This window comes from Acinetobacter sp. UNC436CL71CviS28, assembly GCF_000620525.1.
GTDB lineage: Bacteria > Pseudomonadota > Gammaproteobacteria > Pseudomonadales > Moraxellaceae > Acinetobacter > Acinetobacter radioresistens.
In genome coordinates this window covers 1-57,671 of the sequence record NZ_JIBB01000003.1, presented here as the reverse complement: position 1 = coordinate 57,671, position 57,671 = coordinate 1, and the positions used below count along the sequence as shown (strand labels likewise).

Here is a 57,671-nt window from a genome sequence, read left to right as displayed (position 1 = left end):
TGTGACCAGATACAACTGAAACTGCGCCAAATTCACCCATAGCTCGTGCATTACATAAAATTACGCCATAAAGCAGACCCCATTTAATATTGGGTAAAGTCACTTTCCAGAAGGTCTGCCAGCCAGACGCACCCAGTACAATTGCAGCTTCTTCCTCTTCATTACCTTGTGATTCCATTAATGGGATCAGTTCACGTGCTACAAATGGCACAGTAATAAATATTGTGGCTAAAACAATCGCAGGAGTGGCATACAAAATTTTAATATCGTTATCTATCAGCCATTCTCCCAGCCAGCCTTGAGATCCAAAAATTAGGACCAGCATCATACCGGCAATAACAGGCGAAACCGAAAAGGGCAGATCAATAATGGTGGTCAGAATAGACTTGCCTCTAAAGTTAAATTTGGCTACACACCATGCAGCAGCTACGCCAAAGACTACATTAAGAGGTACTGCAATCGCTGCTGTCAATAAAGTCAGTTTGACTGCAGATAAAGTATCCGGATGGACCAGCGCCTGAAAGTAAACTCCGACACCCTGCTTAAAAGCTTCAACGAATACCAGAATAAGAGGAAGAACCAGACAGCTTAGAAAAAATAGCAGACCGATAGTGAGTAATAGATAGCGTACCCAAGCTGCTTCCCTGGTCGCATCGCGTGACTGCAGTTTTTCTGCCAGTGCATTACTATTGGTGGTTAAACTCATCTTGCAGTTCTCCCGGTACGACGGCTGGCCCAGGCCTGCAACAGATTAATCAAAAATAAAATCGCAAATGAAATTAAGAGCATAACCACAGCAATAGTGGTCGCAGCCGCATAATCATACTCTTCCAGCCGTGAAATAATCATAAGGGGAGCAATCTCGGTTTCAAAAGGCTGATTGCCTGCAATAAAAATTACAGAGCCGTATTCGCCCACTCCCCGAGCAAAAGCAAGTGCAAAACCGGTTAAAAGAGCTGGAAATAGAATAGGTAAGATAATTTTAGTAATAGTCTGAAAACGGGTTGCACCTAATGCAGAAGCCGCTTCTTCCAGTTCAGTTTCTACATCGCTTAAAACTGGTTGTACCGTGCGCACGACAAAAGGCAGACCAATAAAAATCAGTGCTAGTGTAATCCCGATAGGGGTGTAAGCGACCTGAATGCCTAAAGGCTCCAAATACTGTCCAATCCAGCCAGTGGGTGCATAAAGAGAAGTTAAGGCAATACCTGCAACTGCAGTAGGTAACGCAAAAGGCAGATCGATCAAGGCATCTACCAGCCGTTTTCCTGGAAAACTGTAACGTACCAGACACCAAGCCAGTAGTAATCCAAAAACAACATTAATAAAAGCGGCCAGCAATGCAGTCGTAAAACTGAGCTGCAGAGATTTTAAAATACGCTCTGAACTCAGAATTTCCCATAAACCATCCCAGCCAATACCTAGCGACTTGATAAATACCGCAGAAAGAGGGATTAGAACAATTAAAGACAGATAAGCAAGGGTAAAGCCTAAAGAAAGACCAAATCCTGGCAGCACTCGGGAACGCTGCAACATGTTAACTCCTCAAAAGAGAGTATGCCCACTTAAAATAAGCAGGTGAAATAAAACTGAAAAAACTGCTCAAGCATATTCATGAGCCTTTAAATTGCAAATCTGAAAAACAACTCAGTGTTATCAGTAATATTGATATTTAAGCTATTTTTCTCTGCAATTAAAAAATCGAAAATCTCCGGAAAAGGCCCGAAGCCGGAAGCTACATTAATATGACCTACTTTACCCAAGCTAACTGGTTTTAGATTCCAGGCATTAGCAAAAAACTGGGCATCTTCAAGCTTAAACCACGGATCATTGTCACTGATGATTAGCTGGGCCGGGACACGGATTTTTAGATTCTGAAAATATTCTGCATAGTTATATTGACTGTTCCGTGCAAAACCGGCCTCACCAAAACGTTCAGGATTAGCTGGAGCGACCAGTACCAGATTTTTGATTCTGTGTGCCAGCTCCGGATATTCGGCAAGTGCGGCGATGCTGGTCAGACAGCCAAAGCTATGCGCTACAATCTGGAGAGGTTCCTGATGCAAACTTACAGTTTTCACAAACTGGGCAATCCATTCCCGAAGTATTGGCATATTCCAGTCTGTTTGCTGTACACGGGAACAGGACCTGAGCTGTCTTTGTAACCAGGATTGCCAGTGTTCATATTCACTGCCACCTACGCCCGGTACAATTACTGTATGTATTGAACTCATGTCTGATCCCCCGGTTTACACAGAACTCTACTTTTGGCTGTTATTGATTTTTACAATCTGGTCAAATACACCGTCATTTTCGAAATGCTGCTTTTGTACCTTATTCCAGCCACCAAATTCTTGATCAATTGTGACCAGCTTCAGCGGTTTAAAAGTACTACTATATTTTTTCAGGACTGCCTCATTACGTGGTCGGTAATAATTACGGGCAACCAGATCCTGTGCATAAGGTGAATACAAGAAGTTTAGATAACCTTTTGCAACATTCAGATTCCCTTTTTTGGCTGCATTTTTTTCTACAATCGCTACAGGCGGTTCAGCCAGAATAGATAAAGAGGGCGTAATAATTTCAAACTTGCCAGGCTGTTCACGTACTGCCAGAAAGGCTTCGTTTTCCCAAGCCAGCAGCACATCACCAATACCACGTTCAGCAAACGTTGTAGTAGCTCCACGTGCGCCAGAGTCAAGCACTTTGGTATTTTTATAAATCTGGCGAACAAACTCCTGTGCCTTGGCATCATTACCCCCTGGCTGGTGCTTTGCCCATGCCCAGGCTGCCAGATAATTCCAGCGCGCGCCTCCAGATGTTTTAGGGTTCGGAGTAATAATTCCTACTCCCGGTTTTACCAAGTCACCCCAGTCTTTTATTCCCTTCGGATTACCTTTACGTACCAGAAATACAATAGTTGAAGTATAAGGAGTGGAATTCTGTGGTAATTTTTTCTGCCAGTCAGCAGGTAATAATTTTGCTTTTTCAGCAATTACATCGATATCAGCAGCAAGTGCCAAAGTCACCACATCAGCTTCCAGCCCATCAATCACCGAGCGTGCCTGCTTACCTGAACCGCCATGAGACTGGCGTAAATTCAGGTCTTGACCGGTACGTTGTTTCCAGTAAGCACCAAACTGCTTATTTACCTGATCATAAAGCTCACGCGTTGGATCATAAGACACATTGAGAAAATCTTTAGCTGCAAAGCTTGCAGTAGAGGCCGAAAGTAATGCTGCAATTATTCCAATTTTTACTTTTGAAAATTTCATATTTTATCCCCAATATTTTGCATAAGCATAAAAACATGAAAGCAGAATAGCGCTAGTCTTTATCCATAAAAAATAATAAAAAACGAATTCATTATGAAAAATAAAGAAAAAGAAAATATACTTCTGTTTCTAAACTAAGTTGCAGAATCAACTGGATACTTCATATCGATGCTGTTTTTCAAGAATGCTAAGAAAATAGAAAATGTTCCTATTGAAGACCGGGCTTTTCAGTATGGAGATGGCTGTTTTACGACAGCCCGGCTGCGGAATAACCAGATAGAGCTGCAAGATTTACATTGGGCTCGGCTGAGGAACAGTTGTGAGCGTCTATATCTTGATGCTGATTTTAACCTGATTGATAAAACGCTTGAACAGCTACAAAATCATTATCCGGTATTGAATGGTACGTTAAAAATACTGATCAGTCGCGGGAGAGGGCAGCGGGGTTATAGTTTGCCTGAACATCCGGCCGATATTTATATACTGTTTTATCCTAAAGCCAGTGAAGTGATTAGACCGCAGCTGATCCGAAGTGGTGTGCTGAATCAGGCTATGGGTTTATGTATGCCGAGTCTGGTAGGTATTAAATCTTTGAATCGTCTGGAGCAGGTGCTACTTAAAAAGGAAGCCGAAATGCAGGGTTGGGATGAGGCACTGGTCACCGATGTGCAGGGAAGTGTTGTTGAAGGCGTGAGCAGTAATTGCTTCGTTTTTCAAAACAATACATGGTTTACACCGGAACTTCGCTATAATGGCATCCACGGCGTGATGCGGGCGACAATCCTGTCACGCATGCAGCGGAAAAATATCGTCTGCGAGCAGCGTTTCATCGACATGGAAAATATTGGGCATTTTCAGAGCCTGTTTTTCTGTAATGCATTAAGCCCCATGAAAATTGTTACTCAACTTGGACAGCGGAGCCTGGATTCCCAGCCTTGTCTGGATTTATTCCGTATTTTGCAACTGGATCAGATTAGCTAGTTTATGCCGAAACCTCACTCAACTCCGAAAAAAAAGAATGCTAAACCTACGTTCCCTGCTGTACTGACGATTATTGCAGGCCTGTTCATACTTGGCTTGGTGTTGCTCTGGTCAAGCCTGTTTAAAAATTATCCGGTAAATGGGCCAAAACAAATGCTGGCAATTAATCCGGGAGACACCTATTCAGGCTTTATTGACCGGCTGGCTGAAGACGACAAAATCAGTTTTCCAATTATTTTAAAGCTTTACCAGAAACTGGTCATCCATGACACATTAAAGACTGGTGTATATGAAATCCAAAAAGGCATGAGTGTTCGGCAAGTACTTGAACTGATCTCGAACGCTGAAAATGCCCAGATGAACCGGATTTTAGTGATTGAAGGCACGACCTTTAAGCAGTTACTTGAAAATCTGAAAAAAGACCAGCTGGTTACTCATACTATTACTCATTTACCAGAACAGCAGCTATTAAAGGAATTGAATATTCCTTACAGCCATCCGGAAGGGCTATTTTCACCAGACACTTACTTCTTTGCAAAAGGTGAAACCGACCGCAAGATTCTAACCCATCTCTATACACGCCAGATGAAAGCACTGGATGAGGCATGGCAAAACCGGGCCAGTGGTCTACCGTATAAAGATAAATATGAAGCACTGATCATGGCTTCTATTATTGAAAAAGAGACCAGCATTGATAGTGAACTGCAACAGGTTTCCGGAGTGTTTGTGCGCCGCCTGAAAATGGGAATGCGCTTACAGACTGACCCGACCGTAATTTATGGTATGGGGGATAACTATAGAGGTAATATTACCCGAAAGGATCTGCGTACACCAACGCCTTATAATACCTATACAATTTCTGGCTTGCCGCCAACGCCAATAGCTTTGCCAAGTAAAAAAGCAATTGAGGCAGCAATGCATCCGGATAACTCAAATAATATTTACTTTGTTGCCACCGGCAATGGGGGGCACAAATTTAGCGCCAGCCTCGAAGAACATAACCGTGCAGTACAGCAATATCTATCTGTACTTCGAGCTAAAAATTAGGAGCGTAGGATGTTTATCAGTTTCGAAGGTACAGAAGGCGTAGGAAAAACTACTCTAATCCGTGAAATTTATGCACATTATGAGCAAAAGGGTGCCGAGATCATACTCACTCGTGAACCGGGTGGAACATCTTTAGCTGAACAGATTCGTGCACTATTACTCTCTGTTAGTCATGATGAAAAGATGAGTGATGATACCGAGCTTCTGCTGATGTATGCAGCAAGAGCCCAACATTTACAACAGGTCATTTTACCTGCGCTTCAGGCCGGTAAAACGGTTTTGTGTGACCGTTTTACCGATGCCAGTTTTGCCTATCAATGTGCTGGACGTGGTCTGAATGAAAATAAACTGGCGCTTCTCAACCAGTCTTTTGTTTCTCGTATGCCAGATATTACATTATGGCTAGATGCACCGGTTGAGCTGGGAATGTCTCGTGCCCGTGAGCGTGGTGCACTAGACCGTTTTGAACAAGAAAAGGTCAGTTTTTTTGAAAAAGTGCGCGCAGGTTACACTAGATTATGGCAACAACATCCGGAACGGATTAAGCGCCTTGATGCTACACAAGCACCAGAAAAGGTACTTGAACAGGCGTTGGAACAGATTGGAAAACTGGCCTGAATTAAAGGCCAGTTTTAGAAAAGGATTGGATTAACCAAGTGCTGGTTCGACTTCCTCATTAACCCGCGGTTGACTAACTTTGAAATCTGGTGGCATTAGGATGGTTTTTCGAAGTTCAGGCGCCAGCTCCGGATAATCCAGCGTATAGTGCAAACCACGCGATTCTTTACGTTCCATCGCGCAGCGTACAATCATCTCGGAAACCAGTACCAGATTACGCAGCTCAATCAGGTTTTTACTGACCTGATAATCTTCATAATATTCAGTGATTTCCCGTTTAAGCATCTCAATTCGATGCAATGCACGCTTGAGGCGTTTACTGGTACGGACAATACCAACGTAATTCCACATGGTCTGACGCAGTTCGTCCCAGTTTTGCAGTATTACAACATCTTCGTCTGCATCGGTAACCTGCGAGTCGTCCCATTCAGGCACAGCAGGCAAGCTAACTTCAGGGTTAAACTGGCTCTGGATATGCTGGGCTGCACTCATGCCATAAACAAAACACTCTAGCAGGGAGTTACTTGCCATTCGGTTCGCACCATGCAGACCGGTATAGGAGGTTTCCCCAATGGCATATAGGCCAGAAATATCGGTCTGGCTATACTCATCCACAATCACGCCGCCGCAAGTATAATGCGCAGCTGGCACCACGGGAATCATATCTTTGGTAATATCAATACCCAGTTCAAGCAGACGGGTATATAAGGTCGGGAAGTGTTCTTTTACAAATTCAGCCGGTTTATGGGTAATGTCCAGCCACACATGACGAATACCCAGCCGCTTGATTTCAAAATCTATGGCACGAGCCACAATGTCTCGAGGGGCCAACTCGGCACGCTCATCAAAACGCAGCATAAAACGTTCACCCTCTGGCAGACGCAAATAAGCACCTTCACCACGCATGGCTTCTGTAATCAGGAAAGAGCGGGCTTGAGGGTGATACAGACAGGTTGGATGGAACTGGTTGAATTCCATATTGGCCACACGGCAGCCAGCACGGTACGCCATGGCAATTCCGTCACCGGTTGCAATATCAGGGTTAGATGTATACAGGTAGGCTTTCATAGCTCCTCCGCAGGCCAGTGCGGTAAATGGGGCTAAAAAAGTATGGACTTTGCCAGTCTTTTCATTAAGTGCGTAAAGGCCGACGGCCCGATTTTTTTGCTCATCTATTCCTAATTTTTCGGTAGTAATCAGGTCAATTGCAATATAGTTTTCAAATATGGTCAGATTTTTCTGTTCTCGGGCACGCTGCACCAGTGTCGTTGAAATCGCTTTGCCGGTTGCATCGGCAGCATGAATAATCCGGCGCTGAGAGTGTCCGCCTTCACGGGTAAGATGCAGTTGTTCGGCATCATCCAGCGTAAACTGTACGCCATGTTTGAGCAGAAAATCGACTGAAGGTTTACCACCTTCTACAGTATGTTTAACCGCGTCCAGCTCGCATAACTGGGCGCCTGCAATCATGGTGTCATCAATATGCTGTTGAATAGAGTCAGTTTCATCCAGAACTGCGGCTACGCCACCCTGTGCATAATATGTGCTGGCTTCTGTCAGGGGAGCTTTAGCTAAAACAGCAATGTTATAATGGTGAGGTAATGATAATGCCAGGCTTAATCCGGCTCCACCGCTACCTATAATAATGACGTCAAACTGATGAGTTGTATTTAAACTGCTCATATTCATCGGCTATTTGATAGAAATTCGATCATCAGACCGTTTTTTGCCTAAGAATGCAAGACTTAAAACGCTCAGGTTTAACCAGAATTTCCAATTAAATTTAAATTTTGTAACGTTTTGGCTAAAACCTTGTTTTAAATTATTCATCAAACATATTATTAATCAAAATTAAAAAACCGTTCAGCTAAAAAATTATCATTTAACTGCAGTATGTGAGTTGTGCTTCATGAAAAATCGCTTATTACAAAAAGGAATGTACGCTGCTGTTTTTACTATGGCAGCGGTACAGACACAGGCGGCTTCTACAGTCGATTTCTCTAATCTGGTTGAGCAGGTCAGTCCGGCTGTTGTGAGTGTAAATGTTGTCAAGAAAATGACACAGGAAGAGCTGTTACAGCAGCAGGTACCGGAGTTATTACGCCGCTTTTTTGGCAATCAGGTGATTATTCCGCAACAGCAAGTACCGCAAGAAAAAACCGGCTACGGCAGTGCCTTCTTTATTAGTAAAGATGGTTATCTGCTGACCAATCATCACGTAGTTGAAAATGCCTCACGTATCAGCATCACCTTGAATGATCGTCGTGAAATTGATGCTACTGTAGTTGGAAGTGATGAACGAACCGATGTGGCTTTACTTAAAGTTAATGGCTCAAGCTTTCCAGCTCTGCGAATTGGCAATGTAGACCAGCTCAAGGTTGGTGAACCGGTGTTGGCAATTGGCTCGCCATTTGGTTTTGATTATTCTGCGTCAGCGGGAATTGTCAGTGCTAAATCCCGAAGTATGATGGGAGAAACCTCTGTACCATTCATTCAGACAGATGTTGCGCTTAATCCCGGTAATTCTGGGGGGCCACTATTTAACCAGCGTGGTGAAGTTGTAGGTGTAAATTCACGTATTTTTAGTGGAACGGGTGGCTATATGGGCCTGTCTTTTTCCATACCAATTGATGTCGCAATGGATGTCGCTGAGCAATTAAAGAGTAATGGTAAAGTAATCCGCTCTTATCTGGGGGTAATGCTGCAAGATATCGACCGTAATCTGGCAGAAGCGTATAAATTGCCTAAACCGGAAGGTTCACTTATTACCCAGGTCGCACCAAATTCTCCAGCGGCCAGAGCAGGACTAAAAGCTGGTGACATCATCTTGCAAATTAACGGGATGGCGATCTCCCGTACTTCAGATCTTTTGAATTATCTCAACCGTCAGGCTCCAAATCAGAGTATTCGCTTGCAGGTATTACGTGACGAGAAATTGAGTAATATTACTGCTACGCTCACTACGGCACCAGATAATACGCCAGCAAAAACCAATACACCTGTACAAAATAAAGGACCTGTTTTAGGTATAGCTATTCGCAATCTGACCGAGGCTGAAAGCAGGCAGTTGGGTATTGAGGGCGGAGTATATATTCAGGAAGTTATGCGAGGGGGGCTGGCAGCACAATCCCGCTTGATGCCAGAAGACATCATTACTCAAATTAATAATACGCCTGTGCGAAACAGCGATGAGTTCGTAAATGCAGTAAGTAAGCTGAAAAAGAATACGGTAGCCCGGGTTGCGCTGATCCGTCAGGGGCAACGCGCTATCTTGGGCCTGCGAATCCAGTAACAAACTATACCAATGTTTAAAGCCATCCTGCAGGATGGCTTTTTATTTAAGTACCATTAGCCGGATGATGCCTTTACACTAGATGTTTTATGTGAGTTGATGCAAGACAGGAAAAAATTGCACGTGAATACATTTTTTGATTTAAACATTCAGGTTCAGCCAGAGCATATTGATAGTTTGGGACATGTAAACAACGTCGTATATGTCGCCTGGATGCAACAGGTGGCAGAAGCACATATTGAGGCACTTGGACTGGGACTGAAACAGTATCAGGAACTTAAACATGCCATGGTCGCAGTTGAGCATCAGGTACAATACCGTAAAGCTGCATTTGAAGGGGAGGAACTGATTCTACGTACCTGGCTCTATGATATTAATGCATTGTACTCATACCGTCAGTACGCTTTTTACCGTCCACAAGACCAAACCCTGCTGTTTACCGGTCAGACCAAATGGGCATGTATCGAAATAGCAACGGGTCGCCCAAAACGTATGTCGCCCACTTTTACTCAGGCTTACCAGCCAATTTCAGCAGAGATAAACCCGATGGATTTCTCGACAATCTAAATTGGTCGATATGGTTTTTCCAGATTTTGCTGATTTACAGCTCAAAGCAAAAGCGCATGATTTATGGATACTTTAAAAATTCCATCTGTTATAATCGCTCGCAATTTCCCGAAACAGCTTTTGCTATGTACCTTAAATTTTGTACATAGCCGTATACATTTTTCAAGGTAGCCCATGGCGCAAGCTAAAAAATCTGTTGATATCAAAAACATTCGTAACTTTTCGATTATTGCGCATATTGACCATGGCAAGTCGACCCTGGCAGATCGATTCATTCAAATGTGTGGTGGATTGCAAGACCGTGAAATGCAGGCACAAGTGCTTGACTCAATGGAGCTTGAACGTGAACGCGGTATTACTATTAAAGCCGCTTCTGTAACACTCTATTATACGCATCCGAATGGTCAGGAATATCAGCTCAACTTTATTGATACCCCAGGGCACGTTGACTTTTCTTATGAAGTCTCACGGTCACTGGCAGCCTGTGAAGGTGCTCTACTGGTAGTCGATGCAGCACAGGGTGTTGAGGCACAGTCAGTTGCCAACTGTTATACCGCAATCGAACAAGGCCTTGAAGTTCTGCCAATTCTTAACAAGATTGACCTGCCACAGGCTGAGCCTGAACGCGTCATTCACGAGATTGAGGAAATTATCGGAATTGAAGCGACTCATGCACCGACTTGCTCTGCAAAAACCGGTATGGGTGTGGATAAAGTTCTGGAAACACTGGTTGAGGTTATTCCGGTGCCAGAGGGTGACCGTGATGCACCTTTACAGGCTCTGATTGTTGACTCATGGTTTGATAATTATTTGGGTGTAGTTTCCCTGGTTCGCATCAAGCAGGGGCGTGTGCGCAAAGGCGATAAAATGCTGGTGAAGTCAACAGGCCAGACTCATATTATTACCTCTGTGGGTATTTTTAATCCAAAACATACTGAAACCGGAATGCTCGAAGCAGGCGAAGTAGGTTTTATTATTGCCGGTATTAAAGATATTTTTGGCGCTCCTGTTGGTGATACCATTACTCTGGCCTCTACGCCAGAAGTAGGTACGCTGCCGGGCTTCAAAAAGGTAAAACCTCAGGTATATGCGGGTTTATTTCCGATTGACGCCAGTGATTTTGAGCCTTTCCGTGAAGCATTGCACAAGCTTCAGATTAATGACTCGGCACTATTTTTCGAACCTGAAAGTTCTGATGCGTTAGGATTCGGTTTCCGCTGCGGCTTCTTGGGAATGCTGCATATGGAAATCGTTCAGGAACGGCTGGAACGCGAATATGATCTGGACCTGATCACTTCTGCCCCTACAGTAGTTTATGAAGCATTAACTAAAGCAGGTGATACGATTTATATCGACAGCCCGTCAAAAATGCCTGATGGTTCTACTGTTGAAGATTTGCGTGAGCCAATTGCAGAATGTCATATCTTGGTGCCACAAGAATATCTGGGTAATGTTATGACGCTGTGTATTGAGCGTCGTGGCGTTCAAAAAGACATGAAATTCTTGGGTAATCAGGTCTCTATTACTTTTGAAATTCCAATGGCAGAAGTCGTCATGGACTTTTTTGACCGCTTGAAGTCCTGTTCACGTGGTTTTGCATCACTAGATTATAACTTTGTCCGTTTTGAAAGCTCCTCACTGGTAAAAGTAGATGTGCTGATTAATGGTGAGAAAGTTGATGCTCTGGCAATGATCTGCCATCGTAATGATGCGCGTCACCGTGGTATTGCTCTGGTCGAAAAAATGAAAGATCTGATTCCGCGTCAAATGTTTGATGTAGCGATTCAGGCAGCTATTGGTGCACAGATTATTGCCCGTTCTACTGTAAAAGCCATGCGTAAAAACGTCTTGGCGAAATGTTATGGTGGTGACGTGTCACGTAAGAAAAAACTTCTGTCTAAGCAGAAAGAAGGTAAGAAACGCATGAAGCAGGTGGGTAGTGTTGAAATCCCTCAGGAAGCGTTCCTTGCAGTCTTAAAAGTAGAAAGATAATAATAAGAGGTCATCTAGCTCATGGATTTTGATTTTAACTTGATCCTCGTTCCAGTCACTGTCATTTTTTTCCTGGTGTGGCTGCTCGATAAACTTGTTTTCAAGCAACGCAAAACGAGGGGCCGTGGCAATGAAAATTTTATCATTACCTGGGCTTATGACTTCTGGCCAGTACTAGCCATCGTGCTTGTACTGCGCTCTTTCTTTTATGAACCTTTTAATATTCCGTCAGACTCTATGGTACCAACCTTGGAAACCGGAGATTTTATTCTGGTCAACAAGTATCAGTATGGAATGCGTCTGCCGATTATAAATAAAAAATTCATTGATATTGGTGAACCTGAACGTGGTGATGTGGTGGTATTCCGTTATCCGCCGCAACCAAGTATTAGCTATATTAAACGTGTAGTCGGCTTGCCGGGTGATCATATTGTATATGACCATGGACAGCTGAGTATTAATGGACAGCCAGTTAAAAAGGTTCCGGTTGAGTTCAGCCGTGAAAAGGATATTCAGGACACGCCAGCTTCGATCTATCATAAAGAAACTTTGGGCAAACATACTTTTACCATGCGTGAGCTTGAAGGGGTAAATGTTGCGCGTCAGGCTCCATTTATTAACTATGTTGAAAATGGAAAATACTCGGGTGAAGATGGTCTTTACTGGGAAGTCAAAGTTCCAGAAGGTCATTATTTCGCTATGGGAGATAACCGTGACCAGAGTGCAGACAGCCGCTTTTGGGGGTTTGTGCCTGAAGAAAATCTGGCCGGTCGAGCAGTTTATATCTGGATGCATAAGGAACCCGGCTTCAAGATACCAAGCTTTGCACGTAACGGTAAAATTGATTAACCATTTGGGTGGGTAATAACAATGCGTAATGCTCAGCAAGGCACTTCTTATATTACAATTCTATTTGCGATTATTGTCTTTGCAATGGTGGTAAAGGCTGTAGTAGCCATATGGCCAGCATATTGGGATAACCGTGTGATTAACAGCCAGATTGAAGAGTTATTAAAAGACAGTCCAGCAGATATAACGCCAGCAAAATTTACCCAGCAGATGGATCAGCGTTTGGACATGAACAATATTGATGACTTGCAGTTCAAAGATATTGCCCAAGTTTCAAATGATCAGGGTTTACATGTAAATACCCGCTATGAAGTGAGAAAACCTTTCTTGCTTAATATTGATTTAGTACTAAAGTTCGAGAAGAGTTTTGATCAAAGGTCACTCTAAGGTAAGTGATTTTCGCTTACCCAGCCGTATCGGCTATCAGTTCAAGCAGCCTGAGTTGTTGCAGCTTGCCCTGACTCACCGGTCGGTTAGTCACAAATATAATTATGAACGTCTGGAGTTTTTGGGCGATTCACTATTAGGCATGATTATTGCCAACTATTTGTATCATGCGTATCCTTTTGAAAATGAAGGCCGACTGACCCGCATGCGTGCTACTCTGGTCAGGCAGGAAGCATTAGGCAAGATTGCAAACGATTTGAAACTTAGTCAGTGTTTAATATTAAGTACAGGTGAATTAAAATCGGGAGGACACCACCGTGAATCGATTCTGGCCGATACTGTAGAAGCCATTATCGGAGCAATTTATATTGACTGTGGTGAGCTCAAGATTTTACAAGACATCGTACTGAAGTGGTATGGTCCATATTTAAACAATATTGAGCCAACCGACCAGTTAAAAGACCCGAAATCCCGGTTACAGGAATATCTGCAAGCCCGTAAAAAACCTCTCCCTGTTTATGAGGTGGTCGATATTCAAGGGGATGCACCGAACCAGCATTTTAAAGTGGAGTGTTCGGTCGACAGCCTGCCTAAATTTATCGGAGAAGGGTCAAGTCGTCGCTTTGCTGAGCAAGCAGCAGCAGCGGAAATATTAAAGTTATTGGAGCAATAGACTGCATGTCGATCCAGCCAGATCAAAACAGTACAGATCAAGAGTCAAACACACCGGACAATAACCTGATTGACCAGTTCTTTAGTTCACAGGGTGTGACTATACCTGCTGATTTTAAGAGTGGGTTTGTGGCTATTGTCGGACGTCCGAATGTCGGTAAATCAACTTTGATGAACCACCTGTTGGGACAAAAACTCTCTATTACTTCCCGTAAGCCCCAGACAACACGACATAAAATTATTGGTATTGATAGCCGTGAAAAGTCACAGGCCGTTTACGTAGATACTCCGGGAATGCATAAGAAAGAAGTGCGTGCCATCAATAAGATGATGAACCGTGCAGCACATTCAGCCCTACGTGATGTAAATCTCGTTCTGTTTGCGGTAGATGCCCATAAGTGGACACAAAATGATGACCTGGTGCTTGAGAAGCTGAAAAATGCTGAAATGCCAGTCATTCTGGTTATCAACAAGATTGATACTATTGAAGAAAAAAGGACATTACTTCCTTTGATTCAAGAACGTACTAAACTCATGAATTTCGTGGAAATTGTACCAGTTTCTGCATTGCGTGGTGCAAATCTGGAACATCTGCGCGATACAATTGACAAGTATTTACCTTTCCAACCGCCGCTATACTCATTTGACCAGATTACTGACCGTTCAGAGCGATTCCTGGCATCAGAAGTAATTCGTGAAAAAATTATGCGACAGCTTGGTGAAGAGCTTCCATATGACCTGACTGTTCAGATTGAATCTTTTAAAACTGAGGAGCCGGCATTAAATGAGAAGACTGGCCGGATGAAAGCTGCCTGTACCTATATCGATGCCACCATTTTTGTTGACCGTCCTGGACAAAAAGCCATCGTGATTGGTGAAAAAGGTGCTAAGCTGAAAAAAATCGGGATGGATGCCCGTATTGATATGGAAAAAATGTTCGAACAGAAGATCATGCTGACACTGTGGGTAAAAGTGAAAGGTGGCTGGTCTGATGATGAACGCGCGCTCAAGAGCCTGGGATATAGTGATATCTAAGGCTTAAGCTTTTTGCAGGAGTTCCGTAGTGATCAAGACAATGGCAATACTGATAAGCATTCTAATGCTGCAAGGCTGTATTCATAAGATTGTTACGGTTCCTGTAAAGGTGGCTTATAAAACCACGAAAGGGGTAGTCAAGGGGACTGCGGCAGTGGTGGGTGCAGTTATCCCTGATGGGGATGATGAAGATCAGGCATCAGATCGGGACTAGCTCAACCCTATGCGCAATGAAGCTTTGCATGGTTACCTGATCCATTACCGTAAATATCGTGAGAAGAGTCACCTTGTCTATTTATTTACTGAGGAATATGGCCGGATTGATGGAATTTTACGTCAGGTTCCCCCGCCACAGTATCAACCTTTAGCACTTCAGGCTTCTGGTAAAGGTGAACTCAAAAATTTCAGTAAACTTGAAATCGTAAATCAGCCTATTTTCTTTTACGGTGATGCATTCTTCTCTGGCTTTTATTTAAACGAATTATTACTTCGGTTATGTCCGCTTGAAGAGCCGATGCCACAGACTTATCAGCAGTATCAGTTGACATTGGTCAAGTTACAGCAACTGGCAGTAAATGCACAGCCCGGGCTGCTATTAAGACAAATTTTACGCCAGTTTGAACATATTTTGCTTGAAGAGCTTGGTTATGCTATCGATTTTTCGGTAGATGCCCATCAGCAGTCAGTTGAACCGGAACGACATTACCATTTTCAGATTCAGGAAGGCTTTATACCTGTACAAAAAGCCAGTTCAGCTACCTTGGCTGGCCAGAGCCTTCTTACAATGCTGGACTATGAAAAAGGTGCAGATTTCTCCCAGCCACAGTTACAGCTATTATCTCGACTTTATCGCCAGATGATTACATCTTTACTGGGTGACCGGCCATTGAAGAGCCGCCAGTTATGGATTCAAAATACTCATTCTCAATCTTAATCAGGAATTTATTATGGCTGCATTGCTTGGTGTAAACATAGATCACGTTGCTACTTTAAGACAAGCACGAGGCACCGTTTATCCGGACCCGGTGAATGCGGCACTGATTTGTGAACAGGCCGGTGCAGAGGGTATTACCCTGCATTTACGTGAAGACCGCCGTCATATTCAGGATAGTGATGTACGCCGTATGCGTCCAGCTTTGAAAACCCATATGAATCTTGAGATCGCCGTAACTGATGAAATGGTTGAGTTTGCTAAAGAAATCCGTCCACAGTATGTTTGCTTTGTACCGGAGAAGCGACAGGAACTGACCACAGAAGGCGGTCTGGATGTAGTGACTAATTTTGAAAAAGTTAAAGCAGCAACTCAGGCATTATTGCAAGTTGGTTGTGATGTTTCTCTCTTTATTGATGCCGATCTGGCACAGATTGACGCGGCTATTGCCTGTGGTGCACCTACCATCGAGATTCATACCGGTGCTTATGCAGATGCTCATAATGAAGCAGAACAACAGGCAGAGCTTGAACGTATTATTAAGGGAACTGAATATGCCGCAGGTAAAGGCCTAGTGGTAAATGCAGGACATGGTTTAAACATTGACAACGTGACGCCAATTGCAGCAATTCCACAGATCCATGAATTAAATATTGGACATTCGATTATTGCAGATAGTCTTTTTATTGGCCTGGCACAAGCTGTACAGCAAATGAAAGCAGCAATTAAGGCAGCACGTTAATTATGTCGACTTTAAACTATGATGAACTGATGCAGCCAGTAAAAGCTTTTCTTGGTTGTGAAACCCCGAAAGCCTGGCTGGATGAAGCACTGAATAATTTAGAGCTACTGATGCAGGACCATGCCAACTGTGAAAAAAAAGCAGCTGGTACAGCAATGAACCTGATGTTCCGTTACAGCTTTTTTACTGACTTGCAAGTCAAGCTGGCACAGTTAGTTCGTGAAGAGATGCTGCATTATGAACAGGTACTTGAGTTTATGGCTAAACGTGGTCAAGAATGGAAAGCGGTCAGTGCTGGACGTTATGCGGCCGGCTTGCGCAAAGAAATTCGTACTTATGAGCCAGAAGCTTTAATTGATGTACTGATTATTGGTGCTTTTGTAGAAGCACGTTCTTGTGAGCGGTTTCATGCACTTGCACCGCTGGTCGATGAAGAGTTAGGGCGTTACTATCGCTATTTGCTTAAATCTGAGTCTCGACACTTCGAGGATTATCTGGCTTTGGCGCTCGACGTGGCCAAGACAGCAAAACTTAAAAATGCTGAAGAAGATATCCAGACACGCATTGAACATATACGGGAAATTGAAAAAGCTCTGATTTTAAGTTCAGATGATCTTTTCAGGTTCCACAGTGGTGTTCCGGCTAAAACTGCAGCTTAACCCCGAGTGCTAATAAGAAATCCTTCTTTATGAAGGATTTTTTTAGTTTGAAAAATAGTAGTTATTAAAAAACAGACAATAAAAAGCCCACTTTAATGCTGTGGGCTTTTATATATTTGGCTCTCCCACCTGGGCTCGAACCAGGGACCTGCGGATTAACAGTCCGTCGCTCTACCGACTGAGCTATGGGAGAATCTGAATGCGATTATAGAGGGATTTTAAAGTGGGTCAAGCTTAAATTGTCATATTTCTGATGCTGGAGTCCCATATGCTTTTTATTTAGTCAAATATTGAAATAAAACAGAAAAAAGCTTTACAGTGCGAATCAACTGTTGCTAGATTAATAACAGAACAGAGCGCTTGAGTAAAACCAAGCAGTGTGGATTTAAACCAACTTGCCAGCACTAAAATGGCTAAACAGGAGAAGGCGAATGAATACGCTATCTATTTCTCAGATTTTCTCTCATTTTTCTTTATATCAGAAAAATTATCTTTCTATTATTCAAGATGCTGAACAGTATTTTACACCGGTAACAGAAGCCTTTATTGAGCTTTGGCCAGCTGGTAGACATCAACTTTACTTAGGTGATCTGCTACAACTCTGGTTGAGTGAAAAGTGGTTAATAGAAAAAACCCATTCCTCAATTTTAGATACTCTTTCAGCAACACCGCAACAGATTCATCAGCTGAAGAAAGATCAGTATATTTATCAAATCGCAGGCAGCAACTTATCTGGTCGGAATCAGGCAAAAGTCTGGTCAGCTTCACAGCAAGATGTAGTCTCAGTGCCGTTAGACAGCGCCTTTAAGTTTTACTGTATTTATAAGGGAATGACCCGTCCGCAGAAGCACCATATAAATTCGGGTAAATTTCTGAAATCAGCAATTTAGAGAGAACCTAGAAATCCTAAGATAATAATTAACTTTATAGCTGGCCTATGGAGATGAAACGCTTAAAGAGAGCATTATTTTAATACTTTGAAAGCGTAAAGCTAGGTTAGAGTTTGCTGAAAAACAGGCTTGCTCGATTCAGGATTTTTAATCTGGAGCAAGCCGGAGAAGAATAGCTGCTAATTACGGAGAATCATGCAAGTGGCTGTTGCAAAAGCATAAAGTTTTCCTTCTTCATCGAAAATTTTTCCTTCAGCAATACCAAGGTTCTTGCTGAGATTGATGAGGGTTCCTGTAGCTTGTAATTCTTTGTTTTTAGGGATTGGACGGCACATTTTAATATTTAAATCTATAGTTCCATATCCTGCACCTGCTTCTAGCATACTGTGAACTGCACAGCCTGTAACAGAATCCAGAACAGTTGCTGCAAAGCCTCCATGTACACCACCTAACGGGTTCAGATGCCGCTCATCTGCTTTCACCTTGAAGGTAACAGTACCCTGGGTGACTTCTACAGACTGCATGGGCATGGTTTTGCCAATGCTGGCTGAGGGCAATACCCCATCACGCATTGCTGTGAGCAGTTCAAGACCAGTCATTTGTTTGGGATCTTTCATTTTTCTTCCTGTTCTACTATTAATTTATAAAGTTCTAAAAAGGAACTTGTTATTAACTTAGCGGATCGATTAAATTAAAGTCAATAAATTTTTATATGTTAGACAGAAATGAAATGGTCTGAAACCCAGCAGCAGAACTGTCCTGTAGCACAAACACTTGCCATGATTGGTGACCGCTGGACTTTATTAATTATTCGTGATGCATTTTTAGGACTGTCCCGTTTTGAACAGTTTCAAAAATCATTGGGAATTACCCGGCATGTACTTGCAGAGCGTTTAAAACGTTTGGTTGAAGAAGGCATACTGGAAAAACAAAGTTACATAGACCGCCAGCAACGTTTTGAGTACGTGCTGACTGCCAAAGGTAGGGACTTAAAACCTATTTTAATGGCAATCGTCGAGTGGGGTGTGCAGTGGACAGATGCAAAAGAACCAAAATTTTATTTGAAAAAGGAAATATTGGAAGAATTAAAATAGACAGTGAACCCGAGCTAAAAAAAGCCTGCTATGTAAGCAGGCTTTTCTAATTACAGGATTTATTTGGCAGCTTTTTCAGCCTCAACAGAAGCAACAGCTGCATCTACACCTTCAATCGAGTCTGCTGCTTTTTTAATACGTGCCAGAGCATCTACCAGTACTTCATCAGCAGTAGCATAAGAAATACGCATAAAACCTCCCAGACCAAATGCATCACCTGGAACTACTGCAACACCAGTTTCTTCCAGTAACCATTCAGAGAATTCTGTGCAAGATTTAAGACCTTTAGCACGAATAAGAGGTTTAATGTTGGCATAGGCATAAAAAGCACCATCTGCAGGCAGACAAGAAATACCATTGATTTCATTAAGACCATTTACAACAAGGTCATGGCGGCGCTTAAATGCTTCAATCATTGGCTCAAGTACATCTTGTGGGCCATTAAGTGCAGCTTCTGCAGCCACCTGTGAAATTGAGGTCGGGTTAGAAGTTGACTGAGACTGGATCTTTTTCATTGCCCCAATCAACTTGGCAGGACCTGCTGCATAACCAATACGCCAGCCAGTCATTGCATAAGCTTTAGATACGCCATTTAATACGATGGTGCGGTCATATAAATCTGGCGCAACAGTTGCGATATTATAAAATTCATCATCCCAGCGGATCGGTTCATACATATCATCAGATGCAATATAAACTTCCGGATATTTGCGAAGGACCTCAGCTAGAGCTTCCAGTTCAGCTTTGGTATAAATCATGCCTGTAGGGTTGGAAGGGCTGTTTAATACTACCAGACGGGTTTTGTCAGTAATTGCAGCTTCCAGCTGTTCAGGTGTAATTTTGAAACGCTGCTCTTCACCGCATTTCACAATAACAGGTACACCTTCAGCAATAATCACCATATCTGGATAACTGACCCAGTAAGGTGCAGGAATAATTACTTCATCACCTTTATTTAAAAGTGCGAGTGCAAGGTTAAAAAATGACTGTTTACCACCGCAAGAGACCAGAATCTGGTTTGGTTGGTAATCCAGATTATTGTCACGTTTAAACTTGGCAATAATTGCTTTTTTTAGGCCTGGCGTACCGTCAACAGCGGTATATTTAGTAAAACCATTATTGATCGCTGTAATAGCAGCGTCTTTGATGTGTTGTGGTGTATCAAAATCAGGTTCACCTGCGCCCAAACCAATCACATTCTTTCCAGCAGCTTTTAACTCAGCCGCTTTATTGGTTACAGCAAGCGTTGGGGACGGTTTGATGGCATTTACACGATCAGAGAGACGTACGTCCACGGCAATATTCCTTCTTATGGGGATTAAAAATAAAAAGCAATATTATCTTAGCGTAAAAACTGCTTAAAGGGCGTGTAAAAATTACTATATCAGTAAAAAAATGAAAAAGATGGAATCACCTCATGATGAAGCTACAAAAAATCCCGGAATGTCTGTTCGATTTGAACGGAAAAGCACGTTACAATATGGATTGTTTTATTTTGAGTTAGTGTATGAGCCAAAACAAAAAGCCACTGGTCAAGCTCCCGTTTCCAGTGCCGGCAGCCGATCATCCAGAGCAGGTTGCTGTGCATAACCACGTTCGCCCTAAAGCTGAAAACTATGCCGACCGTACATGGGCTCCGCCACGTGGCACTCGGCGCTCTATGGGTAAGCGTTAGTTATAAAAGCAGATAGATCGCCTGTTTTTATAACCCCACACAGTTTAATTTATAGCGTGCTGTTTTGGTAATAATGTTGTTTTTTCTGATACATCTGCTGATCAGCACGTTTTAATAAAGCTTCTATGCTTTCATTTTCCCTGCTCGTAGCACATCCCATGGAAATACTGATAGGTTGGCTGGCATAATACTGGTTATCAATCTTGAACAGTTCTTCAATAGTTTGCGTTGCAGTCAGTGTTTCAGCTTCTGTAGCTGTAGGTAAGAGAATGACGAACTCATCACCTCCAATGCGTGATGCAGTATAACGGGTGTTTTCAATCGCCTGATTAAGTACGTTTCCGACTCTGCGCAATAGCCCATCACCAATATCATGACCTAAGGTGTCATTAATTTCCTTTAAACTGTTCATGTCTATAAAAATACAGGAAACAGGACGCAAACGGCTACGTTCAAGACGTTTGACTTCCTCAGAAAAGAAGGCCCGGTTGCAGAGCTGAGTCAGCACATCATGCCTGCCCAGATATTCCAGATAATTTTCAGCCTTTTTACGTGCGCTGATATCAGTTAAAGCGACCTGCACCATTCCCCAGTCTTCTTCATAACCGGGAAATACGGTAAATTGCAAAATAACATGACGGACACTGCCATCAAGCGCATAATTAACTGCTTCACGCTGGTGATGCAGATTACCATTCCAGAGTTCAATCAGCTGTTCACGGAAGGTCTGCTGCATCTCGTCAGCAAAAATCTGATCAGTATTTTTTAATAAACTCTCTTTATCTGGCGCTTTAAACAGGTCCAGTGTTGCCTGATTTACGTCGATAATCACAATATCATCGATACACTGGTTAACGAACTCACTATGAACATCTAAAAAGGTATGGAAATCCTGAATATTTAGCTGTTTTAGCTGATCAAAACGCTGTTTGATGCGACTGAAATCTTCTACCCATAAAGAAGTCGGTGAATAGATAAATAATGATTCGGCAAGAATACGGTTCTTTTCTTCCTGACGTCGGGCATTTTCGTAGTGGGTAATATCTTCTGTGGTTAGAAGCAGGCGTGAAAGATCATGTTCATAACCAGGTAAAACGATAGCTCTTAACTGAATATCTAAACGTTTACCAGTTAGGGTATAATTTACAGCAGTACTAAAAAATTCGGTTTCTCCCTGCCATAGTGCTACTAGTTCCTGAATGTGGGTTTGATACATGTCCTGCTGAAAAATATTTGCAGTATGTTTAATCAGATCTTGCTGGCTGTCTGCTTCAAAAACTTCTAAAGTTTTGGGATTGACCCGAATGACCTTGATTTTATGAGCACAGCTGCGTACCCGTTCTACATCTTCTTTGAGAAATGCGGCCAGATCATTTATACCCTCTGAACGCCAGACATCGAACTGTTTTTTGATTTCACTATAATCTTCAAGCCACATGGGAATTGGAGACAGATCAAATATTGAAGAATCAAACAGTTCCATGCTTATATCCACATTTTAGGTGACTGGCGAGAGTATAGGGGTAAACAGATTTTTTTAGAACAAATAAGCCGATGAAAATAAGTGGTTATCTGGATAACAGATATTTCTGAAGCTGTAATTACTGAGCTGAATAAGTTAATAATCTAAAAATCTGTCATATTTTACTTTTAATATTTCTAGTTTCAGCCCAGTAATTTATAAATATATAATAAAATTAAATTTTAAGCTTTGGCAAGCCGATTGACCGGATGCTCAATTTCAATTTCTCCTTCCCAAAGGCGAATAAAATCCTGTTCATTAAAATCATAAAGTTCCATCAATGCGATGATGACACCAGTAAATACCAAGGCTCCTTCAGTATTTTCCGGGAAATCATAAATTTTACCATTGAATTTAGATAAAATATCACTGATTTCATGTTCGCGGCCACGTCCATAGCGGTCACGAGGATACATATCTTCATTAAGTACAATCAGGGCAACGGCTTTTTCAGCTTTTTTCAACCGGGTTTTGTCTAAAGCCGCCTCAAACGAGTCACTACCATGATTAAAATAGAAAATGACCTCATCATTAATAAATTGTCTTACCATATCTTGGGTCAGGGTCGGAAACTGTTTTAAAGCATTTCGTTCTACATAAGGCTTAAAAGATTCAGGAAGTATCACATTTTTTGAAATACCTTTAAAAAATGGAGCAATATCTGAAACTTTGTAGCCTGCAATACCACAACCCAAGGCGGTAATAAAATATTTCATTTTAGGGTGGTTACGGGTATAAACCTTGAAATCCTCTACATAATGCTCAATCTGGCTAAGTGGCATTTGCTGAATATGCTCGTTTAAAGTGGGGATAGCATAACTTTGCCCCGCCCAACCTCGACCCACACCTTTTACTGCTCCAAAATACTGGTGGGCTACCCGGGCAGCGCCATCACTGTGTTCGCCTGCCAGATTACTGCCAAATACAAATACAGTATCTTCAGGCAAAGCTTTGATAATACTTTCATCGTGATATTGGTAGACCATATTAACCAGACTTTTTAGAGAAGTGTGTTGTCATGTTGCCGCTGAAAATGCATAGGGTCAAGTGAAATCTTGAGCGCTTTGAAGTGTAACCAAAACATAGCAAAAAGCTATCAGGAAACGCTTAAACATAAAAGAGTTAGTGCCCGAATTCTGTTAAAATATACAGGTCAATCATGAGCAGAGAAGAGTATCAGTGAGCGAGAGCCGTCCTTTTGAATTGGTTACACAGTATGCGCCTGCCGGAGACCAGCCACAGGCTATTGAGAAACTGGTTAAAGGCATCCAGCAAGGGTATAAAAGTCAACTGTTACTTGGGGTGACGGGTTCAGGTAAGACCTATACTATGGCGAATGTCATTGCACAAACCCAGCGGCCCACCATTGTAATGGCACATAATAAGACTTTAGCTGCCCAGCTCTATGGCGAATTTAAAGCTTTTTTCCCCAATAATGCCGTTGAATACTTCGTCAGTTATTATGACTATTATCAACCAGAAGCTTATGTTCCGTCCTCTGATACCTTTATTGAAAAAGATGCGGCAATTAATGACCACATTGACCAGATGCGGTTGTCTGCTACCCGTTCTTTACTAGAACGTCGTGATGCTATTATTGTCGCTTCGGTCTCTGCTATTTATGGCTTGGGTGATCCTGAAGCCTATATGAAAATGCTACTGCATATTGTTCAGGGAGACCGTGTTGGCCGTGACGATATTATCCGCCGTCTTGTAGAGATGCAATATACCCGTAACGAGCTTGAGTTTGTGCGTGGTACCTATCGGATCCGCGGTGAAATTATGGATATTTTTCCGGCAGAGTCAGAACAGAATGCGATCCGTATTGAACTGTTTGATGACGAAGTAGATTCAATACGCTGGTTTGACCCTTTAACTGGCAAAATGCTGCGCAAGGTACCCCGTGTAACAATTTACCCGAAAAGTCATTATGTGACACCAAAAGATAATCTGGTTCGTGCAATTGATACTATTCGTGACGAGCTAAAAGACCAGCTTAAATTCTTTCGCGAACACGATAAACTGCTTGAAGCCCAGCGTATCGAACAACGTACCCGGTATGATCTGGAAATGATGCAACAGCTGGGTTATACCAACGGTATCGAAAACTATTCACGCCATTTATCTGGACGTCGTCCGGGTGATGCACCTCCGACTCTGTTTGACTATGTACCTGATGATGCTCTGCTGATTATTGATGAATCACATGTTACTGTACCGCAAATTGGAGCCATGTATAAAGGAGACCGTTCCCGTAAAGAGAACCTCGTAAATTATGGCTTCCGTTTGCCTAGTGCGCTGGATAACCGGCCCATGAAATTTGAGGAATGGGAGCGGATTATACCCACTACGGTCTTTGTAAGTGCTACACCTGCCCGTTATGAACTGGAAAAGTCAGAACAGGTAGTAGAGCAGGTAGTACGGCCAACCGGACTGATTGATCCGGAAATTGAAATACGTCCAGTATTAACTCAGGTCGATGATGTGCTATCAGAAATCAACATACGTAAAAATTTAAATGAGCGTGTACTGGTGACCACTCTTACTAAGCGTATGGCTGAAGATTTAACTGCTTATTTGAAAGAATACGGGGTAAAAGTAGCCTATCTTCATTCAGATATCGATACTGTGGAGCGAGTAAAAATTATTCATGAACTTCGTACCGGGGTGTTTGATGTATTGGTCGGCATTAACCTGTTACGAGAAGGCCTAGATATGCCAGAAGTATCCCTTGTCGCGATTCTGGATGCAGATAAGGAAGGTTTTTTGCGTTCCGAGCGTTCACTCATTCAGACCATTGGTCGCGCCGCACGTAATATTAAGGGCAAGGCAATCTTATATGCTGACCGCATTACGGACTCTATGCAAAAAGCAATTGATGAAACAGAGCGTCGCCGCAACAAACAGATTGAATTTAATGAATTGCATGGAATTATTCCGCGTAGTGCAGTGCGTCAGGTCATTAAAGAAATTGATACTGGAGAAGTATTAGCTGAGGACGAGATTGATGAGAAAATCACCGCGCAGGCACTTTCTCTGACAGCCGATGAACGGCATATTTTAGCTGATCCAAAACTTCTAAGTAAGCATATGGCGAAGCTGGAAAAAGAAATGCTTAAAGCTTCTAAAGAGTTACAGTTTGAACAGGCAGCCCGTCTTCGTGATGAAATTCTGCGGCTAAAAGCCCAAATGTTACAATAGTGGCAGGCTGAAAGTTTTTCGCAGCAAATTCATAACATAACACTACAAAGAGTGCAAAAAGAACAAGTTAAGTTAGATTATTCTGTGAAATAACTCTTTCATTTCTACGAGGTTTCATGTGCTATGACTAAAAATATATCAAAAGCAGGTTGGCAATTAACAAAGATTGCAGTAGGGGGAGCATTGCTAACTGGTCTTGCTGTCGGGACAATGGCGTATGCGCAAAGTAAAACCATGCCTGTGGTTGAGCGAGTTGAACTGGATAAGTATCTGGGTGTATGGTACGAAGTAGCCCGAAAACCTATGTACTTTCAGCGAAAATGTGCGCGTGATGTTACAGCTACCTATACTTTAAATGAAAATGGCAACATAACAGTAGATAATCGCTGCTATACCCAGGAAGGTAAAATGATGCGTTCACTAGGTGAAGCATATGTGATTAACCCTCCATTTAACAGTAAACTTGAAGTCAGTTTCCTGCCAGAGGCAATTCGTTGGTTACCCTTAGGCCGAGGCGATTATTGGATCTTGAAGCTTGATGACAATTACCAGACAGTACTGGTAGGGGAACCTTCTCGAAAGTACCTTTGGGTACTGTCACGTACACCACAGGTTAAACAGGACGTGGTAAATGAATACCTGAATTACGCTTCTTCATTGGGTTATAAGCTTGATGATATTATTCATACTCAACATACGACTAAATAATAGATTTGTCTTGATCTTCTGAGTCTTAGAAAACATGTTTAAGTATGATTTTTAAATAAATAGATGAATTTTCCATTTATCTTTTCTGCTCCTTTATAATGCAAGATTAAAAAATAGAGGGGCAGTAGAAAGTGTTTAAAGGCGTTGTGCTATCCGTTACAGCATCACTCACCTTCGGGGTTCTCTATTTTTTTACAACCTTTCTTGCTCCTCTTAATAGTGAGCAAACCTTTGCTTGGCGTATGCTATCAACTTTGCCATTTCTGACATTTTTTATGTATTGGAGTGGTGATTTTAAATATATTTCTGCTATTTGGCAGCGGCTTAAAGCCAAACCTCAATTTATTCTAATGTTATTGGTTAGCTCCATTTTATGTACTTCCCAGTTATGGCTCTTTCTGTGGGGTCCAATGAATGGACGAGGCTTACAGGTTTCATTGGGCTATTTCTTATTACCACTGGTCATGGTGCTGATAGGGTGTATTTTATTTAAAGAAAAGTTGTCAAGATTTCAGGTAGTGGCAGTGGCACTGGCAGCTATAGGTGTTGGCCATGAACTCTGGCGAATCGGCGGTATAGCTTGGGAAACAGCCTATGTCGCCGTAGCCTATCCCTTTTACTTCTTTTTGCGAAAAAAAATTCATACAGATCATCTGGGAGGCTTCTGGTGGGATATTGTATTAATTCTTCCGGTTGCAGTTTATTCGAGCAGCATTGGTCTACATAGTTACAGTCAGTTTCTTGCTTATCCCCACCTATTCCCGGCGATAGCAGGTCTGGGAGCGTTAAGTGCATTAGGCTTGGGCAGTTATATTTTGGCAAGCCGTTATTTGCCTATGGTAATTTTTGGCTTGCTCAGCTATCTGGAACCTGTACTGCTAGCCTTGGCTTCAGTTGCCTTGGGCGAAGCAATCTCAGGCGATGAATGGCTGACCTATATTCCTATCTGGTGTGCAGTATTGGTGTTAGTAGTAGAAGGAAGCTTACATTTATACCGACAGCAAAAAAATAAACAGGATCTGGTACGTAATCTGAAATCTTACCAGACCCGTTTAAAAGATGACTAGCTAGAGTCTTGAGTAAGAACTACATGATTTGCTAAGTGATTTTATTCACCCAATTTAAGTATTCATATCTCTAGAATTCTGAACAGATAAGCCTGTAAGATAATTTTGTAAAAAATTAGCGATATTTTATGAAATTATAAGCAATATATTGGAAAATATGACCAGCCCTTTCAGCTTTTGTTTCATTCTTGCCGATAATTCCATTACAATTATCGGGTTTTGAAATTCACGCCTAGATACATTATTAATTAGAGGACGTATTTGTGAGCAAAGACACTATCATCGCCCTGCACGCAGAACACCAAGGTCGCTGGAAAAACCGTGAAGAAATTGCGGAACGGATGATTGCGCTGATTGGCCAGTTATACCGTGAAAAAAATATTGTCACTTCTGTTTATGGCCGTTCTTTAGTTAACCGTTCAGTAATCCAGATTTTAAAAGCCCATCGTCGTACCCGCGTAATGGATGTAGAGCTTTCTGTTGTTCATACTTTTCCAATCCTTGAGGCATTGGTAAAAATCGACAATATCGGTTCTGCTGAGATTGATCTGGGTAAACTGGCTGTTGAATATAAGGAACAGGGTGGTGATGTTGACTCTTTTGTAAAAGAGGCTGTCAAGTCACTAGAAGGTAACCCTGCTTCTGCACAGCCTAAAGATGTTGTACTTTATGGCTTTGGCCGTATTGGCCGTATTCTGGCGCGTCTGATTATCAGCCAGTCTGGTCTGGGCCGTGGTCTGAGCTTAAAAGCAATTGTAGTACGTAAAAGTGCAGATGGTGATCTGGCGAAACGTGCTTCTTTGTTGCGTCGTGACTCAATCCATGGTTCATTTGCGGGCACCATCTCAATTGATGAAGAAAATGAAGCAATCATTGCCAATGGTAACTATATCAAAGTGATCTACGCTTCTAGCCCGGCTGAAGTAGATTATACTGAATATGGTATTGAAAATGCTTTAGTTATTGATAATACAGGCAAATGGCGTGATGCAGAGGGCTTGGCTCAGCATCTGAATTGCCCAGGTGCTGCACGTGTTATTTTAACTGCACCTGGTAAAGGTGAAATGAAAAATGTCGTGTACGGCGTAAATCAGGCAGATATTCTGGATGAAGACAAAATCATCTCTGCTGCTAGTTGTACTACTAATGCGATTACTCCGGTTCTTAAAGTACTGGATGAAAAATATAAAGTTATTAATGGTCATGTTGAAACAGTACACTCATTTACCAATGACCAGAACCTGATTGATAACTACCATAAAGCTGACCGCCGTGGCCGTGCAGCAACACTTAACATGGTAATTACTGAAACTGGAGCTGCTAAGGCTGTTGCTAAGGCATTGCCTCAGCTTAAAGGTAAGTTAACCGGTAATTCAGTACGTGTGCCAACACCAAACGTATCACTGGCAATTCTTAACCTGACTCTGGACCAAGAAGTTGATCGTGAAGAAGTGAACGAATTTATTCGTCAAATTTCAATCAACTCTAACTTGCAGGGCCAGATTGGCTATACCAACTCTACTGAAGTGGTATCGAGCGATTTCATCGGTTCACGTACCGCAGGGGTATTTGATGCACAGGCAACAATTACTTCTGGCAACCGTTTGACTGCTTATGTATGGTATGACAATGAAGTTGGCTATAGCTGTCAGGTATTACGTATTGCTGAGCAGATGGGTGGCGTAAGTTACCCTAAGATTCCTGCTGAAACTAATGCATAAGTCATAAGTATTTTAAAAAAACCTGGGTTCACCCGGGTTTTTTATATCTGTACAAAAAAACTGCTGAACAACACATAGAAATTTATAACAATATTGATGAGTAAAAAAATAATATGTTGTTAAGGAAGATATTTTGCAAATAAAGACCATGCTAAGTGGAATAGCCTTTATTCTACTCGCGACCCTGTGCGGGGTGCTGATTGCCATTTGGGCATTTAAACATTTCAAGATCAACATTCCCTTACAAAATCAGGCAGTTGATATTGAATTACAGGAACCCTTACAAGCACGCGTTAAAATTCATGAGGCCCTAGATGTGAATGTCAAAGGAAAAGTGAATGCCAGTATACCGATTCATGAACAGCTTGATATTCCACTATCTCAGACTTTAAATCCACGGGTATATTTTGATAATGAAGTACCTATCAATACTGTTATACCGGTAAAAGAAACACTTAAGGTGAAACAGGAACTGCCTATTGATACCAAGGTCAAAGTCAGAATTCTGGGCAAAGATGTAACGTTACCGCTCAAAGGTAATATTCCTATTGATCTTGATGTGCCGATTGATATTAAAGTGCCTTTAAACCAGAAAGTACATTTAAAATTTACGGCTCCAGTCAAAACGGTGATTCGTGAAAATCTGAATATTCCATTGAATACAACATTGAATACGAGTATTCCCATTCAAGGTAGACTCAGTGTACCGATTAATGCGCCACTTTCTGCTTCGGTTGATGTCAAGAATATTCTGCCGGTAAAGATACGTAAGGGAGAGCTTTCAATACCCCTTGAACATATAGCACTTAAGCGGGTCACGGCTGAACCGGCCAGTTCGCAAGCTCCCACCTTAAAATAGGAGAAGTTAAGGATGAATATCAGTAACTTCTCGTTAAAAGTTTGGCTGGCCAGTTTTATTTTAGTGAGTAGCTTAATTGCGCTAGTGTTCTGGCTGTATTTAAATGTGCAGGCTTCTCTAGAGGTGAGCTCGACCCAGACCGATATTACTTTACCCCATTCTCTAGGTACCCGTATTCATGTAGGAGAATATCTGACTGCACAGACTATAGGGCGAATCAGTTCATCAATTGATCTTGATCACCACTTGGTTTTACCATTGGATGGCAAATATCTGGCAGATTTAAAATTTAATGTGACCACTCCTGTATCGGTACAAATTAAATATTCGACCATGCTCAAAATTAATCAAGTGATGCCCATCGAAACGACTACAGATTTGATCTATAAAAACAAACTACTTCCAAAATTTCCTTTAAAACTCGATGTACCGGTAAATATTGATGTTCCATTTGAACTGAACCGGACTTATGAATTGCCCATCCAGATTGCATTTAATGGCCCGGTGTATTTCGAGTTTAACCAACAACCGATTAATGTGCATGTAAAGCATCAGCTTAATCCTTCTTTAGAACTGAATGATCCGATTAATATTCCTAAGATCGCTAACTTCGAAGCCACCATGTATAACGTTGAGCGTAATACCAAAGCCAATCTGGATATGAAAATGCTACTGCCGTTAAGTTATATTCAATATCAATAGAACAGTTAAAAGTGGAATTAAATTATTTAGGTTGCTTATTTAAAACTAAGCGAGTTGCTGATTTAAAGCTCTAAAAACCCTATAGAAAAACCGTCAAACTTTATAAGCATTTATGAAGCTTGCAAATACCGGCTTATAATAAACAATTGCTATATTTTCTATTCGAGAATTTAGTAAAAATATGGCAGAATAGGCGGTTTTAAGAGTTTTTAGAGGATTGGCATATGCGCTTTGTTGATGAAGCAGTCATTACCGTAGAGGCTGGCGACGGTGGCAATGGCGTAGCCAGTTTTCGCCGTGAGAAATTTGTACCTTTTGGTGGACCGGACGGTGGTGACGGTGGCCGTGGGGGAAGCATTTATATCCAGGCGGATGACAATACCAGTACGCTGGTCGACTATCGTTATACCCGTAAGTTCCGTGCTGAACGTGGCAAGAACGGAGCAGGTGCAAACTGTACCGGACGTGGTGGTGAAGACGTTGTTTTATATGTTCCTGTAGGAACGACTATAGTGGATACAGAATCAGGCGATATTATTGGTGATCTAGTTGAAAGTGGCCAGAGAGTACTGGTTGCCGGTGGTGGTGAAGGTGGGCTGGGAAATACTCATTTTAAGTCATCAACCAACCGTGCTCCACGTAAATGCACAACTGGTGTAAAAGGGGAGTACCGTGAGATCCGTCTGGAGCTTAAAGTACTGGCTGATGTAGGACTGCTGGGGATGCCGAATGCTGGTAAGTCGACCTTTATTCGTGCTGTTTCTGCAGCTAAACCTAAGGTAGCAGACTATCCATTTACCACTATGGTGCCAAACCTGGGTGTCGTTGATGCTGATCGTCACCGTTCATTTGTAATGGCTGATATTCCTGGTCTGATCGAAGGCGCGGCAGAAGGCGCAGGCTTGGGTATCCGCTTCCTGAAACATTTGGCACGTACCCGTATTTTATTACACATCGTCGATGTGCAGCCGATTGACGGTTCAGACCCGGTACATAATGCCCAAGCAATTTTACGTGAACTTGAAAAGTTCTCACCAACACTGGCACAGTTACCTGTGGTTCTGGTTCTCAACAAACTCGACCAGTTACCAGAGGATAGCCGTGAAGAATGGTGTGAACATATTCTGAATGAATTGAAGTGGGATGGCCCGGTGTTTAAGACTTCAGGTCTGCTAAGTGAAGGAACAAAAGATGTTGTTTATTATCTGATGGACCAGATTGAGCAGCAACGTGAACGTGAAATTGAAGACCCTGAATATGCAGCTCAGGTTAAGGCATTCCGTGAACAGCTTGAAGCTGAAACACGTGAGCAAACCATCGCCGCCAAAGAAGCCTATCGTGCAATGCGTCGTGCGCAACGTCTTGCAGATCATGAGGATGATGAGGACTTCGATGATGACGATGATGAAGTGGAAGTAATCTACGTACGTTAAGTAGAACTGAGGACATGATGATAGAAGTGGTAGATGGGCAGCGACAGCTCAAAGCTTGTAAACGTATCGTTGTAAAAATCGGCTCATCTTTACTCACAGCAAATGGTCAGGGACTGGATCTTAATGCAATTTCGCATTGGGCTAATCAGATTGCTGACCTGCATAAAGCCGGACATGAAATTATATTGGTGTCTTCCGGTGCTGTGGCAGAAGGGATGGTGCGCATGAAATTGAGCAGTCGACCCACAGATTTACCCAGTCTTCAGGCATGTGCTGCCATTGGCCAGATGGGATTAATCCAAACCTGGTCCAGTGTATTGGAAAAGCATGGGATTCAAACTGCACAGGTACTTTTAACTCACGATGATCTGGCAGACCGCAGACGTTATTTAAACTCATGTGATGCATTACAGCATCTGATTGACTGGCAAGTGGTGCCAGTTATTAATGAAAACGATACAGTCTCGACGGATGAAATCCGCTTTGGCGATAATGATACACTTGCTGCAATGGTGGCAGGACAAGTACATGCTGACCTGTTAATTATTCTGACAGACCAGCAAGGTATGTTCGACTCAGATCCGCGTTCCAACCCGCAAGCCAAACTACTTTCTACAGTGCGTGCACTCGATGATAGTCTGTTTGAAATGGCAGGCGGTGGCGGCGTACTTGGCCGGGGCGGTATGGTCACTAAAGTTCGTGCTGCACGTTTGGCTGCAAGATCAGGTTGTCCTACCCTGATTGCTAGTGGTGAAAGTGACAACGTACTTTCACGTCTGATGAGCGGTGAAATGCTGGGGACTCTATTTGCCACTGATAAAGATCGTATGACTGCGCATCAACAGTGGCTGGCTGCCCATTTACAGACCGCCGGGCGGCTTGTAATCGATGATGGTGCGATAGAAGCTATTCGTGAAAAACACCGTAGTCTGTTACCCGTGGGTGTTCGTGCCGTGGAAGGCCATTTTAACCGTGGTGATGTTGTGGAGTGTGTAGATAGCCGGGGCAAACGGATTGCAGTAGGCCGAGTGAATTTCAGTTCGCGCTCTGCGGAAATTGTAAAAGGTCTATCTTCCAATAAAGTTTATCAAGTTCTTGGTGAAGCACGCTCTCTAGAAATGATTCATCGCAATCATATGGCGATTTACTGAGATTCTTGTATTAATAAAAAAGCTCGCTCAGGCGAGCTTTTTTATAGGCTCTAATGTAGGCAGTTCAGCATCTTCTCCAACCATATAGCAGTAATCAGCCAGACTAAACATTTCTAGGTCTTCATAACTGTTCCCATACGCATAAACAGACTGGTAATCGGTTAATGTATATTTTTCTTGTATCCTTAACTTTTTCTGCTCGCAACTGCAATCTGGACTGCTATAAAATCCGCTCAATTTGCCCTGATGTACTTCAGTTTCAGTGCAAATCAGGTCTACTCCAAGCAGCCTGCAAAAAGGTTCAAGATAAAGATCGATTGAAGCCGATACAATAACAACATCGTCACCTTGTGCTTGATGTTGTCTCAGACGCCTTAACAATTCAGGATTAAGCTGGTGTACTAACAAGTGTGCATACTGTTCTGCCATTGAATGTATATTTTTGGCATTACTATCTTTAAACATGGCCGAAAACAATTTCGGGCGCATCTGGTGTGCAGTGTATAGCTTGAAATAATAGGCCTGAATCCAAGGGAGAATTTTCAGGCCTTGACGCATGATATGTCGTTTAGAGAGCGTATAAAAGATAAAGCCAGTAAAGCTGTCACTACGGCACAATGTACCGTCAAAATCAAATAGCGCAAGGTTTATAGCTTGATACGTTTGGCGCGTTGCATGCATGTCTGATATCGTCCATTGACGCGTGTGGCAAACCAGTTGGTATTATAGTCACGGCTTAATTTTGGTCCGGAAATGACTACTTCTGGCATAATGGCATAAATTGGTTCTTTACCTGTTTTTTCCTGGTAGAGTTTTTTTACTGCAAGGTAAGTTTGAGTATCTTCAAAGTCTTGCTCTTTTTCCTCCTTTAAATCAGAGCGAATTTGGCGTGGCGTAATCAGAACATTGTTTGCAGCAAAGACCGCAATCAGCTCACGTTCAGACTGGCTTTTGTTTGAACGGATGCTACCGTCTTTATTATAAAGTAGCAGGTCACCATCTAGGTCTAGCTCTGCTTCAGTTAAGTCATTAAGCATACTCTGAAAGGCTGCATTACGGCTTGAATAGCGTCCAGAGTTATAATCTGCAAAGCGGTAGAGCGGCTTGTCATAATCAGCAGGGTACATCATCAAACGATGGATCCCATAATATAGGCCGCCATTTTGGGTATACAGGTCGCTACGCAATTCAGCCATGTTCATACCAGAACGCTTATGCTCTTTGGCATAACCGATATGAACCTGCATTGAACCCAAGGTTGTAATCGGATTTAAACGTTCAGAAACATCTTGTCCTACCAGACGGGCGGCTCCGGTTAGAGCACTTACATGATAGTGTTTACTAAAATGATTAAACATTTCACGGTAGAGTTCATCCAGTTCACGTTCTGTTTTAACCTTGCGCATTCTGCTCAGGTAGTTATCATCCGGAGAAGGTTGGGTTTTCAGCATATTCTTAAAATATCCGGCCAGTGTTACACCCAGTTTATCTTCAAGACGCTGATCAACTTCACGTATAGCTTTTTCACCCAAACCCGGTACTTGCGGGTCAGCAACAAAGTTAGATTCTTGATCGACTACTGCAATAATTGTACAGATATTTTCCTTGGTTTTAGGTATTCCCAACTGGTCAGTAATCTCATATAAGTCGCCAGCCCAAGAGCCACGGTTTTGTACACGAGTAGGAATAAGCCGTTTAATCTGCTCTTCTTTTAATTCTGGCTCATCATTTTTAGACCACCACGAGCCTTCGCCGCAGGCAATCAGACTGAGTGACAGAACAAGAACACTTAAGGATTTAACGGCGGTTGTGCAGCGTAAATTTTTTTTCATGACAATGAAGACAGATGAGTACAGGGATAAGCACCTAAGGCGAATGAAGTATACTATGTCGCTAATAAAATGTACGAATATATATGTATATTAGAGAAGCCCGTTTAAAAAATAATTCTATATCCCTGTACATATTATTAAGCGACAGAGAATTGATGAATAAGATTTAATAATTCTAGTTGGCATGACCCTTGCTTTTAAAAAGATGAATATTCAACTTTTTAAATTTAGGGAAATAGGATGTATAAACCGCTTACTTTATCACTGGCTATATTGTCAGCTTTACTAGGCTCTACTTCAACTTTTGCAGAAGAGTTTAAAGTTCTTAAACAGATAAGTAATCAGCCGGGACTTTTAACGCAGGGAAAGTATAAAGATCAATATTATATACCCAGTACTTTAAAAACTATTCAATGGGGTTATCTGCCTAATAAAGATTCTCGACCAGTTCTAAGTGTGCCTACCGATAGTACTGTTATTTTTGATACTGTTTCCCATGAAGGCCTGCTCGAAGATCAGGGGCGTAATGCAGAAAAATATTTTCGTTCCCAGGGTGTAAAGCCAGAATATATTCTAGATGAAGCAAAGATGATTACGCAGTCTGCTTTAAAACATGATTTTAGTAAAGATGGACCACATATTGTGACGGGGCCTATTGAAATACAGGGGGCAATGCCGGGTGATATATTAAAGGTAGAAGTACTCAATGTTGAACCACGAGTTCCGTATGGGGTAATTTCTAACCGTCATGGTAAAGGCACTCTAGTAGGAGAATACCCTAAAAAAACAGTACAGGAAGGTGCTTCCCACTTACACCCGGAACGTTATGGCAATGTATCAGTTTTTACACCTATTGAGAAAAATGCTCAGGGAGAATATGAAGGTGTACTAAAAACACAACAGGGCAAGTCGATTCGTTTCCCTCTTGCACCATTTATGGGAATTATGGGTGTGGCTGCTAATACCAGTGAACCAGTAAATTCAATTCCACCTGCTTTCTTTGGCGGAAATATTGATATTAACGAGTTAGGTAAAGGCTCAACTGTTTATTATCCGGTCCAGGTTCCTGGCGCACTTTTCTATACTGGTGATAGCCATTTCGTTCAGGGCGATGGTGAAGTCGCTTTAACGGCACTTGAAGGTTCAGCACGCGCTACATTGAAATTTACACTGCTAAAAGCTGGAAAGGACAAAATTCCTGGTAAGGAGATTAAACATGTACTGGCTGAAAATGATCAATTCTGGATTACACCAGGATTAGATGAAGACCTTGATATAGCCATGAAAAAATCCACCCGTGAAGCTATCCGGTTCTTAAATCAGGAATATGGTATTGATGAAGCACTTGCTTATGCTTATTTAAGTGCTGCTACTGATTTTGAAGTTTCACAAGTAGTAGACCGGACTAAAGGAATTCACGCTATGATTCGAAAAGCTGATTTCAAAGAATTTAATCAGCCAGAAAAAAGCAGATAAATGGGAGAAGAGAGAAAATATCGATGAGGATATTTTCTCTTGCTCTTAAAGAAATATAGGGATACTTAAACTGAACTAACTAGCCTAATAATATGTTATGACTCTACATTTTTTATTATAAAAATATACATTCAGTCTTTAAGTGTCACTTTTATTTAATCAAATGATTATTCAGGTTGCCTAAGTAATTATAGGGGCTAAGCCCTTACATTTCTCGACCATCCTCTTACAGACCCAGCTTAATAGGGGGTATTAAATGACTTATAAAGCGATTTAAAAAGTAGAGGAATCAAAATGAAGAATATTTACGCAGTTCTTATACTTTCTTTAACTGGTACGTCATTTACGTCTTCTGTTATTGCTGCTTCTACCGCGGATCGACCTGCACCAGAAGCCATTGCTGCAGCCGAAGCCCAAAAAGCTGCTTTAGACTATCAATATGAACAAGAGCACAAATCATCCGCCTCTTCAGATTAGACAATACAGGGCTTTATAAGATATAAGCTGTGAACTTTAAAGCCCTGCTTTCAAAAACAGTTTTATTATAACTATATTAAACCTGTTCAAATTATATAATATTTATATTTTCTAAATAATAAAAAATTACTCTCTGTTTAATTATAAATGAATCTAATAATTCATAAAGGCTATAGCAGTTATACATAAAACCTTTCATCTCATTATAAAAAAGTAATTACAATTTACTAAAAGTGTGCATAATAATTTTATCTTTAGTTGAAAAGGTTCACTTATATGGATCCATCGCCGTGTCGATCAAAAATTATTTTTAATCAGCCTCATTTATCCGGAGGTCTAAACTAATGGAATTTTTATTAGATCCGGGCATATGGGTGGGTTTACTTACCCTGATTGTTTTAGAAATTGTTCTAGGTATTGATAACCTGGTTTTTATTGCCATTTTGGCTGACAAGCTCCCTCCTGAAAAACGGGACAAAGCCCGTGTAATAGGTCTTTCTTTAGCCCTAGTAATGCGTTTGGGCTTATTATTTGCTATCTCTTGGTTAGTCACTTTGACTCAACCGCTTATTACTGTCTTTGACTGGACTTTCTCCGGTCGGGATCTGATTCTTTTATTCGGTGGTCTGTTCCTGCTTTATAAAGCAGTCAGTGAATTACATGAACGGATGGAAGGTAAAACTGAAGTTAAAGTTACTACAAATGTAGCTTATGCAAGTTTTACTGCGGTTGTAGCCCAGATTGTTATACTCGACGCTGTATTCTCTTTAGATTCGGTGATTACTGCAATTGGAATGGTTGACAATATTTATGTCATGATGGCCGCCATGATTGTCGCTATGGTAGTAATGTTGCTGGCTTCCAAACCATTAACTGAATTTGTAAACCGTCATCCGACCGTTATTATCCTGTGTTTAAGCTTCCTGCTCTTGATTGGTATTAGCCTGATTGCTGAAGGATTTGGTTTCCATATTCCTAAAGGCTATATTTATTCAGGTATAGGTGTTGCAATTCTTATTGAGATATTTAATCAGTTTACTTCGCGAAATGCAGCAAAGCATGAGGCAAAAATTCCTCTGCGTCATCGTACAGCGAACTCGATTTTAAAACTGATGGGTGGACGTGTAGAAACTGTGGCTGATGCACAATCTACAGAAGCGCAAGATGCATTTGTAGATGAAGAGCGCTATATGATTGGTGGAGTATTGACACTTGCCGAACGCTCAGTAGCCTCAATTATGACTCCCCGTAACCAGATTTCCTGGGTAAACCTTGAGGATTCACCTGAACAGATTCGTGAACAGGTATTATCTGTTCCTCATAGCCTGTTTCCTGTATGCCGTGGTAGCCTTGATAAAGTAATCAGCGTGATACGTGCCAAGGAACTGCTAGATGTACTTGAAGATGAAGTCCAGCTAAAAGCCCTGTTAAAACAGCAACGTCCAATCTACATTTTTGAAAAAATGAAAGTGATTGATGCGATTAATACTTTGCGTACTTCCAAAGGCTCGCTAGTATTGGTCAATGATGAGTTTGGTAATATCCAGGGACTTATTTCACCACTAGATGTATTTGAGGCAATTGCAGGTGAGTTTCCAGATGCCGATGAACAGCTTGACCTGGTAAAGATTGATGAAAGCACTTGGAAAGCTGCTGGAAGTCTGGATTTGTATCAACTAGAACTGGAGCTTGGCATGCTAGACTTGGTAGAAGATGATGCAGACTATGTGAGTGTAGCTGGTCTGATTTTAGATAAAATTCAGGATAAGATCACAATCGGTACTCAACTAGATTTCCGGGGTGTACATTTTGAAGTGACAGAACTGGAAGGTAACCGAATCAAGACTGTTCAGATTACACATCAATCATAATCTGGTCTTTTAAAAAGAGCTTCTTTAAGAAGCTCTTTTTTATTTTAATGTATTCATATGCAAGCCTAAATTTAAACAGAGAAGAGCAAGCATCGTTTAAATAACTAGAATAGCCCGTTATATGCCGGTTTATATAAACTATACTTTATGGACCACGAACACAGTTACGACCTTCACGTTTAGCTTGATAAAGATAGTGATCAGCAATTTTGAAAACTTCTTCAGTGCTTTTGGAGCTCTCTGGCCAGTATGCGATACCAATAGAAATAGTTACCGGGCCAGACAGGTTGGTAATATTCGATTCTATTTTTTTTCTTAAACGTTCAGCACTGTTATAGACTGCTTTTTTATCAATAGTAGGCATGAGTACAGCAAACTCTTCTCCTCCACAACGACAGCAAATATCATCTTTACGAAAATTGGTTCTTAAATGACCGGCAATTTGTTTTAAAACTATATCACCTTGAATATGGCCATAAGTATCATTAATTTTTTTAAAATAGTCGACATCAATCAGGATAATAGAAAAAGGTGTATGGTTATCTACCATTTCTTTAATAAAGATATCGATACCCCTGCGATTGTACAAGCCAGTGAGAGGATCAGAATTAACATGATGATTCATTTCTGAAATTTTCTTACTAAAATTTTGTGCACTTAAAAGTAAAGATAGTTTGAATTTCTGTACTTCATAATACCAAGGGCTAATCGCTTGAATTTTCTGTTCTATTTCTGGCTGGTTAAGACGACTCGCCATTTTAGCCAAGTGATTCAAGGGGGAAGAAATGAATAGTGAAAGTTTCCAGATCACCAAAAAGATCAATAGATAAAATAATAGGATAACAACTGATACTTTATAAATTACTGAATTTGCCTGTTTAAGTAACTCTCTGGTTGGCTGTTGAGAAACCACAATCCAGTTAGTAGTAGAAATACGAGCGAAACCTGCTAAATTTTCTATTCCTCGACTGTTAATGAGCTCTACTCGCCCTCTATTGATCTGGTTCATATAAGAGAGGGCAGTATTGTTAGTCATAATGCTACCTATTCTCGCGGAATCGGGATGAAAGATAATCTGTCTGCTTTGATCGATCACATACATATAATTTTTTTTATAACCGTATTCGCTGGCAAGAAGGTCACTGATAATATTTTTTTCATTTAAATTGATAACAACCCCCATATAGCCCTGATAAATATTTTGCTTGTTGAAGATTGGTTGAGCTATAAAAATAATTAAATTGTGCCTGATAGAATAATAAGGTTGAGAAATATAGGGTTGTTTACTCTGTGCTAGATGCTTGAAGTTTAGAAGATCCTGATTTGTCAGTTGACCGCTATCAAAACTGGCCGGACTAAAATTAAGAATATTTCCTCGACGGTCACCAATGATTACCGCATTAAAATAATGAGCTTGATTCTTCAGGCGATCGACTTCATATTGCCGTAATTTATTATTATCAAAAGAATAACTAACGGCTAAAGTACTATGCTTGAGTTCAGATAAAAGATTTCTAAAATAGTTGTCAGTACTATTCGCGATCTTAAAAGCATATTCATAGTTCAAGGCAAGTGAATCATTTATTAATTCTTTTTTAGCAATATAGTGACCAATGAGTAAGGAGATAATAAATAAAGAAGAAACAGCAAATATGGTAAGAATAAGGATTAGTTTTCTTAAGTTAAGGTTAAGGGCATGAATAAAGCTAATATGTGACATGGTGCATGAAATCTATATCAACAGTGAAATATTCTATCTTATTTTGTATGTTCTTGGTTAATATTTGTTCTTTTTATTTTTAGATATGGGTTAATTAACCGAGTTAAAAGATATTAAAATTAGATAAATTAATAAAAAAATTCTATTTTAGAACTCAACCTTATGACATTTTATATATTTTTAATATATTAAAAAATAATAAATAATTTTTTTAACTATTTATAATAAGGCTATAGTTTTTAATCACTTAATAGTTCCAATAAAAATTTATTCATTATGATGAAGTTTAATTTGTATTTTGATACATATTTTTATTATTTAAGTTAAAGCAAAACAGCCACTTATGCTAAGCTAAATATAAATAATAAATGAGGATAACTATATGAAAAATATACCAAATGGAACCCAAGTCATTCATCATCTAAATTATGAAGAACAAGTATTTTATAAAGAAGAGAATGGAAACTTACTATTTTGGAATGAGAGTAAATGGGAAAAAGCCCTGATAGAAAGTATTGAGATGATGATCATTAAAGATTTTGAATTAACTGATCTAAGAAACTAAAAGACTATCCTGAAGGGGACGTTTTAAGATAGATCAATTTATAGCTGTAGCCCTGCCAATACAGGTGATTGAGCAGGGTTTATCATTTCTAATGTACTGAATTTATTTAATTTATCTGAAACTCAAGTTAAGTTAACCTATATTCTAGCTCAGGTAGACTTTTATAAAAGATATTAGTTAAGCTTTTGATTATATACCGATATTCTTCAAGATAAATGCGATAGTTGAATTTTAAAAACTCAACAAATTAAAAAATGGATATTCTTTCTGTAAATAATTAAACTAGTTGGTCCGCTATTTGATCTGTTCTAATTTGGGCTTTAGCTTAAAATATCTCTGACTACTTTTTCTCTCCTGTACTGTAATTTTATTAAGCCTAGCTTGTTCAAGGTATAAGTTGGGGGAGCTAAGCAGGCCATTAATTAAGTGTTATCAGGTTTTAAAGTAGATCTAAAGATGAATAGCTTAGTAAATAAGTTGAAAGTGAGGTTGGAAATTTGAGTCAAAATACCGTAATCAGAGAGCTATTTGATCGGCCAATCGAACAAAAAATTTGGGTCGCGCCAATGGCAGGGGTGACAGATCGACCATTTAGAACCTTATGTAAATACTTTGGTGCAGGCCATGCTGTTAGCGAAATGATGACAGCTGATAAGACACTGAGGATGAGTAAAAAGAGTTTATATCGGGCTAATTTTGATGGTGAATTAGCTCCAATTTCTGCCCAGATAGCAGGATCTGATCCAGAACAACTGGCTGAAGCAGCACGTTATCAGATTGCTAATGGTGCTCAGATTATTGATATTAATATGGGATGTCCGGCAAAAAAAGTTTGTAATAAACTTGCAGGCTCTGCTTTATTACAGGATGAAGAACTGGTTGCGCGTATTTTAGATACCGTAGTTGCCGCAGTTGATGTGCCAGTTACCCTTAAAACTCGTTTGGGGTATTTAAATGGTCAAGAAAATATTCTGCGTGTGGCGAAGCGGGCAGAAGAGGCTGGTGTTGCGGCACTGGCTTTACACGGTCGGACTCGTGAAGACATGTATTTAAATCATGCACGTTATGATTTGATTCGTGAAGTTAAAAAAATTATTCATATCCCAGTAATTGCTAATGGCGATATCGATAGTCCTGAAAAAGCCAAATTTGTATTGGAACATACAGGCGCCGATGCGATCATGATTGGGCGTGCAGCACAGGGGCGTCCATGGATATTTCGAGAAATTGCCCATTATTTAAATACTGGAGAATACCTAAAAGCCCCTGATATTGAAGAGGTAAAACATGTATTACTTGGGCATTTAAGTGAGCTCTATGAATTTTATGGGGAGTATTCTGGCTGCCGTATCGCCCGTAAACATATAGCTTGGTATACCAAGGGCTTATATGCCAGCAATGAGTTTCGTCAGAAAATGTATCAAGTAGAAAGTACGTTAGAGCAGGCAAAAGTAGTAGAAGCTTATTTTAACCAGTTATTGGCCCAAGGACGTTTAATGAGTGATGTACAGCAAGAAACTGTTAACCTGCTTGATCCTTAAGCCAAAAAGAGGCTAGGCATGAATATTGTATTGCTCTAGCCTCCGGTTAAAAACTGTTAATCTGAATTTAAATGAGTGGCCTGATTAATTTCAAGATTTAGCAGGTTAATCAGGTCAACAGCATTTAGCTGTCGAATCTGGGCAACATTACTGCCGGCCCAGAATGCCCCATACTCATAATGACCCTGTTTGGATGCAATTTGATGCAGTTGTTTTGCAATATCATAAACATATGGATAGGCGGGTAGACTTGGCCGCTGAACCAGATCAACTTCGGTATGCCATGCATTAATCAGGCCGCGTGCCGGGCGTCCTGAAATAGTTGAGGTAATTTGAGTAAGAGGCCGGTTAAATAAAGCTTCGCGATAGGCTGCATTGGCATTTGAGCTTGGACATTGCACGAAGGCAGTTCCTAACTGTACAGCTTGAGCACCAAGTGCAAGACATTGCTGTGCCTGGCGGCCGTTCATGATTCCGCCCGCTGCTACGACTGGTAAATCAAGATATTGTAAAATTAAGCGTACCAAGTCAGTCGTTTTAATGGCGCTGTCACGATGCGGGTTAAAGCAGCCACGATGTCCACCGGCCTCTACCCCTTGAGCAATAATGACATCAATCCCTGCTTCTGCAATTGCTTTTGCTTCCGCCAGATTGGTTGCAGAAACCATAGTTAAAATCTTTGCTTTTTTAAGTGCTTCAATTTGATGTGGGTGTGGAATACCAAAATGAAAACTGACGGCTGCTGGGCAAGTCTCTAAAACAAGATTAAGATAATCATCTGAGTCCTTAAAGCTTGGATAGATATTTTTTAACTCGTTAGGCGCAGAGGCATCAAATTTTCTAAAGTGCGGTTCTAGATATTCAATCCATTCTTGTGCAGTATCCTGATCCAGTATTTTAGAGCGATGACAAAAAAAATTAAGCTGAAAGGGCTGTCGGGTTAGCTGTTGTGTTTTTAAAATCTGTTCACGTGCCTGCTCAACTGTATTGGCTCCTAGGCCTAATGAGCCCAAAGCTCCGGCATTAGAGACTTCAGCCGCCAGCTCGGGTGTACTTACACCTGCCATAGGCGCCAAGAAAATAGAGTGTTTCAAGCTAAGTCTTTCGATCAGATTCATATTCTTATTACCTAAATTTTATTTTAAGATTTACGTCAAACGCTCGAGAGATGCAACCAATATCCAATATTTTGTTAATAAATAACGTAATTTCAGGCATGGCTAATTTCCTAATGCCTTTTTTATATGAAGGCAGAGCAGGCCATAAACTTGAGTTTCTCTATCACTACCAGATTATATTCAAACTAAAATAGCCTAAGTTAAATTAAATTAACTTAACGACATGCCCTGTCGCAAAGAAATAAATGCAGGCTTTGCAGTCGCAACAGACTAGTATAATTAATGATTATCTCTCTACATGGATGATTGGGTCTATGTCTGAACGTATTCGCGAGAAACTGCAAATTCTGGCTGATGCCGCCAAATATGATGTATCCTGCTCATCAAGTGGCAGTAATCGAAAAAATAAGGATAAAGGACTCGGAAATACCGGTTCCGGGATCTGTCATAGCTATACTGAAGACGGTCGTTGTGTCTCTCTGCTTAAAGTCTTATTTTCAAATATCTGTATTTACGACTGTGCTTACTGTGTTTCAAGGCGTTCAAATGATGTGAAACGTGCTGCCTTTACTGTGCAGGAAGTCGTAGATCTTACTATTAATTTTTATCGTCGTAACTATATTGAAGGCCTGTTTCTAAGTTCAGGGATTTTTAAATCGGCTGACCATACTATGGAACGCATGTTGCAGGTGGTTAAAAAGCTTCGGTTAGAAGAAAATTTTAATGGATATATACACTTAAAGACTATTCCAGGAGCTTCACCTGAACTGATTACAGAAGCTGGACTATATGCTGACCGGATGAGTATTAATCTGGAAATGCCAACAGCAGATGGACTACAAAAGTTTGCACCTGAGAAAAGTCACAGTGAGGTGCAGAAAGATCTGGGAATTGTCCGTGACCGGCTTATCCAGTTTAAGGATGAGCGTAAAATTATTAAAACAGTACCCAAATTTGTTCCGGCAGGTCAAACCACACAAATGGTTGTCGGGGCGCATCATGAAACTGATCAGGACGTGATTTTAATGGCAGACCGCCATTATAAAGAGTTTAAACTGAAGCGTGTCTATTATTCTGGTTATATTCCAATTAACTCTGAAGATCAGGCTTTACCTGCCATTGGATCAGCACCACCATTATTACGTGAAAACCGGTTATACCAGACTGACTGGCTCATGCGCTTTTATGAGTTCGATGCTCATGAACTGGTTGATGACGAACATCCGAACCTTGAACTGGATGTAGACCCAAAATTGGCTTGGGCACTACGTCATCCTGAACAGTTTCCGGTAGATATTAATACGGCTGAATATAGAATGATCTTGCGCGTGCCGGGTATTGGCGTACGTTCTGCAAGAAAGGTCATCCAGGCGCGGCGCTTTGGCAGTATTCATATTGATCAGCTTAAACGCATGGGGATTGCTTATAATCGGGCCCAGCACTTTATTCGCTGTGCAGATACACCCAAATTTATCAAAGAAATGTTGCCGAGCCAGATCAGGCAGCAGATTCTGCTGGCCGGCCAGTCCAAATACAATGCACAGCTCTCTCCACAATTAGGACTAGGCTTTTAAGTGGCCCAGTATGTTTTTGATGGCAGTATGACCGGACTGCTAAGCTGTGTTTTCCGGGCTTTTCAATTTAAAGAGTTTTCAGTAAAAATTAGTATAAAAGGGCGCTTCCAGTCGGGACTGTTTGATGAGGTGATTCATGTAAGTGCAAATGATGAACATGCACAACGTGTATGGAATGCTTTAAAAATTAAAGTTGAATATACGAGCCTGAAAAATTTTTATTACACTTTTTTATCTGAACAGGAACAGGCATTTCAGCAGCTCTTTGAATTTTGTATATATGTATTTCAGTCTGCTTTACCCGTAGACTACAACTATGGTCATGCTGCGGTATTGGGTCTTTCCCAATGGACCAAGCAGGTAGGGCGTGAGAAGCACCGCATGGAAGCTTTTGTCCGTTTCAAAAAAGCCAAGAATGGTCTTTTCATTGCGCTGGTACGGCCAGACTTTAATGTATTGCCTCTTATTGAACGGCATTTTAAGGACCGTTATCAGGACCAGTCTTGGCTGATTTATGATGAGAAAAGGAATTATGGAATTTACTATGATTTAAAACAGGTCCATCAGGTGCATATGCAGGTAGAACAAGTGGACCAGACATTACATACTGGGTTTAGTCAGAAATTTACAGTGGAACTGGATGATGATGAATTGCTTTATGACCAGCTCTGGAAAGACTATTTTTGTGCTATTAATATTGAAGCTCGACGTAATATAAAACTGCATATACAGTATGTCCCTAAACGTTATTGGCGTTATATGAATGAGAAAATATTGTCCGAAGACTCATTTTTGCAAAAGAGATGAGAAAAATTTCATAATCGAATAAAGTAACGCACAGTATTAAGCTTAGAGTTAATGATGAAATTCTTCCATGTTGTTTTAATTTCTTTATCTCTTGTTTTGCTGGGAGCATGCGCAGAAAAACGGCCTGATGATTTCCATAGTACGCCAGCTGATTATCGGGTAAATAGTGCAGTAGAACTGCAAACCAAAATAGATCATCTTAACCAGGAATTACAGCAACAATTCTTAACTTTCAAATCTCAATATCCTGATGCGTTTTCTGATCCCAAGGCTGAGCTAGATGTTCATAATTTGCATACATTAAACGAGCATCTGGTGAGCCGGTTTGCGTTGAAGAATGCAAAAAATGGTTATTGCAACATGATGAACAGCTATTTCGTGAAGATGTTTCAAATTGGACACCAGAATCTCAATCTGGTTGAACATCTTAAACTTGAACATCTACCTGCTCATGAAAATCTGAAAGAAATTTTTGCTCAACCCGAAAATTTCTATCAGTTTATTATTAATCGTTATACCAGCTATCGACAAGTGCAAGAGACCATGAATTATGGCTGTAACCTAAAAGGTGCTCTCGAGCCGTAAATAAAAAACCCATCATATCGATGGGTTTTTTATTTAGCAGCTAGTCAATTTTTCTGGTTGGGGTGCTTCCTCTGGAAAGAAGACAGGACGTAGTTTTACACCAATAGTATTACCTAAGAAGGCAAAGATCAGCCATAACCATCCATGTAAACTACCTGAAGCAATCCCACTGAAATAGGCACCAATGTTGCAGCCATATGCCAAGCGGGCACCATAGCCCAGCAAGATACCGCCCAGAACTGCAGCCAGCAGTGAACGACGCGGTATGTTGAAGTTAGGAGCAAACTTACCGGCCAGACTCGCAGCCAGCAATGCACCCAGCATGATACCGAAGTTCATCATGGAGGTTACATCAAACCAGAGTGGTTCAGTAAGGGCTTTAGCATTGGCAGGTTGTTGCCAATATGCCCATGAGGCGACATCTATACCACCCAGACTAGCTGCTTTGGCAGCCCATACAGCTAAAGCCGAGGTTACTCCCCAAGGCCTGCCAGCCAAGGCCAATGTGGCAAAGTTCAGTAAGGTCAATAAAATCCCGCCCCAAACCAGTGGCCAGGGACCACGTAAAAAGCGTTTCCAGCCAAACTCTGATGGGGGAGAGCCGATTTCTAATGCACCATGGCGCTTTTTCTCAAAATAAACAGTTGCCAGCGCGATGACTGCAAAGAGAGCAAAGTTCAAAAGTAAAGCAGGCATTACCCCCAAACTTTTAACAACAGAGACAGGCGCCAAGTGCGGCAGGTTAAACCACCAGTCCAGATGCAAGGTTGCCAACAGGGAACCCAGACAGAAAAATATCAGGGTAACCACCATGCGGGCACTACCGCCACCGACCGTATAAAGCGTTCCAGATGCGCAACCACCCCCTAATTGCATGCCTATACCAAAAATAAAAGCACCAATCACAACCGAAGTGGAAAGTGGAGACACAAAACCGGTTACCGGCTGACCAAAAAGCTGGCCAGCTCCTAAAGCAGGAAAAAATAGTAATACAGCCAGTGCCAGCATGATCATTTGCGCACGCAAACCACGACCTCGACGCTCCTTGATAAAAACGCGCCAGCTGGAAGTGAAGCCAAAGGATGCATGGTAGAGTGTCATCCCTAATGCTCCACCAATGAGAAGCAGCAGGGCTTGATTCAAGCCAACAATCTGGTATGCACTCATTGCACCAATTAACAGCAGCAGCAAAGCGACCCAGACCGTAACTTGAGAACGATTGGATTTTTCAGCAACAAGATTCATGGGAGAAAAATAATACGAAGAGAATGAGTCTATTTTAACTTATTTTGATGCCTTAATTATTATGTAAATCTATAAAATATATAATATATAACTGAGAATAAGTGATAAGTTATAGTAGTTAAACTGATACAAAAGTCTGAACTAAAAAACAGAAATTTTAATTATTTCTCTCTGTATGCAAACCTGATGAAATAAATAAACAATACACATAGTTTAAATATCAGATCAATGTCAGAAAAGATAAAATATATTAAAGATAAAAAAATGCACTACAGATGTATTAAATAATGAAGGAAGAAAAAATGGATATTATTCCAGCCGAGCAGGCAAAACTATGGACTTTAGAAGCGGGTCTGACTATGACGGTAGTACGAGACAAGCTTAATGATCTGATTGAACAGGCAGCCAGACAGGGGAATACTGTTATATTCATGATTTTACCTAAATACATTGCACTTGAAGACATACATGCTCTCTCAGCAGAGCTGCATGAAATAGGTTATCAGGTCAGGTTTGGACTCGAAGAGAGCTATTATTATTTCAATATCCATTGGCATTAAAACTAAAACAGGCTCCTAAAGAGCCTGCCTTTTAAATCAAAGATTTTTAGACCGATGTCATGCCACCTTCATGCTTGACTTCAAGATGTTCAGGCAGATGTGGATTGGTTAATGCAAAGGCTTCTTTTAACTGCATATCAAAGTTATCTGTAAGCATACTGTCAAAACGCTTGGCATTATAGCGGATAAGTTGTTCAGCTTCTTCATCAGTAATAAAGCCCCTGCTGACCGCATCTTCTACATGCTCTTCAAAAGTTAAACCGACAAACTGTCCCTTGGATTCAGCTTTTTTAAATCTGTCCCAAAGCGGTTCAATCTGTAGCAGCATTTTAAAAGTAGATTCTAGTCGGCCATTTACATCATCTTCTCGGACATTATAGTAAACATGAGCTTTTAGTTGTTCGCGGAACGGATTTTCCATCATAATCCACTGAGCCACCTGTTGTTTGAGCTTATCATTGGGTTTGGCCACAGGGCGACCAAAGGGAAAGCAGACCAGTTTAACCAGCCCGGCTGCTGCAGGCACTGGAAAATTGGCAAATAGACCGTAAAAAGCCTCTTGTACCTGATGAAACGCTTTTTCCAGAGCCAGTTGTGCGTGATCCTGTTCAGCTTCAGTCCTACTGCCACGTTCATAATATTTTAAAATAGAAGTCGCAATGAATAGATAGGAGTGGATATCAGCCAGACGGCCAGACAGCATTTCTTTGCGTTTGATATCACCAGCAAGTAAACCCAAAGACATATCGGCAGTTAAGGCAAAGCAGGCACTAAAACGGTTAACCAGCTTATAGTACGGTAGAGTAAAATCATCGGCTGTAAAAGCTGCACGTGAAGAACCACCTGTAAATGCGTAGGCCAATGCCCGTGCACCCCGGTTTAAGGTATAGCCTAAGTGATGATAAAGCATTTCATTAAACTTGTTTAAGGCACCAGTCTTATCTGGAGATTGCAATAGCTGTAATTCTTCAAACAGATAAGGATGGCAACGCATTGAGCCCTGTCCAAAAATCATTAGGGAGCGGGTTAGAATATTTGCCCCCTCTACAGTAATGGATACAGGAACTGCCTGATACTGTAGAGCCAAAAAGTTGCGGGGTCCAAGTTGAATTGCACGACCACCGACTACGTCCATGCCATGATTGACTACTTTACGCATGGTTTCTGTTGCATAATGTTTTGCCATTGCCGTCATGACAGCTGGCGTGCCACCCTGGTTCAAACCACAGGTGACCATATAACGGAAAGCTTCCAGCATATAGGCATCACTGGCAATATCACTCGTCGCTTCCTGTACACCTTCAAACTTCCCGACTGAAAGTTTAAACTGCTGACGAATACGGGCAAAAGCACCGACAGTCAGGTAACACATTTCGCCTGCTGCGGTAGAGAGGGCAGGCAGAGAAATACCACGGCCAACTCCCAAGCATTCCATCAGCATGCGCCAGCCTTTACCTGCATTTTTGGGTCCGCCGATAATCCAGTCAATTGGGATGAATACATCCTTACCATCGACTGTACCATTCATAAAAGGTGAGCCCGGATAATGGCGCGGTCCAATTTCTATACCGGGATGGCTGGCTGGAATCAGGGCACAGGTAATTCCATATTCATTTTTGTTTTTATCACCAAGCAATCCGTCTGGATCAAACAGCTTAAAAGCCAGACCGACCACAGTTGCAATGGGTGCTAGAGTAATCCAGCGTTTGGAAAAATTCATTTTTAAGCCGAGTACCTGCTCACCGTCATACTCGCCATAGCAAACTACACCGGTATCAGGGATAGCACCGGCATCAGAACCTGCTTCCGGGCTGGTCAGACCAAAACATGGAATTTCAGTACCATTAGCTAACCCAGGTAAATAACGTTCTTTCTGCTCTTCAGTGCCGTAGTGCATTAACAGTTCACCTGGCCCAAGTGAGTTAGGTACCATACAGCTTACTGCCGCCGTCATGGAGCGTGAAGCAATTTTGCTCATAATCCGGCTTTGTGCAAAAGCTGTAAATTCCAGACCACCATAAATTTTAGGTATGATTAGACCTAAAAAGCCTTTCTCTTTAATAAACTGCCAAACGTGTTCTGGCAGGTCTTTATCATGATGATGAATTTGCCATTCATCTAGCATGTCACAAAGTTGTTCGACTTCATGGTCAAGGAAAGATTGTTCTTCTTCAGATAGATGCGGATAAGGATAACGGTCAAACTGATCCCAGTCTGGCGCGCCCATAAACAGTTCTTTTTCCCACCAGCTGGTACCGGCCTCTAATGCTTCGCGTTCGGTTGTGCTAATACTCGGCATTGCATTACTTAACCGGTCAAAAGCCGGACGTGTGATGAGGTTCATACGTAATGAATCAACAAGTAACACCAGACTAAGTAGAATTAGCGGTATCCCCAAAATTAAAGACCAAGGACTGATCAAAGCTGTAATAATGACAGCTCCGATCATCGTTATGGCACCCGTAACTCTGGATAACCCATAAAAAAATATGGCCCATATGGTAAACAGCTGTAGCAAAATACTCAGAATAAATAACATAAAATCACTCCTCTAAATCATTACATCTGATGTGTAAAAACGACCAGCAGGAATCAACAGTTACGAAGTCATCATTTTTCTGTTTATATCACTTGAGGTTTTTTCAGTGAGTCAGTGCAATTATTTTTAATTAGATTAAAATATTTAACCTGCTGTATTAATCCTTTTAAAGCCATATAAACTCAACCATAAATAGTTAAATTTTTGTCACCAAAAGTATAAAAATACTTCTAAATAAAAGACTATATAATTGATAGAAATGTATTTATTTGATGGTTTGGTACCTATAAAACCTGAAGATATATTTGAAATGAGGTTACATAAAATATGTTAGAGCCATACAGAGACTGACACTTTATGTAATGAATAATTTTTGAACATATTATAGAAATAAATATAGATCAAAAAATAGGAGAACTATTATGTCACGTGGAGATAAGTCAGCTTATACAGAAAAACAGAAACGGCAGGCTCAGCATATTGAAGAAAGTGAAAAAGAGCGCGGGCATTCAGAGGATGAGGCAGAACGGATTGCTTGGGCTACTGTAAATAAACAGGACGGTGGTGGCAAAAAGAAATCGGATTAACAGCCAACAGATTATAAAATTAGTAAAAAGGCCCTCACTAGAGGGCCTTTTTAGAGCTTAAAACAATTAGGCTTCAATCGTTTGAACTGCAATTTTTTTTGCTGGATCTGTTTTACGACGCACTTCAGGAACCGGTTCACCATAATACTGACGATCTGCAAAATAGCTTGAACGTACCATAGGTGCTGACCAGATATTTCTAAAGCCAAGCTTACGGCCATGTTCAGCATAACGCTCAAATTCTTCTGGCGTGACAAATCGGTCAATCGGTGCATGCTGTTTGGAAGGCTGTAGATACTGACCAATAGTGACATAATCTACATCATGCGCACGAAGGTCATCTAGAAGAGCAATTACTTCCTCTTCTTTTTCACCAATACCCACCATTAGCCCACATTTAGTTGGAATATCAGGGCAGTATTCTTTAAACATTTTTAACAGGTTTAAAGAGTGCTGATAATCTGAACCCGGGCGCATTGCCTTATATAAACGTGGCACAGTTTCAATATTATGATTAAACACATCCGGCGGGCATTCAGTCATAATACGTAGTGCAATATCCAGACGGCCACGAAAATCTGGAACCAGAATTTCAAGTAACGTATTTGGGCTAAGCTGACGTGCTTCTTTAATACAGTCAACAAAATGCTGTGCGCCGCCATCAAGTAAGTCATCACGGTCGACTGAGGTGATAACTGCATATTTTAGACCCAAATTTGCAATTGTTTCTGCCATATGGCGTGGCTCATCTGCATCTAATGCATTTGGACGGCCGTGAGCAACATCACAAAATGGACAGCGTCGGGTACAAATGTCACCCATAATCATAAAGGTTGCTGTACCACCACCAAAGCATTCTGGCAGGTTCGGGCAGGCAGCCTCTTCACATACAGTATGCAGTTTTTGTGAACGTAAAGTTGTTTTGATACGTTGAACTTCTTCTGGTGCAGTCATCTTCACCCGGATCCAGTCCGGTTTACGAGGCACTTCAACCGTAGGTACAACTTTTACAGGTATTCTAGCGACCTTTTCTGCGCCACGAAGTTTAATACCCTGTTCTGGTTTACGGTTTTCAGACATATTCAACTTTTCCACTGTTTGAGGAGAGATCAGATTGACAGGCTTCTTATTATAACGGACTTAGCTTTAAATAGGAAAAAAACGCTATTCATTTAAAAAATGTAGCCATCACATAATATAGGTGGGGGAAATACAGCAAATTCATCAGGATTACGTCATAATATAGGCAAGATAAGAGATAACGTTTTCATGTAAGGAGCTTTGAATGCCACGTAAGAAAGAGGTCGTTAGTGGGAATTTCGTTAAATATGATGCGGTAGTTCTCGGTTCTGGACCTGCGGGCGAAGGCGCGGCAATGAAGCTGGCGAAAGCAGGTAAGCGTGTAGCTATTGTTGATATGCGTGAGCAGCTCGGTGGTAACTGTACGCATGTCGGTACTATTCCAAGCAAAGCTTTACGTCAAACTGTATCGAGTATTATCCGTTATCAGCGTGATCCGATGTTTAAAAAAGTGGGAGACTGGAAACAGTTCACCATGAAACAAGTGCTACGCAATGCACATAAAGTGATTCAGCAACAGGTCGATACCCATTCACGCTTTTATGACCGTAATAAAATTGATATTTATCATGGACGTGCCTATATACAGGACAAAAATACAGTTTTAATCTTCAGCGATGACGGTATTAAGGAAACGCTGGTATTCAAACAACTGGTGATCGCAACAGGTAGCCGCCCGTATCATCCGGCTGGACTCGATTTTAATCATCCACGCGTATTCGATTCAGATAAAATTCTGGATCTTGATTTTGCTATTCAAAAAATCATTATTTATGGTGCTGGTGTAATTGGTTGTGAATATGCCTCTATTTTTATTGGTCTGGATCATAAAGTTGACCTGATCAATACACAGCATAAACTGCTCAGTTATCTGGATGATGAAATTGCCGATGCATTATCTTACCATTTGCGTGAACAAGGCGTACTGATCCGTCATAATGAACAGATTGATTATCTGGAAACTTATGATGATCACGTGGTATTGCACCTGCAGAGTGGCAAGAAAATCAAGGCAGATGCTATTTTATGGTGTAATGGCCGTTCCGGTAATACGGATGGACTCGGCCTGGAAAATGTTGCCCTTACACCAAATAGCCGCGGACAGCTTGCGGTCAATGATCAGTACCAGACTGAAGTTGAAAATATTTATGCTGCGGGCGATGTGGTAGGCTGGCCATCACTGGCTTCAGCAGCATACGACCAAGGGCGTTGTGCTGGTGCCAATATGAGTGGTGAGCTCAATGTAAAACCGGTAAAAGATATTCCAACCGGTATTTATACCATTCCAGAAATTTCTTTCTTCGGCAAAACTGAGCAAGAACTCACCGAAGAGAAAATTCCTTATGAAGTAGGGCAGGCTTCTTTTCGTCATCTGGCACGTGCACAGATTACTGGTGACACTGTCGGTGAACTAAAACTTCTATTTCATCGTGATACTCTGGAACTTTTGGGAGTCCACTGTTTCGGTAATAATGCTTCTGAAATTATTCACATTGGTCAGGCAGTCATGCAAAGTCCAAACAACACTTTAAAGTATTTTATAGAAACAACGTTTAACTACCCGACTATGGCGGAAGCTTATCGTGTAGCTGCATTAAATGGTCTTAACCGTTTATTCTAAAATGTTGTATATAAAAACGCCCATCAACTGATGGGCGTTTTTATAGATTTTTTTACAGATTAAGCCATCTTTAAATGACAGTTCTATGAAAGGTTTATGACGATTTAATAATATTCAATCTTGAAAACTTTTAAGTAAATGCTTGCTGTGAGTCAATGTGCACAGAAAGCCTGATTAAAATATTCAAAAAGCTGTGGTGTATTGCTCCACAAATAAAAAGCCAGAACAAAAAGAAGTACAATACTAATAGCAATCATAATATTCAGGCTGTCAAACGATTTAGTCATAAATTACGGCCTCTTCATTAACAAAGAAATGTACAAATACTCCGAGCACACTTAAGACAATTGCGGTTAGCCATACTGCATTGTAATTACCTGCAATATCATGATTGACGCCACCCAGCCAGCCACCAAAAAAAGAACCAATCTGATGGGTGAAAAACACGATACCACTTAGCATGCTCAAGTATTTTACTCCGAACATGTTTGCAACAATACCATTAGTCAGTGGAACTGTAGATAACCACAAGATTCCCATGACCATACCAAAAATATAGACACTAATTGTTGTTAAGGGAAGAGCCAGAAATGCAATAATGGCAATACCGCGAATACCGTATAGCAGCATTAAAAGCTTAGGTTTAGAATAACGATCACCTAACCAGCCGGCACCGTAGGTTCCAATAATATTAAATAATCCAACTAAGGCTAAAAAGATAGTGCCGGTCGTGGCGTCAAAGCCGTGATCGATCAAATAACCTGGCAGATGTACACCCAGAAAGACTACCTGAAAACCACAGACCAGAAAACCAAGAGCCAGCCACCAGAAGGGTCGATGTTTTCTAACTATGTGTAAGACTTGCTTAAAAGTAAGAGCGGGCTTTAAAGCCTCACTGATTACTTTGGGCGGCTGGTAATGGGGAGCCTTAAGCATCCATGCCAGCGGAATAATGAAAGCCACTAGAACAGCACAGACCATAAGTGCAGCAGACCAGCCTATACTTTTAAGCAGCAGCAAAGTAGCAGGCAACATAATGAATTGGCCAAATGAACCCGCCGCACTGGCAATTCCCATGGCCATACTGCGTTTTTCTGGAGGAGCGGCCCGACCAACGGCTGAAAGGAGTACAGAAAACGAAGTAGCTGACAAGGCAAAACCTAAAATCAAGCCTACACTTAAATTAAGAAGTAAGCCTGTTGAGCTGAAAGCCATAAGAACTAGGCCAGCGGTGTATAATGCACCTCCAATGGCCACAACAATTTTACTTCCATATTTATCTGCAAGGGCACCTGTAAAAGGTTGAACTGCTCCCCAGATCAAGTTTTGCATGGCAATCGCCAGACTAAAAACATGATGTCCCCATCCAAACTCATGGCTCATTGGTACAAGATATAAACCAAATGAATGCCGCACCCCTAGTGATAAAGCCAGAATGAAAGCACTGGCAATGAGCATATATATAAGCGGTTTGGAGAATTGTGTGGTTGACATATAACGTCCATGGAATGATCGCACGAGACTATAATATTCGATTCGGACAAGAGAAAGAGTGAAATAAAAAATTGGTATGAATAAATTAAAGTTATAAATATTTTAAAAATAAAATTCTTACAGAAAATAGTAAGGCGCTCAAAATAAAAAGCAGGAAAAATTCCTGCTTTTATCGATATAAATTAATTTAGAAACGGTAGCCTACACCTGCATATGCCAAGATCGGATTTACCTCAATATCAGCTTTAGATTTAATCAGCTCACCCAGTTGAGCATCTCTCACCGTGATGGTTGTATCGTTTTTTAAGTGAGCATATGAAACTGAACCTACTGCAAACCACTTATCATTAAAGTCATAAGTAAAGCCTAATGTTGCGACAGGGGCAAAAGCATCACTGGCTTCTACCTCTACTTCTGGGTTGGCTGTACTTGGTGTCCCTTCAAGGGCAGCGCCTGCCTTTCCTTGCTTAATATTTGCAATCATATGTCCGGCAGCAATTAAGTCCTGTTCAGTACGTGGATTAATTTCCAGTTCATTAAAGTAAGCATACATAAGACCTACACCTACATAAGGACGGAACTTATTTACACCTGTTTTGCCAAAATGATACTGAAGTTCAAAAGCTGGAGTCCAAGCACGTGCCGAAGCAGCTGGGCCATAAGCTTCTAAATCTGTAATAAAGATATCATTTTGTAGTGCAATATCTAAAAATTCTAATGGTAAACCCCCTAACTGAGGAGTGGCGATGGCTGAAAACGGCGCATAAATTTTACCTTTACCTTGTAAGTCAACTTTAGGAGGAATACCTGCTTTAATTTCTAGAGAAACATTATCTGTGAAAAAGTAATTAGATATGATTCCTAAGGTAGTTACATCATCAGCTTCAAGTCCAGTTCCAGGATTACTCCACTCTTCCAGACCATTAATAACGGAGCTACCACTTATCGCGGAGTCTAATTCACCACCAGAAAAGAAACCTAAAAAATTTAAAGTATCAGCTAAAGCTTGTTGCCTAACATTAGGATCTAGATTATTTAAAACCGTATCAACTTGAATAGTACCATTTCTTGCTTTCGTATTATTTGCAATAGCTGTATTAACTTTAAAGGGTTGTGCTTTACCTTGAGGCATAACATGTAAAGCACCGACGGAAACAGAGAAGCGTTTAAAGCCATCTGCTTTCATACCAAACCAGTTATTTTCAGCAAAAGACAATTGTGGTAAACCAAACAGAACACTCGTTGTGAGTGCTAGGGCAGTATATTTCATATCTAGACAAGCTCCATGTCTTTAAGACATTAATTTTTTTTGTTGGTAGGTGCAGTATCGGGAAATTAGAGTAATTACTCTGTATTTTAAATGCTTGGTTAATGCATGCTTTTGTAGGGAATTGTGGTTTTTAAGTTAAAATTTAATAGAAAAATGAAATAATTAAAAATTATGTAATGTTTATTAACACTAAATTCAATTTTTATTCATATTTAAAAAATATGGAATATTAAGTTAAAATAAAAGGCTACCTAAGAAGTAGCCTTTTTAATAAATTTTAACTCTGTACACGACAAAAATAGATAACTCATTGAAATAATGTCATAATAATTGTTTTCTAACGACGAATACTATGACACATCTCAATGAGTTATATCTTATCTTAAACAAATATCTAAAATGGAACAAGTCACATTTAAAGTGCTTTGCGCTCATCATGCTTGTGATTATTTTAAAGCAAACATGTAATCTTTCTTCTGCATCTAAAGCCTTGCCCATCAAGTGCTTACCACAATCATTTTATCGACGTATGCAGCGCTTCTTTGCAGGTCAGTATTTTGATTATCGTCAAATTTCTCAGTTGATTTTCAATATGTTTTCATTCGACCAAGTGCAACTGACTTTAGATAGAACCAATTG

At 41.0% G+C, this 57,671-nt stretch carries 54 protein-coding genes, 1 tRNA gene and 2 pseudogenes (1 of these 57 running past the window's edge); 37 read left to right on the top strand and 20 right to left on the bottom strand.

Annotated elements, in window-relative coordinates; all coding sequences use genetic code 11:
• The 4 genes from cysW to N518_RS0102375 all read right to left on the bottom strand — a co-directional run.
• Positions 1 to 706 carry the 5' portion of a sulfate ABC transporter permease subunit CysW gene (cysW, locus tag N518_RS0102390; RefSeq protein ID WP_005019344.1) on the bottom strand. The gene continues 188 nt to the left of window position 1, outside the view, so 706 of the gene's 894 nt are visible here — the first part of the coding sequence; the start codon lies at positions 704 to 706; the stop codon falls past the left edge of the window.
• Positions 703 to 1,536 carry a sulfate ABC transporter permease subunit CysT gene (cysT, locus tag N518_RS0102385; RefSeq protein WP_005019345.1) on the bottom strand — a complete coding sequence of 278 codons (834 nt, stop codon included), beginning with the start codon at positions 1,534 to 1,536 and terminating at the stop codon, positions 703 to 705. The genes cysW and cysT overlap by 4 nt, the downstream gene beginning before the upstream one ends.
• 86 nt (positions 1,537 to 1,622) lie before the next feature.
• Entirely contained in the window at positions 1,623 to 2,234 is a 612-nt protein-coding gene (locus tag N518_RS0102380; RefSeq protein WP_026443944.1) for an RBBP9/YdeN family alpha/beta hydrolase, read from the bottom strand.
• Between the two features lie 27 nt (positions 2,235 to 2,261).
• The gene (locus N518_RS0102375; protein WP_026443943.1) at positions 2,262 to 3,275 is read right to left on the bottom strand and encodes a sulfate ABC transporter substrate-binding protein; all 1,014 of its coding nucleotides are present in this window, start codon (positions 3,273 to 3,275) and stop codon (positions 2,262 to 2,264) included.
• A gap of 168 nt (positions 3,276 to 3,443) precedes the next feature.
• Here N518_RS0102375 and pabC point away from each other — a divergent pair, with 168 nt between their 5' ends.
• The 3 genes from pabC to tmk are packed head-to-tail and all read left to right on the top strand — an operon-like array spanning position 3,444 to position 5,921.
• Positions 3,444 to 4,256, top strand: coding sequence for an aminodeoxychorismate lyase (pabC, locus tag N518_RS0102370; RefSeq protein ID WP_026443942.1), 813 nt, complete (start codon positions 3,444 to 3,446; stop codon positions 4,254 to 4,256).
• A 3-nt stretch (positions 4,257 to 4,259) separates the two neighbouring features.
• Entirely contained in the window at positions 4,260 to 5,303 is a 1,044-nt protein-coding gene (mltG, locus tag N518_RS0102365) for an endolytic transglycosylase MltG (protein ID WP_017400852.1), read from the top strand.
• Between the two features lie 9 nt (positions 5,304 to 5,312).
• A complete protein-coding gene (gene tmk, locus N518_RS0102360; protein WP_005027015.1) occupies positions 5,313 to 5,921 on the top strand; it encodes a dTMP kinase in 609 nt (202 codons plus the stop codon).
• Positions 5,922 to 5,951: 30 nt separating this feature from the next.
• Here the strand turns inward: tmk and nadB are convergent, their stop codons facing one another.
• The gene (gene nadB / locus N518_RS0102355) at positions 5,952 to 7,610 is read right to left on the bottom strand and encodes an L-aspartate oxidase (RefSeq protein ID WP_169332033.1); all 1,659 of its coding nucleotides are present in this window, start codon (positions 7,608 to 7,610) and stop codon (positions 5,952 to 5,954) included.
• Between the two features lie 220 nt (positions 7,611 to 7,830).
• On the opposite strand from nadB, the gene N518_RS0102350 reads away from it, so the two are divergent.
• From N518_RS0102350 to N518_RS0102300, 11 genes are all read left to right on the top strand, one after another.
• A complete protein-coding gene (locus tag N518_RS0102350; protein WP_005027010.1) occupies positions 7,831 to 9,213 on the top strand; it encodes a Do family serine endopeptidase in 1,383 nt (460 codons plus the stop codon).
• A gap of 123 nt (positions 9,214 to 9,336) precedes the next feature.
• Positions 9,337 to 9,780 (top strand): acyl-CoA thioesterase, encoded by a 444-nt coding sequence (locus N518_RS0102345; RefSeq protein ID WP_005019361.1) that lies wholly within the window; start codon positions 9,337 to 9,339, stop codon positions 9,778 to 9,780.
• A 174-nt stretch (positions 9,781 to 9,954) separates the two neighbouring features.
• Positions 9,955 to 11,772 carry a translation elongation factor 4 gene (gene lepA / locus N518_RS0102340; protein ID WP_005027005.1) on the top strand — a complete coding sequence of 606 codons (1,818 nt, stop codon included), beginning with the start codon at positions 9,955 to 9,957 and terminating at the stop codon, positions 11,770 to 11,772.
• A 21-nt stretch (positions 11,773 to 11,793) separates the two neighbouring features.
• Positions 11,794 to 12,621 carry a signal peptidase I gene (gene lepB / locus N518_RS0102335; RefSeq protein ID WP_005019366.1) on the top strand — a complete coding sequence of 276 codons (828 nt, stop codon included), beginning with the start codon at positions 11,794 to 11,796 and terminating at the stop codon, positions 12,619 to 12,621.
• Between the two features lie 21 nt (positions 12,622 to 12,642).
• Positions 12,643 to 13,008 (top strand): DUF4845 domain-containing protein, encoded by a 366-nt coding sequence (locus tag N518_RS0102330; RefSeq protein ID WP_005027002.1) that lies wholly within the window; start codon positions 12,643 to 12,645, stop codon positions 13,006 to 13,008.
• Positions 12,989 to 13,681 (top strand): ribonuclease III, encoded by a 693-nt coding sequence (gene rnc / locus N518_RS0102325; protein WP_005019370.1) that lies wholly within the window; start codon positions 12,989 to 12,991, stop codon positions 13,679 to 13,681. Before N518_RS0102330 ends, rnc begins: the two co-directional genes overlap by 20 nt.
• Before the next feature lie 5 nt (positions 13,682 to 13,686).
• On the top strand, positions 13,687 to 14,715 hold the full coding sequence (gene era, locus N518_RS0102320) for a GTPase Era (protein ID WP_005026999.1): 1,029 nt from the start codon (positions 13,687 to 13,689) through the stop codon (positions 14,713 to 14,715).
• A 40-nt stretch (positions 14,716 to 14,755) separates the two neighbouring features.
• The gene (locus tag N518_RS0102315; RefSeq protein ID WP_282437611.1) at positions 14,756 to 14,929 is read left to right on the top strand and encodes an NF038104 family lipoprotein; all 174 of its coding nucleotides are present in this window, start codon (positions 14,756 to 14,758) and stop codon (positions 14,927 to 14,929) included.
• Positions 14,930 to 14,938: 9 nt separating this feature from the next.
• Positions 14,939 to 15,649 (top strand): DNA repair protein RecO, encoded by a 711-nt coding sequence (gene recO / locus N518_RS0102310; RefSeq protein ID WP_005026995.1) that lies wholly within the window; start codon positions 14,939 to 14,941, stop codon positions 15,647 to 15,649.
• A gap of 13 nt (positions 15,650 to 15,662) precedes the next feature.
• Entirely contained in the window at positions 15,663 to 16,388 is a 726-nt protein-coding gene (gene pdxJ, locus N518_RS0102305) for a pyridoxine 5'-phosphate synthase (protein ID WP_005026992.1), read from the top strand.
• A 2-nt stretch (positions 16,389 to 16,390) separates the two neighbouring features.
• Positions 16,391 to 17,047, top strand: coding sequence for a tRNA-(ms[2]io[6]A)-hydroxylase (locus tag N518_RS0102300; RefSeq protein WP_005026990.1), 657 nt, complete (start codon positions 16,391 to 16,393; stop codon positions 17,045 to 17,047).
• A gap of 117 nt (positions 17,048 to 17,164) precedes the next feature.
• Here N518_RS0102300 and N518_RS0102295 read toward each other — a convergent pair.
• Positions 17,165 to 17,240 (bottom strand) — tRNA-Asn (locus N518_RS0102295).
• Positions 17,241 to 17,478: 238 nt separating this feature from the next.
• Between N518_RS0102295 and N518_RS0102290 the strand changes: the two genes are divergently transcribed.
• The gene (locus tag N518_RS0102290) at positions 17,479 to 17,937 is read left to right on the top strand and encodes a hypothetical protein (protein ID WP_005026988.1); all 459 of its coding nucleotides are present in this window, start codon (positions 17,479 to 17,481) and stop codon (positions 17,935 to 17,937) included.
• A gap of 179 nt (positions 17,938 to 18,116) precedes the next feature.
• On the opposite strand, the gene N518_RS0102285 is transcribed toward N518_RS0102290, so the two are convergent.
• Positions 18,117 to 18,554, bottom strand: a complete 438-nt coding sequence (locus N518_RS0102285; protein WP_005026986.1) for a PaaI family thioesterase — start codon at positions 18,552 to 18,554, stop codon at positions 18,117 to 18,119.
• Between the two features lie 108 nt (positions 18,555 to 18,662).
• Here N518_RS0102285 and N518_RS0102280 point away from each other — a divergent pair.
• Positions 18,663 to 18,977 (top strand): annotated as a pseudogene (locus tag N518_RS0102280) (winged helix-turn-helix transcriptional regulator); the annotation flags it as partial.
• A 113-nt stretch (positions 18,978 to 19,090) separates the two neighbouring features.
• Here the strand turns inward: N518_RS0102280 and N518_RS0102275 are convergent.
• Positions 19,091 to 20,326, bottom strand: coding sequence for a pyridoxal phosphate-dependent aminotransferase (locus N518_RS0102275; RefSeq protein ID WP_005019381.1), 1,236 nt, complete (start codon positions 20,324 to 20,326; stop codon positions 19,091 to 19,093).
• A gap of 212 nt (positions 20,327 to 20,538) precedes the next feature.
• Between N518_RS0102275 and N518_RS17160 the strand changes: the two genes are divergently transcribed.
• Positions 20,539 to 20,706: a hypothetical protein gene (locus tag N518_RS17160; protein ID WP_005026981.1), complete on the top strand. Its 168-nt coding sequence runs from the start codon at positions 20,539 to 20,541 to the stop codon at positions 20,704 to 20,706.
• A 49-nt stretch (positions 20,707 to 20,755) separates the two neighbouring features.
• Here the strand turns inward: N518_RS17160 and N518_RS0102265 are convergent, their stop codons facing one another.
• Together N518_RS0102265 and N518_RS0102260 are read right to left on the bottom strand one after the other, a co-directional pair.
• On the bottom strand, positions 20,756 to 22,189 hold the full coding sequence (locus N518_RS0102265; RefSeq protein WP_005026979.1) for a sensor domain-containing diguanylate cyclase: 1,434 nt from the start codon (positions 22,187 to 22,189) through the stop codon (positions 20,756 to 20,758).
• Positions 22,190 to 22,410: 221 nt separating this feature from the next.
• Positions 22,411 to 23,214, bottom strand: coding sequence for a hypothetical protein (locus tag N518_RS0102260; RefSeq protein WP_005019388.1), 804 nt, complete (start codon positions 23,212 to 23,214; stop codon positions 22,411 to 22,413).
• A gap of 193 nt (positions 23,215 to 23,407) precedes the next feature.
• Here N518_RS0102260 and uvrB point away from each other — a divergent pair, with 193 nt between their 5' ends.
• From uvrB to proB, 8 genes are all read left to right on the top strand, one after another.
• Positions 23,408 to 25,429: an excinuclease ABC subunit UvrB gene (gene uvrB / locus N518_RS0102255; RefSeq protein ID WP_005019389.1), complete on the top strand. Its 2,022-nt coding sequence runs from the start codon at positions 23,408 to 23,410 to the stop codon at positions 25,427 to 25,429.
• A gap of 123 nt (positions 25,430 to 25,552) precedes the next feature.
• Complete coding sequence (locus tag N518_RS0102250; RefSeq protein WP_005019391.1) at positions 25,553 to 26,137, top strand: lipocalin family protein; 585 nt, start codon at positions 25,553 to 25,555, stop codon at positions 26,135 to 26,137.
• Between the two features lie 131 nt (positions 26,138 to 26,268).
• Positions 26,269 to 27,204 (top strand): EamA family transporter RarD, encoded by a 936-nt coding sequence (rarD, locus tag N518_RS0102245; RefSeq protein WP_005026975.1) that lies wholly within the window; start codon positions 26,269 to 26,271, stop codon positions 27,202 to 27,204.
• A 263-nt stretch (positions 27,205 to 27,467) separates the two neighbouring features.
• Positions 27,468 to 28,925: a glyceraldehyde-3-phosphate dehydrogenase gene (locus tag N518_RS0102240; protein ID WP_005019394.1), complete on the top strand. Its 1,458-nt coding sequence runs from the start codon at positions 27,468 to 27,470 to the stop codon at positions 28,923 to 28,925.
• Between the two features lie 148 nt (positions 28,926 to 29,073).
• A complete protein-coding gene (locus N518_RS0102235; protein ID WP_017400855.1) occupies positions 29,074 to 29,784 on the top strand; it encodes a hypothetical protein in 711 nt (236 codons plus the stop codon).
• Positions 29,785 to 29,796: 12 nt separating this feature from the next.
• Positions 29,797 to 30,486: a hypothetical protein gene (locus tag N518_RS0102230; protein WP_005026972.1), complete on the top strand. Its 690-nt coding sequence runs from the start codon at positions 29,797 to 29,799 to the stop codon at positions 30,484 to 30,486.
• 224 nt (positions 30,487 to 30,710) lie between these two features.
• Positions 30,711 to 31,919, top strand: coding sequence for an Obg family GTPase CgtA (cgtA, locus tag N518_RS0102225; RefSeq protein WP_005026967.1), 1,209 nt, complete (start codon positions 30,711 to 30,713; stop codon positions 31,917 to 31,919).
• Positions 31,920 to 31,936: 17 nt separating this feature from the next.
• Positions 31,937 to 33,070: a glutamate 5-kinase gene (gene proB / locus N518_RS0102220; RefSeq protein WP_005019402.1), complete on the top strand. Its 1,134-nt coding sequence runs from the start codon at positions 31,937 to 31,939 to the stop codon at positions 33,068 to 33,070.
• 27 nt (positions 33,071 to 33,097) lie between these two features.
• On the opposite strand, the gene N518_RS0102215 is transcribed toward proB, so the two are convergent.
• Positions 33,098 to 33,751, bottom strand: a complete 654-nt coding sequence (locus N518_RS0102215; RefSeq protein ID WP_005019403.1) for an HAD family hydrolase — start codon at positions 33,749 to 33,751, stop codon at positions 33,098 to 33,100.
• Positions 33,718 to 34,902, bottom strand: a complete 1,185-nt coding sequence (locus N518_RS0102210; RefSeq protein ID WP_005019404.1) for a DUF1615 family protein — start codon at positions 34,900 to 34,902, stop codon at positions 33,718 to 33,720. Before N518_RS0102210 ends, N518_RS0102215 begins: the two co-directional genes overlap by 34 nt.
• 240 nt (positions 34,903 to 35,142) lie before the next feature.
• Between N518_RS0102210 and N518_RS0102205 the strand changes: the two genes are divergently transcribed.
• The 3 genes from N518_RS0102205 to N518_RS0102195 all read left to right on the top strand — a co-directional run bounded on the left by N518_RS0102205 (position 35,143) and on the right by N518_RS0102195 (position 38,726).
• A complete protein-coding gene (locus N518_RS0102205; RefSeq protein ID WP_005019405.1) occupies positions 35,143 to 36,378 on the top strand; it encodes an acetamidase/formamidase family protein in 1,236 nt (411 codons plus the stop codon).
• A 294-nt stretch (positions 36,379 to 36,672) separates the two neighbouring features.
• Positions 36,673 to 36,855 (top strand): hypothetical protein, encoded by a 183-nt coding sequence (locus tag N518_RS0102200; protein ID WP_005019406.1) that lies wholly within the window; start codon positions 36,673 to 36,675, stop codon positions 36,853 to 36,855.
• Positions 36,856 to 37,199: 344 nt separating this feature from the next.
• Positions 37,200 to 38,726: a TerC family protein gene (locus N518_RS0102195; protein ID WP_005026963.1), complete on the top strand. Its 1,527-nt coding sequence runs from the start codon at positions 37,200 to 37,202 to the stop codon at positions 38,724 to 38,726.
• A gap of 145 nt (positions 38,727 to 38,871) precedes the next feature.
• Here N518_RS0102195 and N518_RS0102190 read toward each other — a convergent pair whose 3' ends face one another.
• Positions 38,872 to 40,446: a sensor domain-containing diguanylate cyclase gene (locus N518_RS0102190; RefSeq protein WP_005026961.1), complete on the bottom strand. Its 1,575-nt coding sequence runs from the start codon at positions 40,444 to 40,446 to the stop codon at positions 38,872 to 38,874.
• Positions 40,447 to 40,828: 382 nt separating this feature from the next.
• Here N518_RS0102190 and N518_RS0102185 point away from each other — a divergent pair, with 382 nt between their 5' ends.
• Positions 40,829 to 41,011, top strand: a complete 183-nt coding sequence (locus N518_RS0102185; RefSeq protein ID WP_005019410.1) for a hypothetical protein — start codon at positions 40,829 to 40,831, stop codon at positions 41,009 to 41,011.
• Positions 41,012 to 41,550: 539 nt separating this feature from the next.
• Positions 41,551 to 42,552 (top strand): tRNA dihydrouridine synthase DusB, encoded by a 1,002-nt coding sequence (dusB, locus tag N518_RS0102180; RefSeq protein ID WP_026443941.1) that lies wholly within the window; start codon positions 41,551 to 41,553, stop codon positions 42,550 to 42,552.
• A gap of 56 nt (positions 42,553 to 42,608) precedes the next feature.
• On the opposite strand, the gene N518_RS0102175 is transcribed toward dusB, so the two are convergent.
• Positions 42,609 to 43,670, bottom strand: a complete 1,062-nt coding sequence (locus tag N518_RS0102175) for an NAD(P)H-dependent flavin oxidoreductase (RefSeq protein ID WP_005026956.1) — start codon at positions 43,668 to 43,670, stop codon at positions 42,609 to 42,611.
• 314 nt (positions 43,671 to 43,984) lie between these two features.
• On the opposite strand from N518_RS0102175, the gene N518_RS0102170 reads away from it, so the two are divergent.
• Genes N518_RS0102170 through N518_RS0102160 form a run of 3 tightly spaced genes read left to right on the top strand, consistent with a single transcriptional unit; the run spans position 43,985 to position 46,636 of the window.
• The gene (locus tag N518_RS0102170; protein WP_005019414.1) at positions 43,985 to 45,244 is read left to right on the top strand and encodes a putative DNA modification/repair radical SAM protein; all 1,260 of its coding nucleotides are present in this window, start codon (positions 43,985 to 43,987) and stop codon (positions 45,242 to 45,244) included.
• A complete protein-coding gene (locus tag N518_RS0102165; protein WP_005026952.1) occupies positions 45,245 to 46,051 on the top strand; it encodes a TIGR03915 family putative DNA repair protein in 807 nt (268 codons plus the stop codon).
• Between the two features lie 54 nt (positions 46,052 to 46,105).
• Positions 46,106 to 46,636, top strand: a complete 531-nt coding sequence (locus tag N518_RS0102160; RefSeq protein WP_005026949.1) for a hypothetical protein — start codon at positions 46,106 to 46,108, stop codon at positions 46,634 to 46,636.
• A gap of 33 nt (positions 46,637 to 46,669) precedes the next feature.
• Here the strand turns inward: N518_RS0102160 and N518_RS0102155 are convergent, their stop codons facing one another.
• Positions 46,670 to 47,881: a YeeE/YedE family protein gene (locus tag N518_RS0102155; protein ID WP_005026947.1), complete on the bottom strand. Its 1,212-nt coding sequence runs from the start codon at positions 47,879 to 47,881 to the stop codon at positions 46,670 to 46,672.
• A 302-nt stretch (positions 47,882 to 48,183) separates the two neighbouring features.
• Here N518_RS0102155 and N518_RS0102150 point away from each other — a divergent pair, with 302 nt between their 5' ends.
• A complete protein-coding gene (locus N518_RS0102150) occupies positions 48,184 to 48,441 on the top strand; it encodes a hypothetical protein (protein WP_005026946.1) in 258 nt (85 codons plus the stop codon).
• 46 nt (positions 48,442 to 48,487) lie between these two features.
• Here the strand turns inward: N518_RS0102150 and N518_RS0102145 are convergent, their stop codons facing one another.
• Entirely contained in the window at positions 48,488 to 50,980 is a 2,493-nt protein-coding gene (locus N518_RS0102145; protein ID WP_017401062.1) for an acyl-CoA dehydrogenase, read from the bottom strand.
• Between the two features lie 422 nt (positions 50,981 to 51,402).
• Between N518_RS0102145 and N518_RS17155 the strand changes: the two genes are divergently transcribed.
• A complete protein-coding gene (locus N518_RS17155) occupies positions 51,403 to 51,567 on the top strand; it encodes a hypothetical protein (RefSeq protein ID WP_005019422.1) in 165 nt (54 codons plus the stop codon).
• A gap of 66 nt (positions 51,568 to 51,633) precedes the next feature.
• On the opposite strand, the gene lipA is transcribed toward N518_RS17155, so the two are convergent.
• Entirely contained in the window at positions 51,634 to 52,647 is a 1,014-nt protein-coding gene (lipA, locus tag N518_RS0102135) for a lipoyl synthase (RefSeq protein ID WP_005019423.1), read from the bottom strand.
• Between the two features lie 205 nt (positions 52,648 to 52,852).
• Between lipA and sthA the strand changes: the two genes are divergently transcribed.
• Entirely contained in the window at positions 52,853 to 54,268 is a 1,416-nt protein-coding gene (gene sthA, locus N518_RS0102130) for a Si-specific NAD(P)(+) transhydrogenase (RefSeq protein WP_026443940.1), read from the top strand.
• Positions 54,269 to 54,420: 152 nt separating this feature from the next.
• On the opposite strand, the gene N518_RS17440 is transcribed toward sthA, so the two are convergent.
• The 3 genes from N518_RS17440 to N518_RS0102115 all read right to left on the bottom strand — a co-directional run bounded on the left by N518_RS17440 (position 54,421) and on the right by N518_RS0102115 (position 57,032).
• Positions 54,421 to 54,555 (bottom strand): hypothetical protein, encoded by a 135-nt coding sequence (locus tag N518_RS17440; protein ID WP_005019426.1) that lies wholly within the window; start codon positions 54,553 to 54,555, stop codon positions 54,421 to 54,423.
• Positions 54,548 to 55,762, bottom strand: coding sequence for an MFS transporter (locus N518_RS0102120; RefSeq protein ID WP_005026940.1), 1,215 nt, complete (start codon positions 55,760 to 55,762; stop codon positions 54,548 to 54,550). Before N518_RS0102120 ends, N518_RS17440 begins: the two co-directional genes overlap by 8 nt.
• A 187-nt stretch (positions 55,763 to 55,949) precedes the next feature.
• Positions 55,950 to 57,032, bottom strand: a complete 1,083-nt coding sequence (locus N518_RS0102115) for an OmpW/AlkL family protein (RefSeq protein WP_026443939.1) — start codon at positions 57,030 to 57,032, stop codon at positions 55,950 to 55,952.
• 352 nt (positions 57,033 to 57,384) lie between these two features.
• On the opposite strand from N518_RS0102115, the pseudogene N518_RS16060 reads away from it, so the two are divergent.
• A pseudogene (locus N518_RS16060) lies at positions 57,385 to 57,671 on the top strand (IS4 family transposase); the annotation flags it as partial.

Bases quoted from the DNA above. Each gene is read 5' to 3' on its own strand.
- era (WP_005026999.1), top strand. From the start codon at position 13,687: ATGTCGATCCAGCCAGATCAAAACAGTACAGATCAAGAGTCAAACACA.
- pabC (WP_026443942.1), top strand. From the start codon at position 3,444: ATGCTGTTTTTCAAGAATGCTAAGAAAATAGAAAATGTTCCTATTGAA.
- proB (WP_005019402.1), top strand. From the start codon at position 31,937: ATGATAGAAGTGGTAGATGGGCAGCGACAGCTCAAAGCTTGTAAACGT.
- nadB (WP_169332033.1), bottom strand. From the start codon at position 7,610: ATGAATATGAGCAGTTTAAATACAACTCATCAGTTTGACGTCATTATT.
- pdxJ (WP_005026992.1), top strand. From the start codon at position 15,663: ATGGCTGCATTGCTTGGTGTAAACATAGATCACGTTGCTACTTTAAGA.
- N518_RS0102315 (WP_282437611.1), top strand. From the start codon at position 14,756: ATGGCAATACTGATAAGCATTCTAATGCTGCAAGGCTGTATTCATAAG.
- N518_RS0102265 (WP_005026979.1), bottom strand. From the start codon at position 22,189: ATGGAACTGTTTGATTCTTCAATATTTGATCTGTCTCCAATTCCCATG.
- mltG (WP_017400852.1), top strand. From the start codon at position 4,260: ATGCCGAAACCTCACTCAACTCCGAAAAAAAAGAATGCTAAACCTACG.
- N518_RS0102175 (WP_005026956.1), bottom strand. From the start codon at position 43,670: ATGAATCTGATCGAAAGACTTAGCTTGAAACACTCTATTTTCTTGGCG.
- N518_RS0102285 (WP_005026986.1), bottom strand. From the start codon at position 18,554: ATGAAAGATCCCAAACAAATGACTGGTCTTGAACTGCTCACAGCAATG.
- sthA (WP_026443940.1), top strand. From the start codon at position 52,853: ATGCCACGTAAGAAAGAGGTCGTTAGTGGGAATTTCGTTAAATATGAT.
- N518_RS0102195 (WP_005026963.1), top strand. From the start codon at position 37,200: ATGGAATTTTTATTAGATCCGGGCATATGGGTGGGTTTACTTACCCTG.
- lipA (WP_005019423.1), bottom strand. From the start codon at position 52,647: ATGTCTGAAAACCGTAAACCAGAACAGGGTATTAAACTTCGTGGCGCA.
- N518_RS0102115 (WP_026443939.1), bottom strand. From the start codon at position 57,032: ATGAAATATACTGCCCTAGCACTCACAACGAGTGTTCTGTTTGGTTTA.
- N518_RS0102250 (WP_005019391.1), top strand. From the start codon at position 25,553: ATGACTAAAAATATATCAAAAGCAGGTTGGCAATTAACAAAGATTGCA.
- N518_RS17155 (WP_005019422.1), top strand. From the start codon at position 51,403: ATGTCACGTGGAGATAAGTCAGCTTATACAGAAAAACAGAAACGGCAG.
- N518_RS0102160 (WP_005026949.1), top strand. From the start codon at position 46,106: ATGAAATTCTTCCATGTTGTTTTAATTTCTTTATCTCTTGTTTTGCTG.
- N518_RS0102145 (WP_017401062.1), bottom strand. From the start codon at position 50,980: ATGTTATTTATTCTGAGTATTTTGCTACAGCTGTTTACCATATGGGCC.
- cgtA (WP_005026967.1), top strand. From the start codon at position 30,711: ATGCGCTTTGTTGATGAAGCAGTCATTACCGTAGAGGCTGGCGACGGT.
- N518_RS0102190 (WP_005026961.1), bottom strand. From the start codon at position 40,446: ATGTCACATATTAGCTTTATTCATGCCCTTAACCTTAACTTAAGAAAA.
- N518_RS0102375 (WP_026443943.1), bottom strand. From the start codon at position 3,275: ATGAAATTTTCAAAAGTAAAAATTGGAATAATTGCAGCATTACTTTCG.
- N518_RS0102200 (WP_005019406.1), top strand. From the start codon at position 36,673: ATGAAGAATATTTACGCAGTTCTTATACTTTCTTTAACTGGTACGTCA.
- N518_RS0102380 (WP_026443944.1), bottom strand. From the start codon at position 2,234: ATGAGTTCAATACATACAGTAATTGTACCGGGCGTAGGTGGCAGTGAA.
- N518_RS0102230 (WP_005026972.1), top strand. From the start codon at position 29,797: ATGAATATCAGTAACTTCTCGTTAAAAGTTTGGCTGGCCAGTTTTATT.
- lepB (WP_005019366.1), top strand. From the start codon at position 11,794: ATGGATTTTGATTTTAACTTGATCCTCGTTCCAGTCACTGTCATTTTT.
- N518_RS0102350 (WP_005027010.1), top strand. From the start codon at position 7,831: ATGAAAAATCGCTTATTACAAAAAGGAATGTACGCTGCTGTTTTTACT.
- N518_RS0102185 (WP_005019410.1), top strand. From the start codon at position 40,829: ATGAAAAATATACCAAATGGAACCCAAGTCATTCATCATCTAAATTAT.
- tmk (WP_005027015.1), top strand. From the start codon at position 5,313: ATGTTTATCAGTTTCGAAGGTACAGAAGGCGTAGGAAAAACTACTCTA.
- N518_RS0102215 (WP_005019403.1), bottom strand. From the start codon at position 33,751: ATGCATGCAACGCGCCAAACGTATCAAGCTATAAACCTTGCGCTATTT.
- N518_RS17440 (WP_005019426.1), bottom strand. From the start codon at position 54,555: ATGACTAAATCGTTTGACAGCCTGAATATTATGATTGCTATTAGTATT.
- N518_RS0102210 (WP_005019404.1), bottom strand. From the start codon at position 34,902: ATGAAAAAAAATTTACGCTGCACAACCGCCGTTAAATCCTTAAGTGTT.
- recO (WP_005026995.1), top strand. From the start codon at position 14,939: ATGCGCAATGAAGCTTTGCATGGTTACCTGATCCATTACCGTAAATAT.
- N518_RS0102260 (WP_005019388.1), bottom strand. From the start codon at position 23,214: ATGGTCTACCAATATCACGATGAAAGTATTATCAAAGCTTTGCCTGAA.
- lepA (WP_005027005.1), top strand. From the start codon at position 9,955: ATGGCGCAAGCTAAAAAATCTGTTGATATCAAAAACATTCGTAACTTT.
- N518_RS0102300 (WP_005026990.1), top strand. From the start codon at position 16,391: ATGTCGACTTTAAACTATGATGAACTGATGCAGCCAGTAAAAGCTTTT.
- N518_RS0102170 (WP_005019414.1), top strand. From the start codon at position 43,985: ATGTCTGAACGTATTCGCGAGAAACTGCAAATTCTGGCTGATGCCGCC.
- N518_RS0102290 (WP_005026988.1), top strand. From the start codon at position 17,479: ATGAATACGCTATCTATTTCTCAGATTTTCTCTCATTTTTCTTTATAT.
- N518_RS0102235 (WP_017400855.1), top strand. From the start codon at position 29,074: ATGCTAAGTGGAATAGCCTTTATTCTACTCGCGACCCTGTGCGGGGTG.
- N518_RS0102205 (WP_005019405.1), top strand. From the start codon at position 35,143: ATGTATAAACCGCTTACTTTATCACTGGCTATATTGTCAGCTTTACTA.
- N518_RS0102330 (WP_005027002.1), top strand. From the start codon at position 12,643: ATGCGTAATGCTCAGCAAGGCACTTCTTATATTACAATTCTATTTGCG.
- N518_RS17160 (WP_005026981.1), top strand. From the start codon at position 20,539: ATGAGCCAAAACAAAAAGCCACTGGTCAAGCTCCCGTTTCCAGTGCCG.
- N518_RS0102155 (WP_005026947.1), bottom strand. From the start codon at position 47,881: ATGAATCTTGTTGCTGAAAAATCCAATCGTTCTCAAGTTACGGTCTGG.
- N518_RS0102120 (WP_005026940.1), bottom strand. From the start codon at position 55,762: ATGTCAACCACACAATTCTCCAAACCGCTTATATATATGCTCATTGCC.
- cysT (WP_005019345.1), bottom strand. From the start codon at position 1,536: ATGTTGCAGCGTTCCCGAGTGCTGCCAGGATTTGGTCTTTCTTTAGGC.
- N518_RS0102150 (WP_005026946.1), top strand. From the start codon at position 48,184: ATGGATATTATTCCAGCCGAGCAGGCAAAACTATGGACTTTAGAAGCG.